Here is a 54294-nt window from a genome sequence, read left to right as displayed (position 1 = left end):
CGCCCCGAACGCTCCGACAGGCCCCCCGCGCGACCCGGCCGGAACCAGGCCCGAAAAAATTCGGACGGACGTGGAACGATCCGGTGCTGCCGGGCGTATTGATACTTGGCCGCACTGCTGTGACAGTCGAGAGCAGCTTAGGCCAAGGCATATACGTGTGTCCGGCGAATGAGAACGTAGGCTGCCCCCATGGCAAAGAAGCGCTCGGGCGGTGGTCTGTCACCTGCGCAGCAGGCCGCCAAGTTCCTCGGTGTCAGTGTGCTCGCGGGAGCCGTCCTGGCGGGCATCGCGCTGCCCGCGGTCGGTGCCCTGGGGCTGGCCGCGAAGGGCTCGGTCGAGAGTTTCGACGAGCTCCCGGCCAACATGAAGACACCCCCGTTGAGTCAGCGCACCACCATCCTCGACGCCGAGGGCGGCACCATCGCGACGGTCTACTCGCGCGACCGCACGGTGGTGAGCCTGAAGAACATCTCGCCCTACATGCAGAAGGCGATCGTCGCGATCGAGGACTCGCGCTTCTACCAGCACGGGGCGGTCGACCTCAAGGGCGTGCTGCGCGCGGTCAACAAGAACGTGCAGAGCAGCGGTGTCGCCGAGGGCGCCTCCACCCTCACCCAGCAGTACGTGAAGAACGTCTTCATCGAGGAGGCCGGCGACGACCCGACCAAGGTCGCCCAGGCCACCCAGCAGACCATCGGCCGCAAGATCCGCGAGCTGAAGTACGCGATCCAGGTCGAGGAGGAGCTGGGCAAGAAGAAGATCCTCGAGAACTACCTGAACATCACCTTCTTCGGCCAGCAGGCGTACGGCGTCGAGGCCGCCTCCCAGCGCTACTTCTCCAAGCACGCCAAGGACCTCAGCCTGCCCGAGTCGGCCCTGCTGGCCGGCATCGTCCAGTCGCCCAGCCGGTACGACCCGGTCAACGACGAGGCGGAGGCCACCAAGCGGCGCAACGTGGTGCTCCAGCGCATGGCCCAGGTCGGCGACATCTCCCAGGCCGAGTCCGCCGAGGCGCAGAAGGCACCGCTCGGCCTGAAGGTCAGCACACCGAAGAACGGCTGCATCACGGCCGTGGACGGCGCGGGCTTCTTCTGCGACTACGTGCGCGAGGTGTTCCTGAGCGACCCGGTCTTCGGCAAGACCCAGGAGGCCCGGGCCAAGATCTGGAACCAGGGCGGCCTGACCATCCGTACCACCCTGGACCCGAAGGCCCAGAAGTCGGCGCAGGCGTCGATCAAGGAGCACGTCTACAAGAGCGACGACGTGGCCACCGCCGCCTCCGTCGTGGAGCCCGGCACCGGCAAGATCCTCGCGATGGGCCAGTCACGTCCGTACGGCTTCGGCAAGGACGAGACCCAGATGAACCTGTCCGTGGACCAGGCCATGGGCGGCGGCGTCGGCTACCAGCCCGGTTCGACGTTCAAGCCGATCGTGGCGGCGGCGGCGCTGGAGCAGGGCACCCCGGCGACGAAGACGTACGCCTCGCCGTACGAGATGGACTACCCGAGCCCGGTCGCCGCCTGTGACGGCAAGACCTGGAACGAGAAGAACGTCCCGGTCGCCAACGAGAACGAGACCGAGGTCGGCCCGTACGGCATGAAGGAGGCGACCGCCAAGTCGGTCAACACCTACTACGTGCAGCTGATCAGCGACATCGGCATCTGCCCGGTGACCGAGATGGCGCAGAAGATGGGCGTCGAGCGGGCCGACGGCGGCACGATGCAGCAGGCCCCGTCGATCGCCCTGGGCACCCAGGAGATGTCGCCGCTGACGATGGCGAACGCGTACGCGACGTTCGCCTCGCGCGGCATGTACTGCACGCCGATCGCCATCGAGTCGATCACCCAGCGCGTCGGCCAGCAGAACAAGTCCCTGGAGGTCCCGAAGTCGACCTGCTCGCGGGCCATGTCGGAGACCACCGCCGACACCATCAACACGCTGCTGCGCGGCGTGGTCGAGGACGGTACGGGTACCGAGGCCGGTCTCGGCAGCCGGCCCAGCGCCGGTAAGACCGGTACGACGGACGAGCGGTACGCGGCCTGGTTCGTCGGCTACACGCCGAACATGGCGGGCGCGGTCTGGGTCGGCGACCCGGCGCACGAGCGGAAGATGGTCGACATCACCATCGGCGGCGTCCCGCACGACAAGGTGTTCGGTGGCGAGGTCCCGGGCCCGATCTGGCGCGACATGATGACCGGCGCGCTGGAGGGCAAGCAGGCCCCCGACTTCTCCTACGTCGACATCCCCGACAGCAAGGACAAGGGCGACACCGACGACGGCGGCAACGGCGACGACGAGGCCGACGACAACTCCGCCGACGGCGGCACCGGGGACGACGGCAGCGACGACGGCAGCGACGACGAGAACTTCATCGGCGAGCTGAGCAATGGCGGCAACTGGGGCGACATCTTCCAGGGCCAGGGCAACGGCGGCGGCCGCGGCTGAACCGCCGCACGGCACGAAGACGGGCCGTCACTCCCGGGGAGTGACGGCCCGTCCGTGCGTCTCGTGCCCGGCCCCGGCTGCCCGCTCAGCCGGCCAGGCGCTTCTTCACCGCGGCGGCGACCCGGCCGCCCTCGGCCAGCCCGGCCACCTTCGGGTTCACGATCTTCATGACGGCGCCCATGGCCCGCGGCCCCTCGGCACCGGCCGCCTTCGCCTCCTGGACGGCCTGCGCGACGATCACGTCCAGCTCGTCGTCGCCGAGCTGCTTGGGCAGGTAGGCGGCGAGCACCTCGCCCTCGGCCTTCTCCCGCTCGGCGCTCTCGGCCCGGCCGCCCTGCGCGAACGCCTCGGCCGCCTCCCGGCGCTTCTTCGCCTCCCGGGCGATCACCTTCTGCACCTCGTCGTCGGACAGCTCGCGCTTGGTCTCCCCCGCGACCTCTTCCTTGGTGATCGCGGTGAGCGTCAGCCGGAGCGTGGCGGAGCGCAGCTCGTCACGCTTCCTGATCGCGGCGTTGAGGTCGTCCTGAAGCTTCGACTTGAGGGTGGTCATGGCGTCGATTGTCGCAGGTGTGCGGGGGCGGGTGCCTGTGTATATCGGCGGGGGGGTGGGGAGTGGGGGTGGCGGTGGGGGGGCGGCGACGTGGGTGGTGGCGGCGACGGGGGTGGTGAGGACGGTGGCGGGCGACGGCGGCGTTGGGCGACGGGCGGCGCACCGGAGTTGTCCACAGGCGGGCGCGACCCCGCTCCGGGATCTGACACGATGTCCGTATGCGCGCGCGATACGGAGTGCCCCTGTCCATCGCGGCGGCTGGCGCCGCCGGTCTGGTCTACGCCGCGGGCTTCGAAGCCCGCTCCTTCCGCCTCCGACGGGTCACCGTCCCCGTCCTGCCCTCCGGCATGCGCCCGCTGCGCGTCCTCCAGGTCTCCGACATCCACATGGTCGGCGGCCAGCGCAAGAAACAGCGCTGGCTGCGCTCACTGGCCGGTCTGCGCCCCGACTTCGTGATCAACACCGGGGACAACCTCTCCGACCCCGAGGGCGTCCCGGAGGTCCTGGACGCGCTCGGCCCCCTGATGGAGTTCCCCGGCGCGTACGTCTTCGGCTCCAACGACTACTACGGCCCCCGGCCCCGCAACCCCGCCCGCTACCTGGTCGAGAAACTCCAGGGCCGGCACGGCCTCAACGGCAACCCGCCGGCCGTCGACGTCGTCCACAACCCCTGGGAAGACCTGCGCGACACCTTCGACGCCGCCGGCTGGCTGGACCTCACCAACACCCGGGGCACGCTCAAGGTCGAGGGCGTGTCGATCGAGCTGACCGGCCTGGACGACCCGCACATCAAGCGGGACCGGTACCCGGAGGTGGCCGGCGGTCCGTCCGGCGCGGCGGACTTCTCGATGGGCGTGGTGCACGCGCCGTACCTGCGCGTCCTCGACTCCTTCACCGCCGACCACTACCCCCTGATCCTGGCCGGCCACACCCACGGCGGCCAGCTCTGCGTCCCGTTCTACGGCGCCCTGGTCACCAACTGCGACCTGGACACCGACCGCGTGAAGGGCCTCTCCACACACACGTCGGGAGGCCACACGTCCTACCTCCACGTCTCGGCGGGCTGCGGCACCAACCGCTACACCCCGGTCCGCTTCGCCTGCCCCCCGGAGGCGACGCTGCTGACGCTGGTGGGACGGGGGTAGGGCACGGGGGCGGGGGCCTGCCGCGGCACGGCGCGAGACAAGATCGAAGGGCTGGGCCGACCGGGGGCCCTGACTGGGGTAACCCGGTCAGCGCACCCACATCGCCCCATATCCCCCCTTTCCCTACCGTGAGGGCATGACCGCACCGATACCCAGGGACATCCCGGACCTGCCCGCGGTCCCGGGCCCGCCCGCGCTGCTGCCCTCACCGGTCCCGGCCACGGCCGTGGTGACCCCGATACGCCGCCCCCTGGCAGCCACCTTCCGCCTGCTGACGGCCCTGCTGGCGATGACGGGCGTCACCATCGAACTCAGCCTCGCCGGCCCCACCACCCGCCCGCTGAGCCACTTCACCGTCCAGACCGGCATCCTGCTGGCCGCGGTCCTCACCCTCTCGGCCCGCCGAGCCTGGACCGCCGCCCGCCCCCTGCCGTCCGCCCTGACCGGAGCGGCCCTGCTCTACACCGTGTCCGCGGCCCTGGTGCACCACCTTCTGCTGACCAACCAGGCGAGCCCCTTCGCCCTCCCGGAGCCCCCCACGGGCTGGCACGCCGCGGCCACCCACATCCTCCACACCGCACTCCCCCTCGCCGCGGCCGCCGACTGGCTCCTCCTCACCGTCCCCGGCCGCCTGCGCCTGCGCCAGACCGCCGGCTGGATGCTGTACCCCCTGGCCTACCTGGCCTTCTCCCTGATCCGCGGCGAACTGCTCCTCCCGCACAGCACGGCCCGCTACCTCTACCCCTTCCTCGACATCGACCAGCACGGCTACAAGGGCGTCCTCGGCAACGCCCTCCTCCTCGGCCTCGCCCTCTACGCCCTGGCCGTCCTCCTCGTAGCCCTGGACCACACCCGCCCGAACCCCCTGCGCCGCCCCTGCTGAATCGGATTTCGTCTCCGGCGCGCGGTGGGCTAAAGTAAACGACGTCGCCGCGAGAGCGACGACACTCGGGGTGTGGCGCAGCTTGGCAGCGCGCTTCGTTCGGGACGAAGAGGTCGTGGGTTCAAATCCCGCCACCCCGACGCTGAAATACCAGGTGAGGCACCTACGGATTCTCGTAGGTGCCTCACCTGTTTCTGCTGCGTGTCTATCTGCGTGACTACCGCTCTGGTGCGTGCTTGAAGATGCCGTCCATGACCACGGCACCGGTTTGGATCACAGGTCGGATCTGCTTCCGGTAGACCTCCTCGGTCACGGCGGTACCGGAGTGTCCGACGAGCCGGGAGATCTCCTCCAGCGGGACGCCACGGTCGGAGAGCAGCGAGACGAAGCTGTGCCGGAGCTCCCTGGGCGTCCACTCGTCCGCGTCGATCCCGTCGATGCCCTTGAGCGCCTGCCGGAAGGCACGCCGGACGTTGGCAGCGTCGAGCGGCTTGCCAACCGCCGAGGAGAAGACGAGGCCGTGTTCCTCCCAGGCGTCACCGGCGGCGAGCCGATCCCAGCCCTGATCTTCGAACTGCTGCCAGAGCGCTTCGACGCAGCGCGCCGGCAGGGCGAGGGTGCGCCGGGACTTCCGGGTCTTCGTGTCCCCGCTCCGCCGGACCGACCGCCACACGGCGATATGCGGAGGCTGCGGCGGATCGAACTCCGGACGCCCCTTGAGGAAGACGTGATCCCAGGTGAGGGCCCGCAGCTCCTCGGTACGGGCACCGGTCAGCAGCGCGACGACGATGTACGCGTACATCGAGGTCCCCTCAGCCCCCTTGAGCACGGCCTCAGCCTGCGCGAACGTGAGCGCCTTGGACGGTCGTCCGGCCTGCCCCTGGGGGACGGAGCACAGCTCGACGACGTTGCGCTTCACCTTGTCCCGCGCCATGGCCCGCTTGACCGCACGGTTCAGGCAGGAGTGGAGCGACTGGAGAGTACGGGTGCTGAGCGTCCTGGCCTTGGTGGCCAGCCAACGGTCTACGTCCTCCGCGCTGAGGTCGCGGAGCTTGCGAGCGCCGAGTGCCGGGATGACGTGCTTCTGACTCAGGAGCGTGGTCGTCTCTACGGTGCTGGGGTCGAGGCCGGCCAGGCCGTAGGTGAGCCAGTCCGTCACCGCGTCCTTGACCGTGTAGTTGGTGGGCGCGATGGCGAGACCGTCCTCATGGTCCCGCAGCACCTCCTTCAGCTTGTTCTTCGCCTCCGTCTTGGTCTTGCCACTCCCCCGCTTCACGATCCGCTTGCCGCTCGGATCGAAGCCCAAGTTCGCCGTGGCGATCCACCGCTGTCTCTTCTCGTCCCAGTGCAGGCCGCCGTCACCGCGGCTACGACGCTTGGCCATCAGGCAGCTTCCTCGATCTCACGGGTGATGAAGTCGCGCAGGGCATCGGCGGGGATGCGGCGAGAGCGGCCGACGGTGATGGAGACGAGCCGTCCGGAGCGGATCAGGTCGTAGACAGTGGAGCGTCCGAGCCTGAGTCGCATCATGACGTCCGGCACGGTCAGCAGTTCCGGGGTGACGGTGGTCATGCCGCGGCTCCTTCCTGGGCGAGCTGCTCGCGCAGGGCTTCACGGGCTGTCTCGCGGTTGAGTTGCAGGTCGCGCGCGATGGTCGCGGCGAAGACGGATTCACCGGGGGTGTGGCCGTGGCCGGCGTACTGCCAGTCCGCCAGGACGAGCACGGTGTCCGGTGCCTGGTCGTCGAGGCCGAGGGCCGCGCGTTCCTGCTCGGCGCGGAAGTCGGCGCGTGCCTGGCGCAGGGCGCCGAGGGTGGTCGAGTAGCGGCGGGATTTGCTGGAGAAGTGGCCGCGGAAACCGAGCATGTGAGCCCAGGCCCAGAGCCGCCGGTCCGGGTACAGCGCGTCCAGGTCGCGGCACGCGGTGATCAGGCGGCGGGTGTGGTCGGGGACGTCGTGGCGGTCGAGTTCGGCGAGTTCGCCGATGCGGCGGTCCAGGGTGCCGGTGTTCTCGGCGGCTTTGGTCGCGTACTTGGCGACGTAGGAGGCAACGGCCTGTTCGGTCAGGTCGGAGCCGTCACCGAACGCCTTCACGGGGCGTACGTCGAGCTGTCGGCCCCAGCGGAAGGTACGGGCGGGCTGGTCGTCGACGGCCGGGACGGAGACCGAGGTGTAGCCGTGGACGGCGGCGGCGCGTACGGCGTCGTCGAGGAGCCGCACGGTGGCCCAGGACGGCGGGGCGGAGTCCGGTCCGTCGGGCCCGTCGACGCGGATGATGGCGTGGAAGTGGATGGCGCCGCGTTTCTGGAACTCGGCGACCTTGCCGTAGGAGAGGCGGGCGGCCTCTGTGAGTTCGCGTTGGGTGAGGCCGGCAAGGGCGGCGATCTCGCGGCGGAGGCGGTTGGTGAAGCGCTGCCAGAGCTGTCCGGCGTGGTTGTTGAAGAGGACGGCGCCCGCGTAGTCGTACGTGGTGGGGTCGAGGGCGGTGCCCAGTTCGGGGGCGTCCGGCGTGTGGGCGGTGCCGCAGCGGCAGGTGCCGGAGTCGGGGCGGTTGTGGACCGGGCCGAAGGAGGGGGCGGTGAGGGTGGCGAAGACGCGGGGGTGATCGCGGACGGTGGCGGGGATGTCGCGGCGGTCGTCTCCGGCGAGGCCGGCGCGGATGAGGTGGTATGTGTCGCCCGCGTAGGTCCGGGCGCAGGCCGGGCAGCGGGAGGCGCGGCGGTTGCCGCAGGCGAGGCGGAGGCGTCCGCCCGGCTCGGAGGCGGTGGAGTAGTGGTGCAGGGTGGCGCCGGTGGTCTTGTCCTTGTGGGTGGTCCAGCCGGTGAGGTGGATGGGGTCGGCACAGCCGCCGGTGCGGCGGATCTGGTCTTCCCACCGGTGGTAGTCGGGGGCCGAAGCCACCCTCAGCAGGTCGCCGAGGGTGACCGGGTCGAGCAGGTCAGACACGAGCACCCTCCGGGTTGCGGCGGGCGGGGGCGGGGCGGGTGCCGGTGCCGTGGCAGGCCCGGCAGTCGGCGGTGATGGTGCGCGGGTGGCCGTGCGGGGTGCGTGCGCCGGTGGTGATGGCGACGGAGGCGAAGCCGTCGCAGTTCGGGCAGATGCGCGGTGCCGGGCGGGTGGGCTGCGGCATGCTGGGGGCTTCCTTCCGGTTCCTTCGGGGATCGGGTGGGGACGGCGCCCGGGCGGCGGATGCTTGGCGGTATCGGAGCCGCCCGGGGGCCGGTCAGCGACGCTTGGCGTCGGCGTTGAGCAGGGAGCGCAGGACGACGGCGCAGACGGCGACCGAGGCGCCGGTGACGGCGACGGCCAGAAGCATGGAGACCAGGACGGCGCCGACGACCAGGACCACGGCGGTGCCGCCACCGACGAGAGCGAGCGCGGTGCCGGGGGCGAGCTGCACGACCGGCCGGGACGAGACCGGCGCGGCGGGGGCCGGCGGCGGGATCGGGGTGCCGGGCGTGATGGTGGTCGGTTCGACGACGGTGGCAGCAACGGGCGGAGTGGCTGGGCCGGTCGGCTGGGGCATGGCCGGGAGCTTGGGCCGGAGCATGAACGGTTCTCCTTCCAGGTGGGCGTGCGGGTTACTTGACGGCGGTGTCGATGACGGGGGCCAGAAGGCTGTCGGCGAGGAGGTAGCCGCCGAGGAGGAGTACGGCGATGAGCCACCAGGGCGGGCGGATGAGCTTGACGCCGAGGACTCCGACGCAGAGCAGGGCGAACCAAAGCGGGACGTCCATGGCAGAACCTCCGGTCAGTGGATGCGGCAGCGGTGGGTGCGGGCGGCGAGCTGGGCGGCCGAGCGGCTGGAGTAGTCGGCGGACCAGCCGCAGCTGTCGTTGGTGCACACGGCGGCGTGCGCGGTACGGCCGCGCCGGTCGCGGTGGGTGCCGATCTGCACAGGGCCGATCCGCATCACGGAGTGGAAGTGGTCGCGGGCGGGCATGTCAGTCGGTCTCCGTTCGGGTGATCGTCGGGTTGGGGAAGGCGGCGCGGATTCCGGCGGCGGTGGCCGGTCGGGGCGTGAGCCGGGCGGCTTCCTCGGCGAGCAGGTGGGCGAGGTAGGGCCTGCCGGCGGCGACCATGTCGCGGGCGCCGTCGAGGTAGTCGGCGACGGTCAGGCCGTAGGGGTCGGTGGTCATGGGTGGTGCCTTCCTTCCGGTCTGGAGAGCCGGGCGGCGATGGCGTCGGCGAGCTGGGCCGGGACGCCGAGGCGGACGCGGAGGGTGTCGGGGTCGATCGGGGTACCGGTCCGCTGCTCGTGGTCGGCGGCGATCTTGCGGGCGTGGTCGACGAGCGCGGCCGGGACCGGCGGGGGGTCCGTCGCGGGTGGTACCGGGGCGGGCCGGGAGTCGGGAGCGGGAAGCGCCGGGGGCTCTTCGGCGTCGACCGCCACGGACACCGGCACGGGCGCAGACACGGGCCCGGGCTCCCGGTCGACATCGACGGCGGGGGGTTCGGGTGCCGGGTCGGGGTGGGCCGGCGCTTCCGGGTCGGGTTCGGGGTGGGCGGTGGTGTGGGCGAGGAGGGTGCCGCCCATGAAGGCGAGCGCGGGCCAGGCGGCGACGAGGATGCGCAGCCAGGCCGGGACGGCGTTCAGGTCGAGGAGACCGGCGGTGGCGACGTTGGCGCCGAGGGAAGCGACCAGGGCGATGACGAACCAGCACCAGGCCAGCCGGGTCGGTCCGTCGGTGCGCAGTCGGCGCCAGGCCGCGACCAGGAGCAGGTCGACGCTGATCGGGTAGGCCCAGGCTTTCCAACCGTCCTGTCCGGCAGCGGCGGCGAGGTCGTGGAGGTGGGCGAAGGACAGCGCCCCGGCAATGACGGCCTGGACCAGGACGGCGTCGACGCGGAGAGCGGGGCGGGCCATCACGGTTCCCTTTCTGTCGTCAGGCATGGGAGGGGTAGGGACCTGGCGCGAGGACGGTCACGCCGACCGAAGGGAGAGGGGAGAGAGTCAGGCGGTGGCGGGGGCTGTCTTGGACAGCCGGACCCGAGCCGAGGGCACCGCGGCGACGGCCGGACGGAAGGCCGCCAGCGCAGGCACGTCGGGGGTGCGGTGGGCGTGCCTGTTGCAGATGTTCACGGCGTCGCGCAGCGAGGTGTGCGGGGCGCGGATGCGGTGCCAGCCGCCGGTCGAGTCCCCGGCGATGGCCAGCCCGCGTGTCTCGGCGGGGATCTGGATCGCGGCCAGGACGGCATCAGGGGCGATGTCGCCGAAGGCCATGTTCGCCGAGGTCTCGTCGTTGACGCGGTGTGCGGTGCGGCCGGTGAGCTGGGCGCGGAGCATGGTGATGCCCTTGCCGAGTTCGGAGCCGAAGCGCTGCCCGCAGATCTCCAGGTAGATGCCGGCCGCGCGGCCGAGCTGGGCGAGGCGGACCAGCGCGGTGATGATCCGGTCCCGTCGCTTCTCCTCGTCCTTGGAGGCGTACAGGGCGAGTTCGGCGACCTCGTCGACCAGGACCACGACCGGCACCGGCCGCAGATGCTCGGGCAGGTCCCAGATGTCGGAGGCGATCTCCGCATCCGGCACGGCGACGCTGATCCGCTGCTCGGCCCGGATGAGCCGATAGACGTCTGCCATGTGCCCGACGAGTGCCTCCAGCAGCTCCAGGGCGGTATCGGGGTTGTCGGCCAGCGCGGAGAACCGCCGCGCCAGGGGGAACAGCTCCACCCCTTGCTTGCAGTCGATGCCGACCAGGGCCACGTCTTGCGTGGCGAGGCCGGCGACCAGGTTGCGCTGGTAGACCGACTTCCCCGACTCGGTTGCGCCGAGGGTCAGCCCGTGAGGCACGGCACGGTAGTCGCGGTAGTGGACGGAACCGTCCTCGCGCAGGGCGACCGGGACGCGCATCGGCCGGGTGTCGAGCTTGGCGGGCATCTGCACCCGCTTCAGCACGTCGTAGCCGGTCATGCGCAGTTCGATGACCCCGGAGCGGATCTCGCGGGAGGTGACGCCGTAGAGGCCGAAGGAGTGGCGGAGCCGGTCGGTGACGGCGGCGACGTCGAAGGCGTCCTGACCCGGCCTGAGCTTGAGCCGCAGCACCAGGCCGGTACGGGTCGGACGCAGCCGCAGGATGCGCGGCGCCCGGAACTCCGGAGCCTCCCGGCCGGTCATCCGGGCCAACGCCAGACGCCAACGGGCCGGCGGAACGGTCAGCCCGCACGCGTCCATCACCGACGTGTACCGGACCAGAACCCGCACGGTGGCGAAGGTGACGCCGAAGGACAGCCAGTACCAGGCGGGGCGCCGCCACCGCAGGAGACCCGCAGCGGCAGCGACCACCAGCACGGCGACCATGAACCAGGTGGTCATGGTCAGGCCGCCTTCGAGCCCGCAGTGGCCAGCGAGGTCACGGCGACCGCGCGGAAGGCGATGCCGTGCCGCTTCTGGCCGTTGAACTCGTTCTCCCACGGCCGGGCGACGAGCCCCGTGAGCGCGACCGGGGTACCCATGACCAGTTCACCGGAGATACCCGTCTCCGGGACGGTGACGGACAGAATCTCAACCTCGTCGTTGGCCGCGAACATCACGTCGACGGTCATCAGCTTCGTGCCGTCCGCGTCCAAGGCGATCTCACCGGTACGGCGGTCACGCACCTTGGACTGAGCGGGCTTGGCAACCATGACGGTGGCGGCGGACGTGTCGACGGGGATCTGACGCATGATGGAGGTCCCTTCCAAGGGCGGGAGCGGCGTACTTGCTTGGCGGTGGGTCGCCGCTCCTGAACAGTGATGGCATGCCGCAGCAAAGCGGCGGATGGTCCCGCGCTTCCTTCTGGTGCGCACCAGAAGGTTGCATCTGGTGCGCACCAGTTGTCAAGCGCGGTCGCCGGTCCGGCGCTTCAACTCGCCTGCCTGCGACACTTCTAGAGAAGCGCGCCGAGCAACGATTCGGTAGCCAACAGGGGTTAACACCAACCCCGTTAACCCCTGTCGACCTGCGACGATGTGAGGCATGCTGCTGTTACGGCTCAACACCCCAACGTGGAGCGGCAGTACGCGATGAGTGGACTCAGGGCAGCACGGACGGCGCGGGAATGGTCGCAGGAGCGTCTGGTGCGGGAGATCGAACGCCATGCGCGTCAGCACATGCTGACCGTCGCCTCAACCGCGAGTTTGCGAGTGTACGTATCGGAGTGGGAGAACGGCCGCCGCACGATCTCCAGTCGCTACGCCAAGATTCTCCGCGTCCTGCTCGGGGTCACCGACGAAGAACTGACCGGTGCACCGCAGTCACCGCCGGCCCTCACCCCGGCCGACGGATACGACGAGCTGATCGGCCGTATCGACGAGGCTCGGAACGTCAGCCTGACCATGGTCAAGACGTTCATGGACCAGACCGAACTACTCCGGACCATCGACCGGCAGATGGGCGCCGCGAGCCTGGTCGACGAGATGACCGCCCACCTGTCACGACTCGAAGACGCCCTCACCTTCGCGGTACTCCCGGAGACCCGACGCCCGGTCGCCCTGGCCCTGGCCGGAGCGGCCACCCTGGCAGCCTGGCAGGCCCTCGACGTCGGCGCGGTTGAGCGAGCCTGGCGGCATTACGAGCTGGGCAAGCGGGCCGCCCAGGAGGCCGAGGAACCCATGTACCTCGCGCACGCCACCGCCGAGCAGGCATACGTCCTCTGCGACGCGGGACGCCCCGAGACTGCGGTCCACCTGGTCCGAGAGGCACAGCGACTCGGCGGACAGGGCATGTCCCCGCGCCTCCGGGCATGGCTGTACGCAGCCGAAGCGGAGATCTGCGCCCGAGCCGGACTCCCCGACGACTGCCAGCGAGCCCTTGAACTTGCGATGCGGCACCTGCCCGCAGGAGAAGACGCCCGAGACCCCGACATGCTGAGCATCTTCCTCAACGAAGGCCACCTCACCAGATGGCGCGGAAGCTCACTCGCCCTGGTCGGCGACTCCGAAGCGGTAGGCAGCCTGTACGCCGCACTGGAGACCACGGACCCCACGTTCATCAGGGCATCAGCGGGACTCCGGTGCGACCTGGCCCAAGCCCACCTGGCCCGCGGCGAGTACAGCGAGGCACAGAACCACCTGCGCCAGGCCCGACTGGTGGCCAGCCGAACCGGATCAGTACGTCACCGCCGCCGCATCGAGCAGCTCACGCAGCGGATGTAGGCGAGGTGCCGGCGCCCCGCGAAGCGAGCACGTGAAGGAGGGCGACCAAGGTCCCGGACCCCATCAGCTCACCACGGGCCATCAGCCCGGGGATGTCGGACAGCGGCACCCAGGCGATGTGCCCGGCCTCTTCCAGATCGGTCGGCTCCCCGACGAGCTTCGCTCCACGCCCGACGAAGATCTCATGCGGCGAGTCGACCATGCCGACCATGGGCTGGTACGTGACCACATGCGCCAGGTCGTTCGGCCGCCAGCCGGTCTCTTCCTCGACTTCACGCAGGGCCGTCTGAAGGGGTTCCTCACCGGGGTCGACGATGCCGCCGGGGAGCTCCCAGCCGAAGGAGTCGGGGACGAACCGGTACCGCCACATCATGAGCACGCGGTCCTGATCGTCGATGATCGCGGCGATGGCCACGTGGTGGAGCTTCACCACGTGGTGCTCGAAGCGGTCGACTCCGGGAGGCTCCACGTCGACGAGGCTCAGCCTCACCCAGCGGTTGTCATACAGCGTCCGCTCACCATGGATTTGCCAGGGCTCCACATCGGCCGGCGCCTCCGTGGACACGGACCGATCCGGCACCCGATAGGAACTCCGGCCGTGGACCTCGACGACACCCTCAGCAACGAGCTTGGCCAGCACCTGGCGAAGAGCCGTACGGCCGATCTCCAGCTCTTCCGACAGAGTCCGCTCGGACGGGAGCTTGGAACCTGGCGAGTACTTGCCCGCAGCGATCCACTCACGAATCGTGCGGTAGACCCGCTCCGACTTGGGTCCCATCCGGTGAGCACGCTCCCTGTCGTCCTGTTATGTCGACCACCACAACTGTAGCCGTGGAGTACTCACGGGAGTAGACAGACGAAGCGCCGACGATCAGCCCGAGCTCAAACGCGGTAGAACTTTCCCTACTTGATCAAGCCCGGCTGCGCTCCGCTTCGCCGGGCGCGCTCCCGGCTCCGCCGCGGGCGCCGCTCCTGCCTTCGGCCCGCTCCGCCCGCGCTGCGCCGACGCGCGCCCACGAGCAAGAAGCGCCGGTCTGTGTGAGTCGATCACCGCGCAGAGCGGCGTGCGGTCAGGGCGATGCCTCCGGCGGGGGATCGGCCGGCACCGGGATGGAGGGGGCACCGTCGCCGACTGCGGACCCGTGGAGGGCGTGCGTGGGGAGTTCCCATCCCGTCCACCGCCGACCCAGGCAGAGCCGAGCGGACGCGGCCCAGGGCGTCAAGGTCGTTCGTACAGTGGCGCGCTCCACCTTGACGCCCTGAACCACGCCCGCTCCACGGTGTGTGGGTCGACGGCGGACGGGATGGGAGCTGGGGTGAGTGGAGGCTCCGAACAGCCGGCGACCGGGTACCTGCTGCTGCACGAGGACCGGACGTACGACTCAAAGGCCATCGCTGGTGTGGCCCACAAGTTCGATCAAGGTCGGGCGCTGAGGCCAGACGAGTTGAGCGGGGGAAGGTCCCACGCTGCCAGGTGGCTCGCTCGACTCGGCTTTCCCATCCGGTCCTCCCGAAGCCCTGACTGGACCCGAGATGAGATCATCCTCGCCTGTGACCTGGCAATGGCCAACGGGTGGAAGCGCCTGGAGTACAACGACCCGCGCGTGATCGAGTTGTCTGCGCTACTTCAGGAGATGCCGATCCACCCTGAAGAACTGCGCAACGAATTGTTCCGGAATCCCAACGGTGTGGCACGTAAGACCGTCGACATCACGTCGCGCCACCCTGACTACCGAGGAAAACCCACCAACGGCAATGCCCTGGACATCGAGGTCATGAACGACTTCCTCGCCCGGCCAGCATAGATGACGGAAGTGGCCCGTCTCATCCGTCGCGGTCTCATCGCGGGAGATTTCCCGGATTTCTCCCCGGACACCGAGGACGACTACAGTGCGCCCGAGGGAAGATTGCTTATCCGTCGCCACAAGAGCCGAGAGCGGGACAAGGGACTACGTAAGAGGAAAATCGATGCCGTCCTACGTCAGGGCCGTCACCTTGACTGTGAGACATGCGGTTTCGACTTCGAGGCGATCTATGGCCCGCGGGGAGCCGGCTACATCGAATGTCACCACGTCGTGCCCCTGCACGAGGCTGGCGAGGGAAGAACCAAACTCAGCGATCTCGCGTTGATCTGTGCGAACTGTCACCGGATGATTCACCGCCGTGCCCCGTGGCCCACCCCGGGGGAGCTGCGAGACCTTATCCAGCACACTGCCAGCCGGGGCGGGGCGCGCGTTCCTGCGCAGCAGGTGCCCGAACCGATTCAATCCTGATTGGGAGGACGGGAAAGCCTGACATCCGTGGGTGCCACCAACGTCGGCAGACAGGGACAGAAAGTGACGGTTCCGTACGACCGTCGTCACAGGCTGGCTAGCGCCCTGCCCGCCTACGCATCTACGCGTCGCATGAGAATGATTCGTTCAAGATGGCGGCAGCGATCAGCCCGAGACCCTTCGCCATACGCACGGGAACGGCGTTGCCGATCTGCCGCTCGATGGAGCCATAACTCCCAAAGAATTTATAGTTCACCGGGAACGTCTGAAATGTAGCAGCCTCACGCAACGTCAACCCGCGGTTTTTCGTAGGATGGATAAAGGTCCCACACGCTGGCGTAGTACATCGAGTGGTCATTGTGGGAGCTGGCTCCTCAAGCTTAATTCTACCGTAGGAGGAGGCTGCATTACGTGCGGTTAGCCGCTTATGACAATCTAGTTGATGTTCCTCTGGCAGATCGAATCGATTCCCCCCAACCGGGATAGCAGCAATCCGCGCTTCAACGGTTGCCGAACTTTTTCGATGAACGTTTAGCGAGTCCTCTGGACGGGAGTGACGAGCAAGGTGCGCTAGCGCATGTCCAGCGGTACGCGGAGACGTCCGAAAGTTACGCGGGAGCAATTCGACGAGTTCTCCCTTGAAACTGAAAGGCACATCCTCCCGAATCGCGAAGCAGATAAATCGCTTGCGCCGCTGAGGCACACCGAACGTGACAGCATCCAGCGTGCTGACCTTCAACCGATATCCAGCGGATGTCAACAAGCGACTTAGGTCAGGAAACCTGCGATCTCTCGCGAGACCCGGCACGTTTTCGAGCAAAACGATCCGCGGCTGCAACGCCTCAACGAAACGGAAGGTGTCGAGTACCAAGTCGTTTCGTCGCTCATCGACCAACCCCTTCGCCAGCGTTGAGAAGCCTTGGCATGGCGGACACGCCTTGAGGAGGTCAACCTGGCCAGAAGGTGGCGTGGCCTCCCCGAGGAGCTTCCAGGGATCAACTGTTCGAACATCCTCAGCGAAGAGGCGCACCCTAGGGTGGTTTCGGCGGTAGGTTTCGGCCGCTTCTGAGTCGTTCTCCACGGCGGCGAGCACCTGGAAGCCCGCATCTCTCAGGCCTCGTGTCGCGCCCCCCGCCCCGGCGAACAGGTCCGCAGCACTGTACGTGGGCATGGCGCGATCTTAGTATGTCACTCCGCCAGTTGGTCAGGTTCGTCTTTTGACAGCTCCTCAGCTGTGCTTTGCTGGCCCCGAGGATGCTGACATGCGGGGGTAGGTGGGCACTTGAACGACATGAGTCCGGAACAGCCGACATCTGATGGTTTGTTCTCGGCGTTGCCAAGACAGAAGTCCAGCAGTCACGGGCCCTCCTACGGGGCCCCAAACGTTGGAGACAGTGCTGCTGCGCCCTACCGCATGCGCATCAGTAGGCTCACGGTCGACAAACTCGGCATCCGGCTGTACGACCGAGTCTCCGCTGTCCTCGCGGAGATCATTGCCAACGCATACGACGCGGACGCTACAGAGGTGCAGGTCCGCTTGCCCTTCGGCACCTGGCTCGCACCTCTACCCGGCAAGCCGGCCGGGGATCAATACGTGATCACTGTGGAGGACAACGGGCACGGCATGACGGCCGACGAGGTCAACACCCATTATCTACTTGTTGGATCTGACAGGCGTGGACGTTTCGGCAAAGACACCTCCCGCCGCAGAGACCGGCGAGTCATGGGACGTAAGGGAATCGGAAAGCTAGCGCCTTTTGGAATTTGCCGAACAGTCGAGGTGATCACGGCAGGGGGAGAACCAACACCCGAAGGGTACCGAGTATCTCATATCAAATTGCATCTCGATGACATGATGTTCGACTCCGAGGACGACTACCTTCCTGATGTCGGCCCGCTTGACGGCACCTGGAGAAAAAACCACGGCACGAGCATCAGGCTGACGGACTTCAACCGTAAACTGGTCCCTAAAGGGGACGAACTTCACCGGCAGTTGTGTGCCCGTTTTGGTATCCGGCGCGATGACTGGGATGTTGAGGTAGTCAACACCCGTGGGAGCGATGCACTTCCCGGGCTTGCCCCGGAATCATTCCGTCTCGGTCAATTGCAGATCGATCTTCAAGAAGACACCAAAGTCACTTTCGACCGGACTCCCATCAGCCCAGAAAGCGCCGATCTACCTGTTACAGGCTGGCTCGCCTACGCAAAGGACCCGTACAAAGACGAGGTGATGGCTGGCGTACGGATCTATGCCCGCGGAAAGATCGTCGCGACAACCCGGGACTTCGGCGCGACTGCCGGTTTCACAGGAGAGTGGGGTGTCCGTTCGTACCTAACGGGCGAGATCCACGCCGAGTGGTTGGACGAGGACGAGGACTTGGTCCGCTCTGACCGACAAGACATCATCTGGACCTCCGACCTGGGCCAGGCGTTGCAGTCGTGGGGTATGAGAGAAGTCAAAAATCTTGCCAAGCGAGGCAGGTCTTCAGTTCAGCGACGAACGCGTCAGGTGTTCGAGGAAGCAGCCGACCTTGACACTCGCCTCTTGGCGGACTCTCCTGGCGACCCGCAGTACCGACATTCAGTTAAAGAGGCATTCCGCGTCCTAGTCGCCGACAGTGACCGCGAAGCAGCGACTGACCCACAACGGGTGGAGCGGTACGTACAGTTGGCCAAGAATATTGCACCTCACAGAGAGCTGCTGGAGAGCCTGCACGAAGTATCGAAGGACGTTGATAGTCCACTGGATATAGTCCTCGCACTGTTCCAAAAGGCCAGGATTGCGGAGTTCTACGCCCTAGGACAGGTAGCGCAGGAACGAGTGGATGTTGTAAACAGGCTTCGACAACTGATCACTGACGGGAACACCCTGGAACGTCCACTTCAGGATCTCATCGAAAAGGCTCCGTGGCTGCTAGCCCCTGAGTGGACGCCACTGGGAATGAACGATGCGCTGGACCGCGTGCGCAGCAGTTTCGAGTCTTGGTACTTTACAAAGTCCAGACAGTTGATTTCGACCAGCAGTATCCGCGATCCCGACCGGCGACCAGACTTCGTACTTCTCAACGGCCCCCGGGGCACCATATGGGTTGTCGAAATCAAGCGCGTCAACTACTACTTGACAGATGACGAATTCACTAGAGCGGTCGATTACTTGGAAAGTCTTGAAGACTTCCTCGACGATAATCCGGAGTTCGGCATTCAGTTCTCCATCCGTCGACTCACTTTCATCGTCGATAACATTGACCGGCTAAGTCGAACTAACCGTCGACTCCTCAAAGAGAGTGAAAACGTTGAGCGGCGCAGTTGGTACGACTTGCTGGAACAGACCGACCAAGCTCATCAAGATTTCCTCCGCAAAGTGGAGAAACTGCGCCGTGATCCGGGGGAGCTCGACAGCCGAAACATCACCAACGACGATCAATAAGCGTTTGCGAATCAGTCGCATGAGCGGGACGTTCACCCGTCAGGCAGTGCCCTTGTAGCGCCACGTCGCGACTGGTGCCCCATCAACAGCTGCTTCCCTAGGACTCAGGACAGGAAGGGCACCGCAGCGGGAAAAACAGCTGAATACGTCGCAACCGTCTCCCACGTTGGCGCCCCCTTCCGCGCACCCGGTACTGCCCGTTCGTCCCCTCTCAGAGGGGCTCAGATGCCTCCAGACGGTGACCACGGCTGGTTCCTACTCGAAGCACGTCTTTTAGGGCACCAGCCAACTGGGCAACGAGAAGGCTCAGCTCATCCGAACCTGCTTTCCCGTCGGTGAGGACCTGAAGGGCTTCCTCCAGCAGCTTGGACGCCATCCTAAGTTGCATCTCCTCGACGTGGTCCGCCAGGCGGGACACGAAGCCGTCTCCGGTATTCGTGCTCAAGTAGCACGGCTTGCCGTCCGGCCCCGCCCACGGAAGGAGCCTCAGTTCGTCGTGAGTCACTATCCCCGCGCCCGCCTCTCCGTGGACCTGATGTCGGACGCCGACGCGCCATCGGACGCGCAGCCGTTCACTGCTCCACCTCCGCAGGCCCGCACTCGCTGGGCAACAAGTGGCACGGGCAGTCGCATGCCTCGTAAATCACCGGGATGTCGACCGGTGCCAGAGCCGGAGAGGACACCGCGCACTCGTGGTGCGTGCCGATCCGGCAGGCGGTCGAGCGGTAGGGCGTGAGCGGGGCGTCCGGGGTACGGGTCTGTCGTCGAAGGGACATCAGCGGACCCCCAGGAGCGTCGACCGCGCATCGGTCGGCAGGTAGGGAGCAACGACCACCGTCGGGTGCCGGCGCGTACGCCTTTCCCAAGCCAGCACGTACGGGCGGACGAGCGCGTTGTCCTCGCCGGTGAGCCAGTAGCGGTGACTCGTGCCGTCGAGGACTTGCCGCAGAACAACCGTCGACGTGTCAACACTCGTAGAGGAGACGGGAGCGGCCGGCAATCGGGGAGGCGTTAAGGGGCGGCGGTGCCTGCCTTTGGAAGAGTGCTGGCCTCTGGTGAGGGAGAAGGCGCGGCGGATACGGTTGAGCACGCTGCTCAGCTCCTATCGCTGATGGCTCGGTCCCCCGACATCGCCCGTCGCGGGGACCGCTTTGCGTACGACCGCCCGCAGGGTGCGGGCGTTCAGACTGGTAGCCAGGAGGCCGAAGCGGTCGGCCAGGGCCACCGCTTCCAGCGCTTCCTGCCATGACTCGGCGGAGATCTGTTCCGGCACCTCCGCCTCGATCGCCGTGTGCCGGGCGTGCTCTTCCACGCGCGTGGTGAGCCCGGCGGCCGATAACCGCGCCGCGATGACCTCCGCGCTCACTTCTGAAGCGGGCACAGGGCAGCCTCCGTCACCGGCGATCACTTTCAGTGAAGCTAGTTAACCAGATTAGAGCTAGTGGACTAGATTTTCTACATGCCTGAGCAGCCGCCCTATCTCCGCATCGCTGACGAACTTCGCCGGCGGATCGCGGAGCACGTGTGGGAGCCGGGAGACCGCCTGCCCTCACGCGCCCAAATCGGCCAGGAGTTCGGCGTGGGCGAGAACGTGGTGCGGCGGGCGCAGGAGCTGCTGATCTCCCAGGGCGCGCTGGAGGGAAGGGCCGGATCGGGGACCTACGTCGCCGAGCCCCGGCACCGCGTGCGCGTCGTCCGCTCGTCGGCGCGAGAGCAGCCCAACGGGTCGCCGTTCCGCGCGGACATGAAGGCCGCCGGCAAGCTGGGCGACTGGGAGAGCCGGACCGAGGCCAAAGTGCCGGCCCCGGCGGACATCGCGACCCGGCTCGGCGTCGATGAAGGCGCCCTCTGCGTCCGGACCACATACGAGTTCCTGGCCGACGGCCGTCCCGTGCAGCTGTCGACCAGTTGGGAGCCGTACGACCTCACCGCTGGCACTCTCGTCGTGCTCCCCGAGGGAGGGCCACACGCCGGGGCAGGCGTCGTGAACCGCATGGCTGCCATCGGCGTCACCGTCAGCCACGCCGTGGAGCAACCGGAGCCACGAATGGCGACCGCCGAGGAGGCGTCTCTACTCGGCATCCAGAAGGCCGCACTCGTCACGCACATCAGGCGCACCTACTACAGCGACGACGGCCGCCCGGTAGAGACGGCGGACATCGTCGTACCCACTGCTCACTGCGAGATCGTCTACGAAGTCCCGATCAACCGGTAGTCGGCGGGAGCAGGACGAGGGCACGCTCCCTCCATCCGGCTGCCGATCAGTCTTCGCCCACCCGCAACAGCACCACAGCGAAGTGACCGCCCGTTCCCGCAACGACACCATCGAAGGTGTACCGGCTGACGGGGTCCCATGCGCGTACCCGGTCCGACAGGTCGGTCAGATTCGTGTGCCAGGTCGCGTTGTAGCCCAGCAGAAGCGCGACACGCTCCGCCGCTCTGCGGGCATGGGTCTCATCACGGTGCATGGCTCCTGGGGACACGAGGTCGTGGACCGCCAGGTAGGTCAGGAGATCTACAGCACGCTCAGAGCCGATCTGCGAGAGAGCGTCACCGATCTCCGCCGGTGTGTCCGGGCCGACCGCACCTTGCACTGCGTAGTGCTCCCAAGCCTGTTCCGCCTCGGCAGCCACGTGCCGGACCACCTCCGAGACCGAGCCGCCGGCCGAGTCGGTCACGCACCCGAAGACGCCCTCTTGCCGTGACAGCGAGCCCACGAGGGCGCGTAGTTCCCAAGCAGTGTTCACCGTGCCATTCTCATCCCCTCAGCACCGACGCCAACACGGCTGCGGCACGTCGTGCGCACTCAGGCGGTGAGTGTCTAACTGCGTGACAACGCCGGCGGACAACGGCGGACGAGCGCGAACAGCTACGGACCATCAGTGCAGGTGAGAAGCGCACCGACTCAAGGCCACACCATCTCCGAAGTTGCTTCGGGACGAAGAGGTCGTGGGTTCAAATCCCGCCACCCCGACAGCCGTAGCAGCAGGTGAGGCACCTAGGGAGGTTTCTAGGTGCCTCACCTGTTTTGCTTGCGTGGGTGGCTGGGTGGCTGTCGGCGGTGTGTGGGACGGCTTCGGTGGTGGGTCGGGGCCGTGGTCAGTGGGGTGTGAAGGGCGTTTTCGTCAGTTCTTCCGAGAGCTGCCAGACTCGCTGGGCCTGCTCCGCGTCGCGCAGCGGGGTGTACAGCTTCTGTTCGGCGGGTGGGCCGCCCAGGTTGCCGGGGCCCTTGGGGCCGTAGAGGGCGCCGGGCCTGGCTTCGGGGGAGGTGGCCGCGTAGAGGGCGGGGAGTTTGGCGGTCTCCACCGTTCCGACGAGGATGCCGCGCTTGGAGGCGGCGCGGATCGCGCGGACGCCCAGGGTGTCCTTGTCGCGGCCGACCTCGGGGCGGGCGGCGAGGAGGCTGGTGGGGGCCACGCCGGGGTGGGAGAGGTTACTGGTGAGGCCCCAGTTCTCGGCTGCGGCACGGCGGTTGAGTTCCAGGGCGAAGAGACCGAACGCGATCTTCGACTGGCGGTAGGCCCTCATGCCGTCGTAGGAGCGTTCCCAGTTCAGGTCGGTCCAGTTGATCGCGCCCCGGCTCGCCGCGACGCTCACCTGCGAGGTGACGCGGGCCCGGCCGGCCCGGAGCAGGGGCAGCAGGTGGGCCACCAGGGCGAAGTGGCCGAGGTGGTTGGTGCCGAACTGGAGCTCGAAACCGTCTTCGGTCGTCTGCCGGTCGGGCGGGGTCATGACGCCCGCGTTGTTGATGAGGAGGTGAAGGGGCCGGTCCTCGTCGAGCAGGGTTCTGCCGAGTGCGGCGACGGTGGTGAGTGAGGACAGGTCGAGCGGGCGGGTCGACACATGGGCGCCGGGGGCCTGCTCGCGGATCTTGGCGAGGGCCGCTTCGCCCTTGCGGGGGTTGCGGACCGGCAGGATGACCTCGGCGCCGGCGGCGGCCAGCCGGGCCGCGATGCCGAGGCCCATTCCGTCGCTGGCGCCGGTGACCACGGCGCGCTTCCCGTGCAGGTCGGGAAGGGTGACGTCGATGGTGGTGGTTCGGGTTCGGCGTGGCATGCGGGTCTTTTCCTGTCTTCGTGGGGCGGTCAGGGTCGCTCTGGGTCGCTCTGGGTTTTCCGGGGGGCTTCCTGGTGATCGGCTGCTGCTGGGCGCCGCCGCTGATCAGCAGGTGCCGACCGCTGACCCAGTGCGCCAGGGGGCCGGCGAAGTACTCCCGGTCGCGGTTTTCCTGGTACGCGCCGGTACGCGCCAGGCGTGAGTCCTGAGCCACGTAGCCGGAAAGTAGGTACCGGGTGGTATCAGAAACTTACTTCTGACACCAGGGTGTGTCAACATGGGGGCATGACGACGTCGCATCTGATCCGTCCCTACCGGGGCACCCCGGCCGAGGACCGTGTCGCCCGGCGGCGGGCGGACCTGCTCGATGCCGCGCTCACCGTGTTCGAGGCCGAGGGCTGGAGCGGTGTGAGCGCGCGGCGGGTCTGTGAGCAGGCCGGTCTCACCCGCCGCTACTTCTACGAGAGCTTCGAAGACGTCGACGCCCTGATGAGCGCGTTGTTCGACGAGATCACCGGCGAGGTGCGGGCGGCGGTGCGGGCCGTGGTGACCGCTGCCGACGCGCCGCTCGATGAGCTTGCCCGGGGGGCCGTATCGAGCGGGCTCGACGTGCTGCTGTCGGTTCCCGCCAAGGGTCGCTTCGTCGCCAGTGCGCAGAGCGCCGGCGGTCCGGTCGCCGTACGGCGCGCCCGGTCCCTGGACGACCTCGCCTCGATCGTGGAGAAGGGGTTCGACGCGCAGGGGGCCGAGGCGATATCCGTCGGCTCCCGGCAGGCTCGGGTCGCCGCGATCGCGGCGGTCGGCGCGGCGCTGCGGATCATCGACAGCTGGCTCAGCGGCGAGATCGACGTGACCCGCGAGGAGGCCGTCGCCTGGAGCACGGCCGCGGCGCTCGGGGCGGTGGCGGCGGTGGGGGCCGCTTAGCCGCCGCTCGTCATGAATTCCAACGTCTCGCGGGACGGGATCGGGGCGGGCGAGCACCAGAGTCTCGGGAGCCGTTCGGACTCCCCGGGCCCGAGCGGCTGTTCGGCTGGGCCGGGGCCACGGCCAGTTGGCCGATGCGTGCCGAGCCCGGCGGGAGCCGCGGTCTCGACGACTACTTCACCCGGGACTTCGCGCGCGACATCGGTGCGGAGATCATGGGCCGCAACAAGTTCGGGCCGCAGCGCGGGCCCTGGGGAGATCATGAGTGGCGCGGCTGTTGGGGGGACGAACCGCCGTTCCACACCCCGGTCTTCGTGCTGACGCACCACGAGCGGCCCTCGTTCACGCTGTCGGACACCACGTTCCACTTCGTCGGCGGGGCGCCGGCGGCCGTCCTGGAGCGGGCCCGGGAGGCCGCGCGGGGCAGGGATGTCCGGCTGGGTGGCGGGGTCGGCACGATCCGGCAGTTCCTCGACGCCGATCTCGTCGACACCCTGCATGTGGCCGTCGCGCCGCTGACGCTCGGGTCCGGGTTGCGGCTGTGGTCGTCGCCCGAGGAGTTGCTCGACCGGTTCCATCTGGAGGTCGTGCCCAGTCCGAGCGGGGTGACGCACCATCTGTTCTGGCGCAGGTGACGTAACGGACGAGGAACGGGTGCGGTGGCCGGGACCCCGGTGCGGGGTCCCGGCCCGACGGCCGTTCAGCCGATGTTGAAGTCCATGTTGGTCACGTACCAGGCGTCGTCGAGCTTGCCGGCCTCGATCTTCACGTCCAGCGCGCCCGCGTCCACCCCGGTGGAGTTCGCCACGATGACCTCTTCGAGGGTCTTGCCGTCGATGGTGACCTGGTCGGCGGGGAACACCGCCTTGTCAGCGGCGGCACCGGCGGCCTCGGCGACCTCCACCTTCGGGTCGGTCGTGGGCGGGTCGGGCGTGAACGACTCCTTGAACTGCGCCACGCTCTGCTGGATCTGCTTGCCCTGCGTCGAGTTGTCGGCGCACGTCTCCTCGCTGCCGCTCTGCGCGGGGGTCGACCCGGAGGCCGCCTCCCCCATCAGCAGGCACGCGTCCTTCGTCTCGCCCTTGACGACCGCGGCGACCCACGCGGCGACCGTGCTCTCGGGCGTGGACTGGTCGGCGGCGGCCGCGGAGCCGGCGTCCGGGGCGGACGCCGACGCGGACGCCGACGCGGACGCCGCGGACGAGTCGCTCGCCGACGGCTTGTCGCCGTCGGCGGAGTCGGATTCGCTGGAGCAGCCCGTGAGACCCGCCGCCGTCGCCGTCAGCGCGACCGCCGCCAGCCAGCCCGCGCGCCTTCCTCTGTGTGTCATCGACACCGTCTGAAGATCCTTCCTAAGAACATCCATTGCCTGGGCACCTCTGGTTGACATGCCGATGTGACGGTAGAGACGAGAACGGAAGGCGCGCGGTTCGCTTCTGGAGGTTCTACTTCACATACACCAGGCCGTCGGTGGTGATGGTCGGGCGGCCGCTGGTGCCGACGACCACGATCTTCACCGTGTGCTTGGCACTGCTCGACCAGGACTTCGTCCAGATCGCCTGCCGGTACTTGGTGGTGGCCGACTTCAGGTCGACCGTCGTGGTCTTGACGCCGTCGACGTAGACGTACGCCTTTCCGGAGGACGAGGCACGGGAGACCACCCACGCCGCCGAGCGGCCGGTGAACGTCCAGGTGAGGCTCGCGCCCTTGGACGCGCTGGAGTACGACTTCCCGCCGAGGTAGCTGGAGGAGGAACGGGTGCTCCAGGTACCGGTCTTCTTCGCCGCGCTCTCCTGCTGGATCACCGGCGTGTAGGCGGGCGAGGAGGTGCGGTAGTTGCCGGCCCAGTCGTAGGCCCGCATCGACCAGGTGGCGGCGGAGCCCGACTTGGCGGTCCGGGCCGAGGAGGTCGTGGTCGGGCCGAAGGTGGCCGTGGTCGGGGACAGCAGCTTCACCTGGCGCAGCGCGGCGCTGTCGGTGGCCCTCCAGCCGAGGGTGACCGGGACGGCGGTGGTGTTCACGGTGCCGGTGCGCAGGGAGACCTTCGGTGTGGTGGTGAAGGTCGGCGCGGTGGTGTCGGTGACCACCTTCGCGGCGGCGGTCGTCGTGGTCCGTCCGGACTGGTGCACCGCCTGGACGGCGACGCTGTGGCTGCCGGCGGCCAGGGCGACGGTCTTGGCGGTCGTCGTGCCGGACACCGTCGCGGCCGTCTTGCCGTCGACCATGACCTGGAAGTTCTTGATGAGCGTGCCGGGCGTGGTGGTCGACCAGCGGACCTTGACCGAGCCCTTGGTGTAGTACGTCGAGCCGTTCAGGCCCGTGCCTTCCAGGGCCGTGACCTTCAGGCCCTGCACCGGGCCGGCCGCCAGGGTGCGGATCGTCGGCAGCTGGGCGTACAGCGAGCTGCCGGGGCACTCGGAGTTGAAGCCGTCGCGGTGCGCGGAGATCCGGTTGAAGGTGTACTGGGTGCCCGCGGTGAAGCTGGTACCGAAGTAGTTCTTCTGGGTCGCGCCCGCGGTGAGCTTGACCGTCGAGGACGGGTCGGCGCCGTACTGGCCGAGCTTCCAGGCCGCCACCCGGGCGACCGCGGCGAGGGTGGCCGCGGGGGCGCCGGTCGAGGTGTAGTCACCGAGTACGGCGATACCGGCGGACTCGCGGTTCCAGCCGTAGGTGTGCGCGCCGAGGACCGGCTGGGCGATGCCGCCCTTGCGGCCCTCGAAGACGGTGCCGCACTTGTCGACCAGGAAGTTGTAGCCGAGGTCCTTCCAGCCGTTGGTCTGCACGTGGTACGCGTAGATGCCGCGGACCAGGGCGGCCGAGTCGGCGCAGGAGTAGTCGTTGGTGCCGGCCGTGTGGTGCACGAAGACCGACTTCACGTCCGCGTTGTACTCCGGCGCCTCGGGGCTCATCGACTCGTCGGCGCCCCAGCCCGCGCGGGACACGACGGGCGGCTGCGGGACGGAGGAGGCCGGAGGGGCGGGAGTGACGGGATCGGTGGGGGTGACTGAGTCGGCGGGAGTGACGGGATCGGTGGGGGTGACTGAGTCGGCGGGAGTCGCCGAGTCGGCCGGAGTCACCGAGTCGGTGGGAGTGACCGAGTCCGTGGGCTCGGTGGCAGTCGTCGGGTCGGCGGACACGTCCGCCGCGAAGGCCGCCGGTTCCGCCTTGGTCTCCGCCGCGGTCACCACCCCGGGGTCGACCAGGTTGACCTGAACCCCCTTGGGCAGGCCGGAGTCGGTGGAGCCGTCCTCGTGGACGACCTGGACCTCGACGCCGTCGGACGGGCCGGTCCACAGCGGCTCGGACGCGCCGCGCTCCTCCGAGTCGGCCTCCGGGTCCTCCAGCGGGTCGACGCCGGTCTCCAGGTCCCGCCAGCCGGTCCAGGTGCCGGTGCCGGCGTCGCGGGTGCGCACCTGGATGCTGCCGTTCAGCTCCCGGTCGGCGTCCGTCCAGGAGACGCCCAGCAGCGAGAACTGCTTGGTCTCCGTGCGCGGCAGGCTCCGCCGGTCGCTCCCGGCGGACTTCAGCGCGAGGTCGTAGACCTTCACCGGCCGTTTGGCCCGGGCCTGCGGCCCGTCGTCGGTGGACGGGCTGGCGGCGGCGTACGTCACCACTCCCCCGCCGCCCAGGACCACCGCGCCGAGCGTCAGCCACGCTCTTCGCTTCATGTTCAGCGGTCTGTACGCGTGCGTCGTACGACGGCTCACGAAATCTTCCCCCCACGGGACGTCACAGTGAAGACACGGAAAAGGCACAGCAGTCAGAGAGGGCCGAGCGGTCACTCAGGACACATCAGCCCCGCGCATCGTACGACCGGCCGGTCACTTGTTCCCCCCTACTTGTCCCCCCGGTGCAGCCGAATGTCCTTGTTCGCGAACAACTGGACGTACCCGCACTGCCAGCAGATCAGGCCGGTCGCCGACTCGTTGGCCCAGGCCATCTTCATGAACTCCGCGCCGGAACTGTTGAGCAGTACGGAGCGGTCCCGGAAGTGTTCTCCGCCACAGATCTGGCAGGTGATCCATATGTCTCCGACCGCCGCGCGGACCGGTTTCTTCGCCATGCCGTTCGTTCTCCTAGCCGTGCTGTTCAGGAAGGGGTCGTCAGAGCGGGTTGGCCGGCCAGCCCAGCAGCCGGGCGCCGATCACCGCGGTCTGGAGGGTATAGCGGTGCACCGGGTCGGAGGGGTCGGCGCCGGTGATCCGGTGGATGCGCTCCAGCCGGTAGGTGAGGGCGCGCACGCTCAGCGAGAGGCGCCGGGCCGCCTCCGCCGCCACGCAGCCGGAGTCGAAGTACGCGGTGAGGGTGTCCAGGAGCGGCCGGGCGCCGCCGCGGGCCTCGCGCAGCGGGCTGAGGGTGGTGGCCACCAGGTCGGCCATGGCCTGCCGGTCGCGGGTGAGCACGGGGTAGACGAGGAGGTCGGCGGCGCGCAGCACCGGGTCGTCGAGTTCGAGGCGCTCGGCCAGGTCGAGGGTGTTCAGTGCCTCCTCGTAGGACTGGACGACCCCGGCGGCGCCGGGCTGCGAGCGGCCGACGGCGACCTGGCCGCCGTCGGTGGCGGTGTGCGCCAGCTTGGCGAAGAAGGTGAGGATCTCCTGCTGGTCGCCGGGGGCGACGCAGACCAGGCGGCCGTCCTTGGTGGTGAGCAGGATGCGGCGGTCGCCGAACCGGCCGATCAGCGCCCGTTCCACCTCCCGGGCAACGGGGTCGCCCTCGTCGTACGCCGCGGGACCGCGGGCCACCGCCACGGCGTGCTCGTAGGCCAGCCGCAGGCCGTAGCGCTCGGCGCGCTCGGCGACCCGGCCCAGGTCGCTGCGGCCGTAGAGCAGGTCGTCGATGAACTCCCGGCGGGCCGCCTCCTCCTGCCGTACGGCCAGCCGCTGGGCCCGCTCGTAGCCCTCGGCGAGCGCGTCCACCGCCTGGGTGGCCGCGGCCAGCACGCTGTCGGGGGTGACGCCGGGCCCGGCCGGCCAGTGGGTGCGGGTGGTGTCGAGGTGGGCGACGACCAGGGCGCGCAGTTTCACCCCGGCCTCCGCGGCCCGCTCCCCCAGGACGCGGCGGGAGTCGAGTTCCTCCCGGGTCAGGCGGCGGCCGGTGGTGGCGGCGGCCGCGAGGATGCCCGCGTACCCGTCGAGGTACGCCCGCGCCGCCTCCGCCCCGGCCCGCTCCGCCGCCATACCGGCCCACCCCCATCGCACTGCGTCCATGTCGTTTCAGCCGTCGGTGTGTTCAGGGTAGGTCAGCCGGTGATCTCGACCTTGCCGTTGGAGACGGGCGCGGGGCCGGTGGCCGGCTCGCCGGTCTTCCCGCCGGTGATGTTCTTCAGGAGCGCGGCGAGGTCCATGCCGGTGGTGGAGTTGAGGAGTTCCACGCCCTGGGCGACGTTGTCGGCGACCGTGCGGGACAGCCGGCTCGCGCCGTCGGTGGAGATCACCGTCATCTTGTCGACGGCGGACAGCGGCTCCGACGCCTTCGCCACCACCTGCGGCAACACCTCGACCAGCATCTGGAGCACCGCCGCGTCGCCGTACCGGCCGAACGCGTCGGCCTTCTTCTCCATCGCCTCCGCCTCGGCGGCGCCCTTCGCGCCGATCGCCGCGGCCTCCGCCTCGCCCTCCAGCCGGACCGCCTCCGCGATGGCGGCCCGCCGGGCCCGCTCGGCCTCACCCTGCTTGAGTCCCTCGATGGCCTGCGCCTCGGCCAGCGCGCTGCGGCGCTGCTTCTCGCCCTCGCCGGTCAGCCGGGCCCGCTCGGCCTCGGCCTGGGCGGCGGCGATCTCGGCGGCCCGTTCGGCCTCCGCCTGCTTGACCCGGGACACCCGGCGGGCCTCGGCCTCCTGCTCGGCCTCGTAGCGCGCCGCGTCGGCCGGCTTGCGCACCTCGGTGTCCAACTGGCGGTCCTTCAGCGCCGCCTGGCGCTCGGCGACCTTCTCCTGCTCGGCGAGGATCTCCTGCTGCCGGGCGGCCTCCGCGAGCGGGCCGGCCGCGTTGGCGCGGGCCGCGGCCTGGTCGGTCTCGGCCTTGATCTCGGCCTGCTTCAAGTAGAGGGTCCGCTCGGCGACCGCGATCTCCTCCTCGGCCTTCAGCCGGGCCTGTTCGGCGGCCCGCCGGGCCACCGCCTCGGCGATGTCGGCCTCCTGCTTGGCCCGCGCGGCCTCGGGCCGGCCGAGGTCCTCCAGGTAGGAGCCCTCGGTGGTGATGTCCTGGATCTGGAAGGCGTCGAGCACCAGGCCCTGCCCGGAGAGGCTGGCCTCCGCCTCCTCCGCCACCTGCCCGGCGAACGCCGCCCGGTCCCGGATGACGTCCTCCACCGACATCCGGCCGACGATGGCCCGCAGCGCGCCGGACAGCACCTCCTGGGTGAAGCCGACGATGCCGTCCTGCTGCATCAGGAACCGCTGGGCGGCGGCGCGTATCGCGTCCTCGGTGCCGCCGACCTTGACGATCGCGACGCCCTCCAGGTGCGCCTTGACGCCGCGCAGGGTCACCGCGCCGCGCACGGCGACCGGGATGTGCCGCGAGGACAGGTCGAGGGTGAACTTCTGCTGCACGAACGGCACCACGAAGACACCGCCGCCGACCACGACCTTCTGGCCGCTGTTGTCCGTGAAGATCCGGCCGGTCTCCGGATCGGTGGCCTTCTTGCCGCGCCGGCCGGTGACGATGAACGCCTCACTCGGCCCGGCCACCTTGTACCGGCTGACGACGACCAGTGCGAGCAGCACCAGGAGTACGACGACTCCGAGTGCCGCGATCAGGACAGGACTCATGGCTGTGCCCCCGTATCGCGGGAAGTTGTGGGAAGAGAAAAGGGTGTTCAGCCGTCCGCCGGGCGGACGACCACCGACGTCGAGGTCGGGACCGCCGCCACCCACACCCGGGTGCCGCGCGCCACCGGCTCCGCGCTGCGCGCCGCACACTTCAGCGGCTGGCCGCCGAGGTGCAGCAGGACCTCGCCGAAACCGTCGGCGGGGATCGCGGTGACCACCTTGCCGGGGGTGCCCAGCAGATCGTCGGCGGTCGGGGTGACGGCGGTCTGGTCCCGCATCAGCGCCCGGCTGAGGCGGTACGTCAGCCAGCCCGCGCCCGCTCCGGCCAGCACCCCGGCGCCGGCGGCGCCCCCGGGTCCGGACCAGCCGCTGCCCAGGACGATGGCACCGGTGAAACCGGTCATCGACATGAATCCGGCAACCACCGGCAGCGACAGCCAGCCGTCGAGAACGCCGCCCAGCGCACCGTCGAGGGCGCCGTCCAGAACGCCTTCCAGTACGCCGTCGAAGATCAGCGACAGGGCGAGCAGCACGACCCCCGTGATGCCAAGGCCGAGAAACCAGGCCATACGTGCCGCCCCCTCTCGCCCCGCCGCCGACCTCCGGTGCGGTGGATTCTGGCATGGGGCGGCGCGGGCCGTCATTGCCGGGTTCCGGCAAGATTCCGGTGTCTTCCATGCCGCGTCTCGACGTCTTCGCAACGCCTTGGTGGCACCGTACGTCCGCAGCGGGCAGGCTGTTCCCTCGTGGCGAGTCTTCCGAACCTTCCGCAGCAGAATCAGCAGAGTCCGCAGAGTCCGCAGCGCCAGCAGGGCCAGCAAAGGAGGCCGGCCGCGCAGATGGTGGTCTGCGGTGACGACGGGCTGGCCCACCGGCTCGCCGCCGAACTGCGCGGGGTCTACGGCGAACAGGTCACGCTCGTCGTGCCGCCCTCCGGGCGCCGGGTGCGCCAGCCGGTGGTGGGCCGGGCCCGCGCCGCCTCCGCCGCGTTTCTCGACCTGGTGAACGCGGCAGTCAGCCGGACCGGTGCCGGCCCGGACGGAGGGGACGGCCCGGACGGCGGGGACGGTCTGGAGGTCGAGGCCGGGGAGCCGACCGAGGACGTCCTCGCCGAGGCGGGCGTGGGCCGGGCCGCCGCGCTGGCCCTGGTCTATGACGACGACGAGACCAACATCCGCGCCGCCCTCACCGCCCGCCGGCTCAACCCCCGGCTGCGCCTGGTACTGCGGCTGTACAACCGCCGCCTGGGCCAGCACATAGAGGAACTCCTCGACCAGGCGGCCGCGTTGGCGACGGGCGAGGCCCGGACCCCTGCTCTGGACGCCTCCACCACCGTGCTCTCGGACGCCGACACCGCCGCGCCCGCACTGGCCGCGACCGCGCTGGTCGGCACCAGCAAGGTCGTGGAGACGGACGGACTGCTGCTGCGCGCGGTGGAACGGCAGCCGCCGCGGCCCGGGGAGGTGGCCGACCCGGGGCTGTGCACGCTGGCGCTGCTCTCGGCGACCAGCAACGACCCGGCCGGCGCCGACGGTTCGGAGGAGAGCGGCGATCAGGGGCCGCGGCTGCTGCCGGACGCGGCGGCGGTGGCCCGGGCGACGGGACGGGGCACCGTCGTACTGGAGCAGGTGTCGTACTCCGGGCCCGCGTTGTCCGCGCGCGGCGGGGTGGTGCCGCCGTTCGCCTCGCTGTTCTCGCGGCGGCTGCGGTGGTCGATCGCGGGGCTGGCGGCCTGTGTGGTCGCGCTCGCGGTGGCGCTGACGCTGGTGACCGGGGAACACCCGCTGCACGCGACCTATGTGACGCTGCTGGATCTGTTCGCCATCAACGAGCCCGCGCTGGAGGGGTCGACCGGGGAGCAGGTGTTGCAACTGCTCACCGGGCTGATGGGGTTGCTGCTGCTGCCGGTGCTGCTGGCGGCGGTCCTTGAGGCGCTGGGGACCTTCCGGACGGCCACGACGCTGCGCAAACCGCCACGCGGGCTCGGCGGGCATGTGGTGCTGCTGGGCCTCGGCAAGATCGGTACCCGGGTGCTGACCCGGCTGCGGGAACTGCACATCCCCGTGGTGTGCGTCGAGTCCGACCCCGAGGCGCGCGGCATGGCGACGGCGCGCCGGCTGCGGGTGCCGGTGGTGCTGGGGGATGTCACACAGGAGGGGGTGCTGGAGGCGGCGAAGATCCACCGGGCGCACTCGTTGCTCGCGCTGACCAGTGTGGACACGACGAATCTGGAGGCGGTGCTGTACGCGCGGTCGGTGCGGGCGGATCTGCGGGTGGTGCTGCGGCTGTACGACGACGACTTCGCGACGGCGGTGTACCGGACGCTGCGGGCGGCCCATCCCGGGGCGCTGACGCGGAGCCGGAGCGTGACGCATCTGGCGGCGCCGGCGTTCGCCGGGGCGATGATGGGGCGGCAGATCCTGGGGGCGATCCCGGTCGAGCGGCGGGTGCTGTTGTTCGCGGCGGTACGGGTGGCGGGGCATCCGCAGTTGGAGGGGCGGACGGTGGGGGAGGCGTTCCGGGCGGGGGCGTGGCGGGTGCTGGCGCTGGACACGGAGGCCTCCGGCGGTCGGGGAGCGGGGGGCGGGACGCAGGCTCCGGGGCTGGTGTGGGATCTGCCCGATACCTATGTCCTGCGGGGGACGGATCGGGTGGTGCTGGCGGCTACTCGGCGGGGGCTGGCGGAGTTGCTGGGGCGGCGGGGGGCGCGGCGCGGGGCCGGTGTGCCGGGTTCCGGGTCCTGACCCGCACCCCCGTCCAGGGGGCTCCGCCCCTGGACCCCCGCCCCGGCCTGTGCCCACCCACCATCCGACTCGGTCGGCCGAGAAGTCCCGTCGACAAGCGTCGACAAGCCTCGACAGGCCAGAAAGCTACGTGCGTGGCTCGTACTCAGGGCCGGGGCACGTGCCGCGCCGCGAAGTCGAGTTCCAGTTTGAGTTGCTTGATGCGTTCGTCGACCACCAGGGAGCCGTGGCCCGCCTCGTAGCGGTAGACCTCGTGGGCGGCTCCCCGGGCCTCCAGGCGCTTGACGTAGTTCTCGATCTGGCGGATCGGGCAGCGCGGGTCGTTGACGCCCGCCGAGATGTAGACCGGGGCCTTCACGTCGTCGACGTATGTCAGCGGGGAGGACGCCTCGAAGCGGTCGGGGACCTCCTCGGGGGTGCCGCCCAGCAGGGTGCGGTCCAGCGCCTTCAGCGCCTCCATCTCGTCGTGGTACGCGGTGACGTAGTCGGCGACCGGGACCGCCGCGATGCCCACCGCCCAGGCGTCCGGCTCGGTGCCGACGCCGAGCAGGGTGAGGTAGCCGCCCCAGGAGCCGCCGGTGAGGATCAGACGGGCGGGGTCGGCGAGACCGGAGGAGACCGCCCACTCGCGGACCGCGGCGATGTCCTCCAGTTCGATGAGGCCGACCCGGTGCTTCAGGGCGTCGGTCCAGGCGCGGCCGTAGCCGGTGGAGCCCCGGTAGTTGACCCGGACCACCGCGTAGCCGTGGTCGACCCAGGCGGCCGGGCCGGCGGCGAACGAGTCGCTGTCGTGGTACGTCGGGCCGCCGTGGATGTCGAAGACCGTCGGCAGCGGGCCGGTGGTGCCCGCCGGCTTCTGGACCAGGGCGTGGATGCGGCCGCCGGGGCCCTCCACCCACACGTCCTCGACCGGGACCGAGCCGGGCGACTTCATGCCGGGCGGGTCGAGGACCACCCGGCCGGCCGTCGAGCGCACCGCCGGCGGTTCGGCGGCCGAGGACCACAGGTACTCCACGCTGCTGTCGGGGCGGGCCGTCGCCCCCGAGACCATGCCGGCCGGGGTGGGGATCTCGATCAGCTCGCGCTCCGCGAGGTCGTAGCGGAACATCTCGCTGCGGGCCTCGAAGCTGTGCACGATCAGCAGCCCTGAACCGTCCGGGAACCACTCGGCGCTGACGTCGCCCGGCAGCTCCAGCGCCAGATCGGTCTCCGCGCCCGTCGCCACGTCCCACACCAGGGGCTCCCACCGGCCCCGGCGCTGGTGGCCGATGAGGAGGCGGGTGTCGCCGTCGACAGGAGCGAAGCCCAGCACCTCGAGGCCCAGCTCCCGGGTGCCGCCCTCGGTGTCGTCCAGCTCGGCGACCTTCGAGCCGTCGGGGCGCAGCACGCGCAGCGCCGAGTGCATCGCGTCGCCGTGCTCGGTGTGTTCGACGGCGATCAGCGAGCCGTCGTGGGAGAGGTCGCCGACGCCCGCCGACTCGCGGTGCCGGTAGATCTCCACCGGCGGCTCCTCGCCACGCGCCAGGTGGATGGTCGTACCCTCCTCGTCCGTGGAGCGGCCGATCACCGCCGTGCGCCCGTCGCGGCCGAGGGCGAGGCCCGCCGGGTAGGACGGGTCCAGGCCCGGCACCGCCAGTTCGTCCGGGCCGCCCGCGAAGGGCTGGCGGCGCCAGACGCCGAACTCGTCGCCGTCCTTGTCGTCGAACCACCAGATCCACGCGCCGTCCGGCGAGAGCACCCCGTCCGTCGTGCCGTTGGGCCGGTCCGTGGCCTGCCGCTGCGCACCGGTGGACCGGTCCCAGGCGTACAGCTCGTACGTACCCGTCACATTGGACACGAACAGGGAGTGGTCCGGCGCGTCCTCCGCCCAGTCCGGCAGGGACACCCTCGGCGCCCGGAACCGCTTCTCCCAGTCGGGCATGGACCCGTTGCTCTCAGTCATGGCCCCATACTGCCCCGCCACACCGCTCCCGCGCAGATCCGGCCCCCACCCTGTGGACAACTCCGCCCCGCGCCCCGCCCCGCCCCCCCCACCCCGCGACCGGGCCCGCGCACCCGAAGCCGTACGGTTGAGGGCGTGTACCGGTTTCTGCTGACGTCCCGCTGGTGGGGGATCAACGTCTTCGTCGTGCTCGCGATCCCCTTCTGCGTCTTCATGGGCTCCTGGCAGCTGAGCCGGTTCGAGGACCGGGTGGACGACCACCACACCGCCGACCAGCTGGCCGAGTCGGCCAAGACCCAGGCCGCCCGGCCGCTGGCGGACCTGCTGCCGGTGGACAAGGCGACCGTCAACCACCAGACGACCGTCACCGGCCGGTACGGCGATCAGCTCCTCGTTCCCGACCGGTCGCTGGACGACCGCGCCGGCTACTACGTCCTGACGCTGCTGCGCACCGACTCCGGCGAGGCGCTGCCGGTGGTGCGCGGCTGGCTGCCCGGCGACGCGGACCCGGCGAAGGCCCCGGCCCCGCCCACCGGCGAGGTCACCGTCACCGGCGCGCTCCAGGCGTCCGAGACACCGGGCGACAACGGGGTGAGCGCCCAGGGCGGCCTCCCGGCCGGCCAGACCGCCGTGATCAGCGCGGCCTCGCTGGTGAACCTCGTGCCGTACGACGTGTACGACGCGTACGTCACCCTCAACAAGGGTGACTCGGGGATGCGGGCCGTGCCGCTCAGCGAGACGCAGGACTCCGGCCTGGACCTGAAGGCGTTCCAGAACCTCGGCTACACCGCCGAGTGGTTCGCGTTCGTCGGCTTCGTGGTCTTCATGTGGTTCCGGCTGCTGCGCCGCGAAGTGGAACTGGCCCGCGACGCCGAACTGGGGCTGGTTCCGCAGGACGGTCCGGAAGCCGACGACCACAAGCTGCCCGTGGGCACCTCCTAGAACCGGACTGAACCCGGGCTGCACCGGGCTGAACCCGGGCTGCACCGGACTGAAGCCGGGCTGAAGCCGGCCGAGACAAGGCCGGCACCGGCTCTAGGACCCCGCCAGCACGCCCGTCCAGTACACGGTCCCGGCGCAGGCGTTGGACACCGTGGCGGTCGCCGATCCCGAACCCGTCTGCGCCGTGTAGGTCACGGCCACGCTTCCGTCGGCCGGGGCGTCGTCGACGACCAGCTGTGTCGTGGTGCCGGTGGTGGTGCTCGTGGTGCCGGTGGTGCCGGTGCCGGTCTCGGTGGGCGACGGGTCCGGCGAGGGATCACCGGTGCCGCCGGTGTCACCGCCGCCGGTGGTGGGACAGGTCGCCGAGGGCACCCAGGCGAACCGCACCTCGTAGGCCCCGCCCGGCTCCAGCAGCAGCTGTCCGGCCTCCAGCGAGGGGTCCGGCAGTCCGGTCGCCGGGTCCCCGGCGACGTGCCGCGCGGTGCCGATCCTGGTGGCGTCCGCCGCGCCCAGCGCGCTCACGCCGACCGAGCCCGGGCCGCCGACGGTACAGCCGGCCGAGGAGACGTTGCTGACCCGGAAGGAGCCGTAGACCACGCCGGTCGAGTCGGGTGCGGCGCTGGAGCCGACCGCACTGCCGAGCTGGTCCGCCGCGCAGACCGCCGTACCAGTGCCGCTGCTGGTGGACGGGTCGGCGCCGGTGGCCGATCCGCCGCCGGCCGCGGTCTCCTGGTCCTTCTCCTTCTCCTTGCGGCCGGCCTCCCCCTGGTCCTGGCCCTGCTCGGCGGAGCCGACCGTGGCGCTCTGTCCGCCGGCCGGGTTCTTGCCCTGGCCGGCGCCGCCCTGTGCCTGGGAGGCGTTGCCGGCCACGGACGGGTCGGCGCCCGGGCCGGTGGAGTTGGAGACGTGCACCAGCGCGGGGATGGCGGTGCCGATGAAGAGCGCGGCGGCGGCCATGCCGACCGCGGCCTGGCGCTTGCGGGCGCGCCGGGCGGGAACCGCGCGGCGCAGCTGCTCCAGGGCGCCGTCGCGGGGTTCCACCTCCTGGACGGTCTGGTGCAGCAGCCGGCGCAGCGCCGCCTCGTCCGGTGCGAGCCCGTCCCCGGCGTCGGCGCCGGTGTCGTCGTCGGGCACGTGTTCCGCGTTCTGGCGGCCCTCGTCGAGTCCGTCGGGGCCGTCCGGCCCCGGAACATCGGGGCCCTGGTCGTCGGGGCCGTGGTTCACAGTTCCGTTCCCAGCGTGCGATTGCTTTCGCTCTTGTCCGTCCGGTCCGTGCGACGCACCGGTGCCGTCACTCATGCCGGCGCCTCCATGGCCAGCCTGAGCGCGGCGATGCCGCGTGAACCGTACGCCTTGACCGAGCCCAGCGATATGCCGAGGGTCTCGGCCACCTGCGCCTCGGTCATGTCGGCGAAGTACCTGAGCACCAGGACCTCGCGCTGGCGGCGCTGAAGATTCTTCATCGCCTTGATCAGGGAGTCGCGCTCCAGCTGGTCGTAGGCGCCCTCTTCCGCGCTCGCCATGTCGGGCATCGGTTTCGACAGCAGCTTCAGACCGATGATCCGGCGGCGCAGCGCCGACCGGGACAGGTTCACCACCGTCTGCCGCAGATACGCCAGCGTCTTCTGGGGGTCACGGACCCGCTTGCGCGCCGAGTGCACCCGGATGAACGCCTCCTGCACGACGTCCTCGCAGGAGGCGGTGTCGTCGAGCAGCAGCGCGGCCAGGCCGAGCAGCGACCGGTAGTGCGTGCGGTACGTCTCGGTGAGGTGGTCGACGGTGGTCCCCGCCGCCGTCACGTCCTCGGCACCGTCACGCTGCGTCGGCAGGGGTGCGGGCTGGGCTGCGGGCATGGGCGCGATCACCGGCATGCCACCGGCCGCGCGAGCACGCGCGAGCCGACGGGGCGGCCGCAGGGCGGTGCCGTGTATCGCCGCCGGGGGCCCCTGCTCGAAGAGCTTGGGGGACAAGTCGAGTACCTCTGCCACGCCAGTTGGACAGGCGTCGCCCCCCGAGGGTTGTACGCGCCGAGCGCTTTGTTCGTCCCGTTCGCCTCGCGCGCCTCGCTCGCCTCGTTCGCTCTCGCGTCCGGCAGCGCCCCCGATGGTGCCTCAATCGCCGTCATGCGTCCCGCACTTCCCCTATGTCCCCTAGGGCGCGAACGTCCCCACGTCCACGCCTCGGCGCCCCCCGGGCCCCGAAATGAGGTGACCGCAAAGACGCTCCCCGCCGTCCGCGTGGTTGCGGAGGGCGGGGAGGAAAATCTTCTGACGGCACCCGGTCATTGATCAAGAGATCCGGACCAACGACCGGATCACACCGCTTACCCGGATCCTACAAATGTTTCACGTGAAACGACCGGTGATTTTTCGTCCCTCTGCCGAACACCTCAGAGGAGTTCGGCCGCGACCAACTCCGCGATCTGCGCGGTGTTCAGCGCCGCGCCCTTGCGCAGGTTGTCGCCGCACACGAAGAGTTCGAGCGCCGTGGGGTCGTCCAGTGCCCGGCGCACCCGGCCCACCCAGGTGGGATCGGTGCCGACCGCGTCCGCGGGGGTGGGGAACTCACCGGCGGCGGGGTTGTCGAAGAGGACCACGCCGGGTGCGGTGGCCAGGATCTCGCGGGCCCGGCCGACGGTGACCTCGCCCTCGAAGCGGGCGTGCACGGTCAGCGAGTGGGTGGTGACCACCGGAACCCGTACGCAGGTCACCGCGACCGGGAGCTGCGGCAGCCCGAGGATCTTGCGGGACTCGTCCCGCACCTTCATCTCCTCCGAGGACCAGCCGTCCTCCCGCACCGACCCGGCCCACGGTACGACGTTCAGCGCGACCGGCTCGGGGAACGGACCGGTGTCGTCGCCGACCGCCCGCCGCAGGTCACCGGGGTGGGTCCCGAGTTCCGTACCGGCCACCAGGGCGAGCTGGCGGCGCAGCGTCCGCACGCCGTCCCGCCCGGCCCCGCTCACCGCCTGGTACGAGGAGACCACCAGCTCGCGCAGGCCGAACTCGGCGTGCAGCGCGCCCAGCGCCACGATCATGGACAGCGTGGTGCAGTTGGGGTTCGCGACGATTCCGCGCGGGCGCATCCGCACCGCGTGCGGGTTGACCTCGGGCACGACGAGCGGCACGTCGGGGTCCATCCGGAAGGCGCCGGAGTTGTCGACCACGACCACGCCCTTGGCGGCGGCGACCGGCGCCCACCGCGCGGAGATCTCGTCGGGTACGTCGAACATGGCGACGTCGACGCCGTCGAAGGCGTCCTCGGTGAGCGCGACGACCTCGACCTCCTCGCCGCGCACGGCCAGCTTGCGGCCGGCCGAGCGCGGGGAGGCGATCAGGCGGATCTCGCCCCAGATGTCCGCGTGCTCGGACAGGATCCGGAGCATGACGGCCCCCACGGCACCGGTCGCGCCGACGACGGCGAGCGTCGGCCGACCGGCCCGGGACCGATCAGTTCCGGCCATCAGCGGCCGGTGCCTCCGTAGACCACGGCCTCGTCGCTCTCGGAGTCCAGGCCGAAGGCGGTGTGCACGGCGCGCACGGCCTCGTTGACGTCGTCCTTGCGGGTGACGACCGAGATGCGGATCTCGGAGGTCGAGATCAGCTCGATGTTCACGCCCGCGTCGCTAAGGGCCTGGAAGAAGTCGGCGGTGACTCCGGGGTTGGTCTTCATGCCGGCGCCGACCAGGGAGATCTTGCCGATCTGGTCGTCGTAGCGCAGCGACTCGAAGCCGATGCCGGAGCGGTTCTTCTCCAGGGCGTCGATGGCCTTGCGGCCCTCGCTCTTGGGGAGGGTGAAGGAGATGTCCGTCAGGCCCGTGGAGGCGGCGGACACGTTCTGCACGATCATGTCGATGTTGATCTCGGCATCGGCGATCGTGCGGAAGATCGTGGCCGCCTCGCCCGGCTTGTCGGGCACGCCGACGACCGTGATCTTGGCCTCGGAGGTGTCGTGCGCGACACCGGAGATGATGGCCTGCTCCACCTGCTGTTCCCCTTGCTGCTGTGTCTTTCGAACGAGTGGCTGGCTGCTGACCCAGGTGCCCTGGAGTCCGCTGAAGCTGGACCGGACGTGGATCGGGATGTCGTACCGCCTGGCGTACTCCACGCAGCGGTGGAGCAGCACCTTCGAACCGTTGGCGGCCAGTTCCAGCATGTCCTCGAAGGAGATCCAGTCGATCTTCTTCGCCTTGGTCACCACGCGCGGGTCGGCGGTGAACACGCCGTCGACGTCGGTGTAGATCTCGCACACGTCGGCGTCCAGCGCGGCGGCCAGCGCCACGGCCGTGGTGTCGGAGCCGCCCCGGCCCAGCGTGGTGATGTCCTTGCTGTCCTGGCTGACGCCCTGGAAGCCGGCCACGATGGCGATGTTGCCCTTGTCCACCGAGGTCTTGATGCGGCCCGGCGTGACGTCGATGATCCGGGCTTTGTTGTGGACCGAGTCGGTGATGACTCCGGCCTGGCTGCCGGTGAACGACTGGGCCTCGTGGCCCAGGTTTTTGATCGCCATCGCCAGCAGCGCCATGGAGATCCGCTCTCCGGCGGTCAGCAGCATGTCGAGCTCACGCCCGGCAGGCATCGGGGAAACCTGCTCGGCGAGATCGATCAGCTCGTCCGTCGTGTCGCCCATCGCGGAAACGACGGCGACCACCTGGTTGCCGTTCTTCTTCGCTTCCACGATCCGCTTGGCGACGCGCTTGATGCCCTCGGCATCGGCTACGGAGGAGCCTCCGTACTTCTGCACGACAAGGCCCACGTGCGCTCCTCGCTCAATCCGTCTCTTTCCGCACGTACGTGTATGTACTGCGGTCGGCTCAGTCTAACGAGCGTCCGAATTTCCCCCCTGCGATATCGCATGGTGAGACCTACGGCCCGCCCGCTCGTCCAGGCAGGCTCATGCCCAGGGTTTTCCCCGAGCACTCGGAACGTGCCGCGTGTCACAGGTTCACAAGCGGAGTAGATCGACCGGGCTCAAGCCTCCAGTCGGACTGCGGCGATGAACGCCGACCAGGCCGGCGTCGCGACGCGGAGTTCGGGGCCGGGGCGGTTCTTCGAGTCACGGACGTGGACGGCGGTCGAACGGGCGACCTCCACGCAGGCGCCGCCCTCGTCGTCGCTGTAGCTGGACTTGGACCACTTCAACTGATCGCTCATGGCAGCATCCCCTCGATGAAGCGGGTCGACTCATCAGCGCTGAGAGCCTCGGTGCGGATCATGCTAAGCCGCTCCGACACGCGGTTGACAACCCCCGGGTCAGCCGACAGTTCGCTGGCGATAGGGCCCTCGGAGAAGGCGAAGCGCTCGTACGTGTTCGTCTCCAGGAGCACGGTGGAACCCAGCAATGCCGACGGGATGGCCCGCTCGAAGGTCAGCACTTGCAGCGTGACGTTACGAAGCCGTGAGACGTCCAGCAGCCGGATCAACTGCTCGGCGTCAACGAGCGGGCTGCGCAGCACGGCCTCGTACAGGACGAAGGACAGACCGACCGGCGGCCTGCGCTCCGTCATGATCGCCTGGCGCTCCATGCGTGCCGCGATCCGCTCCGCAATGGTCTCGTCGTCCAGCGGAGGATCGCGCCGCTCGATAAGCGTGCGGGCGTACCGCTCGGTCTGCAACAGCCCGGGGATCAGCGCAATCTCGTACCACCAAATAGTGATCGCCTCCCTCTCCCGCTCCATGAACTCCTGGGCCCGCGCCGGGAACTTCTCCGTTCCCTTGGCCAGGTACTCCTTCGCCGCGCTCAACAGCTCTCTGGCGTCGCACATCTCGTCGGCCACGTCCAGGACGCGGGCCGTTGGCATCCGGACTCCCTGTTCCATCGACTTGATGGTGTCCGGGGAGTAGTTGGTGGCGGCGGCCAGTTGGATTCGGCTGATGTTCGCTCTCGTGCGCCAGCGCTTCAGCTGGTTGCCGGTGAAGCGCCACATGACGGGCGGCTGGGACACAGCGCGCACCTCCGATCGGTACACCAGGGCGTGTAGCTCCCATGTCACTACCGAGCGTAGTCAGTCGGTCGGCACTGTGTGAGCATGATGAACGCACTTCACCCCCGGCCCTCCTGGGTCCCCCTCACCGGGCTCCGACTCCACGTCGCCGGCGTGCACTTCGACGCCGTGCGGATCGACGGCATCCGGGGGGAGCTGGTCGCCGACTGGCTGATCGAGACGACCGGCGAGGACGCGGGGCCGATCGTGTGTGAGGCGAGTGGGGGGCGGTGGGTGTACTTCCTGTTGGCGCCGGGGGCGGTCGCCGGGTGGGAGTGGCCGCTCGGGGTGCAGTTGCTCGGCGGGACGGGGACGGGGACCGTGACGTACGTCGGGATTCCCGCGCTCGCGGGCAACACCTGGCCGCTGCGGTGGTACAGCGGGCCCACGGCGAGCGCTCCGTACGTGTGTCCGGTCCGGCTGCGGGCGACGCTGGGATGATCGGCCGATGCTGATGGATGACGTACTGCTGGCGGGGATCGTGCTGCTCGGGGCGTCGGTGCAGTGGCTCACCGGGATGGGGTTCGCGCTGGTCGCCGTACCCGCGCTGGTGTTGCTGCTGGGGCCGGAGCAAGGGGTCGTGCTCGCCAACTGCGCGTCCGGGGTGATCTGCCTGATCGGGCTGGCGGAGGGATGGCGGCGGGTGCGGGCAGGGGCGATGGTGCCGCTGTGTCTCGCGTCCGCGTGCACCGTGCCGGTGGGGGCCTGGCTGACCCGGCGGCTGGCCGAACCCGTCCTGCTGACGGTGATGGGCGGGCTGGTGACGGTCGCCGTGCTGCTGGTGATGGGCGGCGCGCGGGTGCGTGCCCTGCGCGGCACGAGGGGGGCTGTCGTGGCGGGGGCGGTGGGGGGTGTCATGAACTCCGCCGCCGGGGTCGGGGGGCCGCCCATATCCCTGTACGCGGTCAACGCCGGCTGGACCGCGGCGGAGTTCGTGCCCAACGCGCTCTTCTACGGCGTCGTCGTCAACGTCTTCTCGGTCGCCGCGAACGGCACCCCGCGACTCGGCGGCGCGCAGTGGGCGTGGGTCGCGGGCGCGCTGGCCGTGGGGATGGTGGTGGGGCGGGCGCTGGCCGGGCGGCTGTCGGAGCGGCGGGCGCGGTGGCTGGTGCTCGGGCTGGCACTGGCGGGCGGGGTGACGACGGTGGTGAAGGGGGTGTGGGGGGTTGTCTGAGCTGCTTACTTGACCGGGCGCAGGCCCAGTGGGGCGGCGATCTCCTCCACCATGACGCGGCCGGCCTCCGCCTCCAGGGTCTCGTCGCCGAGGTCCTCGTCGGTGTCCAGGCCGTCGAGGGCGGCCAGCGGCTGGTTGAGGCGGACGTGGGCGACGACCGACTGGAGGGCGCGCAGGGTCGCCGACGCGGTGGAGCCCCAGTTGGAGAAGTACGAGAACTGCCACCACCACAGGGCCTCCGTGGTGCGGCCGGCCCGGTAGTGGACCATGCCGTGGCGCAGGTCGGTGATGACGTCGGTCAGGTCGTCCGAGATCCGGGCCGGGACGGGCGCCTTGCGGGGCTCGTACGGGTCGAAGACCTCGGAGTAGACGTCGATGGGCTCCAGCAGGCGGGCGAGGTTCTCGCGGAGGTCGTCCACGTCCAGCTCGGGGCCCGGGTCGGGCTCGTAGCGCTCGTCCGGGACGATGTCCTCGTGGGCGCCGAGGCGGCCGCCGGCCAGCAGCAGCTGGGAGACCTCCAGGAGGAGGAAGGGGACCGCCGAGGCCGGTTCGTCGCCCTTGGCCACTTCCGTGACGGCGACCAGGAAACTCTCCACCTGGTCGGCGATCTGGACCGCGAAGTCGTCCGGGTTCTGGTTCGTCGCGTGCAGCGTGGCGTCAGACATCTAGGAGTCGTCTCCCCTCGAAGGCGCGGCCGAGGGTCACCTCGTCCGCGTATTCCAGGTCGCCGCCCACCGGGAGGCCGCTGGCCAGGCGGGTGACCTTGAGGCCCATGGGCTTGATCATGCGGGCGAGGTACGTCGCGGTCGCCTCGCCCTCCAGATTCGGGTCCGTGGCCAGGATCAGCTCCGTGACCGTGCCGTCCGCGAGGCGGCCGAGCAGCTCGCGGATGCGCAGGTCGTCGGGGCCGACGCCGTCGATCGGGCTGATCGCGCCGCCGAGGACGTGGTAGCGGCCGCGGAACTCACGGGTGCGCTCGATGGCCACGACGTCCTTCGGCTCCTCCACCACACAGATGACGGCCGGGTCGCGGCGGGTGTCGCGGCAGATGTTGCACTGCTCCTCCTGCGCGATGTTCCCGCAGGTCACGCAGAAGCGGACCTTCGCCTTGACCTCCATCAGGGCGTGCGCGAGACGCCGTACGTCGGTCGGCTCCGTCTGGAGGATGTGGAAGGCGATCCGCTGCGCGCCCTTGGGACCGACGCCGGGCAGCCGCCCCAGTTCGTCGATGAGGTCCTGGACCACGCCTTCGTACAACGGACTGCCGTCCTTCCTGGGGTTCCTTCAGTACGTACGGTAAGGGGCCGGGGGCCGTCTTAGAAAGGCAGGCCCGGGATGCCGCTGCCGCCGCCGAGGCCCTGGGCCAGCGGGCCGAGCTTCTGCTGCTGGAGGGTCTGGGCGTTCTCGTTGGCCGCCTGGACGGCGGCGACGATCAGGTCGGCGAGGGTCTCGGTGTCCTCGGGGTCCACCGCCTTGGGGTCGATCACGAGGCCGCGCAGCTCGCCCGAGCCGGTGACGGTGGCCTTCACCAGGCCGCCGCCGGCCTGGCCGTCGACCTCCGTGCGCGCCAGTTCCTCCTGGGCCGCCGCCAGGTCCTGCTGCATCTTCTGGGCCTGCTGGAGCAGCTGCTGCATGTTGGGCTGGCCACCACCGGGGATCACGATCAGCTCCTGTTCGCTTGTCGCCGCGGTTCGCTGCGGTTCGCTTCGGTTTTCCCGTTCGGCACGAGCCTACGTGGTCCGGGCGGCCCTCGCCCCAGCACTCTTTCGAGTGAGAGGCGGCTATTTCGGTGCCTGATCAGCGACCTCTTCCGGGCGGAAAAGTGGTGATACCGGGGCTTTCGCCACCCTCCCGGGGGGTAGGAAGGGGTCCGGTCGTCACGTGTCGTGATCGCTTGATCAGTGGGGAGTGCCGGGTGGGTCAGAGGGATGAGCCGGGTGACCTGACGGGGCGGGCCTTTCCGCTCGGCGACTGGGGACTGCCGGCCGAGCGGCTGGACGAGCTGTACCGGTGGGTGGAGCGGGGGGCCCTGGAGACGGCGGCGTGGTACCTCGCGGACCGGGCCTGGAAGCGGCGGGGCGCGCGGGTGCTGCGGGGCGGGGCGGCGGCGGGGGCGGTCGTGGGGGCGGCGCTGCCGCTGCTGGACCTGACGGGGGTGGTGGGCGGGGTGGCGGCGGCCTGGGGGTATCTGGCGCTGCTGCTCGGCGTGGCGTGTGTGGCCGGGGACCGGTACTTCGGGATGACGTCCGGCTGGATGCGGGACGTGGCCACGGCGCAGGCGGTGCAGCGGCGGCTCCAGGTGCTCCAGTTCGACTGGGCGGCGGAGAGTGCGCGGGAGGTGCTGGGGCCCGCGGAGGGGACGGCGGGGGAGGCGGCGGAGCGGTGCCTGCTGGTGCTGCGGAGGTTCTCCGAGGACGTGACGGAGCTGGTGCGGGCGGAGACGGCGGACTGGATGGTGGAGTTCCGGACGGGCTGCGCGCCGCTGGGCAGCCAGGTGGGCGAGGGCGCCGGGGGGCGGGGGCTGGAGGGGGCGGTGGCGCAGGCGCGGTTCGGCGTGCCGTCGGGGCCGGGGAGTACGCGGCCGAACATGCCCCGGCAGCGGCCGCCCGAGACTCGGTGACCCCAGCCCCCGTCCCCCGCCCCCCGTCCCCCGTCACTCGGCGCAGAGGGTGAGGCCCTCCGGGGTGTAGCAGGGGACGTGGCCGTGGGTGCGGGTGATGTCCTGGCCGTTGCCTCTGGTCAGGTAGGTCAGGAAGCTGGAGGCCAGGGAGTCGGCCGGGGGGCGGCCGTAGGTGTAGGCGTACTCGATCTCGCGGTACGGGTAGTCGTTCGTACCGTGCTCGATGGCGTCGACGGACGGCGGGTCGCCGTCCAGCCGCAGCAGCCGTACGCCGTCGACGTGGGCGGCCAGGTTCAGCTCGCTGTAGCCGATCGCGCCGCTCAGTTCGGCGACGGTCGACAGCACCTGGTCGGTGGAGTCGAGTTCGCAGCGGACGAAGCCGATCGACGGGTCGTCCTTGTGGACGCAGTCCAGTGAGCTGTTGGCGACCTCGCCGCGGCCCAGCACCCGGCGCTGGAGGACCTGTCTGGTGCCGGAGTCGGCGTCCCGGCTGACCAGCCGTACCGCCAGGTCGGGGCCGCCGACCTCGGCCCAGTTGGTGATCTCGCCGCTGTACAGGCGGCGTACGTCGGCGATGGAGAGGTTGTCCGCGGGCAGCCGTACGTCGTCGTTGACGACCAGGGCGAAGACCGACACCGCCACCCGGCTCTCCCGCAGGTCCGGCAGGCCGCTCGGCTTGGGGCCGTCGGAGAGGGCCACCAGCGGCGGGGAGCCGTGCTTCGTCTGCTCGCCGGCCGCCGCCAGCTCCCGTATGCCCGAGGTGGAGCCGTGCGGGTCCACCGTGATCTCGGGCTCGTCCGCCGCGCAGTCCCGTTCGTACTTCTCGGCCGCCTCCCGCAGCACGGGCGCGAAGGCCGTGGAGCCGATGAGGGTCAGCCTGCCGCCCGCGCAGCCGATCGGGGGCCGGGTGTCGTCCTGGGCGACGACGATCGCGGCCAGCGTGACCACGCACACCGTGAGCACGATGGTGATCAGCCGGGCGGCCCGGCCGAACAGCGGCGGGGTGTCGTCCGGGGTCGCGCTGCGGTTGGGGTGCACCTCGCCGTCCCGCAGGCCGCCGGTCAGCCGGATCTCCCGGCCCACGTCGCCGCCGGAGAGCAGGACCAGCAGCTTGAAGTGGTCGCCGCGGTTGAGCGGGACCCGGGGGACGCGCAGGGTGTTGTCCTCGTAGCCGAAGCCGCGGGCGGCGGTGAAGTGGTCCGTCAGATGGCCGGTGGCCGACGGCTGGGTCACCGAGACGCCGCGGATCGTGCGGTCGGTGAAGACCGCGGTCAGGCCGTGCGGCTCCGGGCCCGTGTAGTCGTCGCGGTCGATGCTCTGGGAGCCGTCGTTCTCGACGCGGAGCAGGACGAGGGTGGCGTCCGTCATGCCCGGGGCCTCGTCGAACAGGCCGAGGCGGCGGCCCAGCCGGCCGGAAGGGGCGTCGTCGCCGATCGGGTTGTCCATCTGGACGCGGTAACCGATCCGCTTACGGCGCGGCACCCGCCGTTCGAACCAGAGCATGACGCCCGAGGCGACGATGCCGAGGACCGCCGTGGCCACGGCGATCAGATTCTCCGCGCTCAGCCACTGCACCCTGGGCCCCCGCCGATGAGTGTCATCCGGTGCGATCGACCGGTTCTGTCGTCCGGTCACCGTATGGCTGTGCGAGTGTCTTCGGCGCCGCCGGGCGCAACAGTTCGCCCGCTGTTCGCCCGTCGCTCATTCGCGCGTGAAAGTGAGCTTCTTCCCGTCGCTGGTCAGTACGCGCTCCAGGCTGCCGTCGGGCAGCAGGGTGGCCTCGGAGGACGAACCCGGAGTGCAGGACTGGCTCGGCTCGCCGACCGTCACCTCGGACGGCCCGAACCGCACCGGCCCGTCGCCGCCGGGGTCGGCCGCCAGCTCGGCCCGGAACACGCAGTGGTACCCGTCGCCGTCGGCGACCAGGGACAGCACCGTGTCGCCCACCTCGCCCTGCTCGATGGTCAGCCGCCGCTGGTGGGTGCCGGTGGCGTTGTCGATGGTCGTGGTCCAGGTGCCCAGATAGCCGGCCGGGACCGCGCCGTCGTCCGGCGCGGGGGTGGTCGGCCGGTCGTCGGCGGTGGCCGGGCCGGTGGCCTCGGGCGTGCCGGACCCGGCCGCGGTCGGGGTCGGGGCGGGGGCACCGTCGTCGGCCCGGGTGCTGGCGCCGTCACCGTTCATCAGCGCGTACACCGAGCCTCCGGCGGCCAGCGCGACGACCAGGGCGATCACCACCAGCAGCACGGTGGAAGGTCCTCGGCGGGGCGGCGGCACGGGCCCGACTGGGGGGACTGCCGGATACGGATACGGATACGGCTGAGGGTGCGGATGCGGGTGCGGATGCGGGTGGGGCTGAGGTTCGGGCTCGGGCTGTGACTGCGGCTGCGGCTGCGGCTGCGGCTGCTGGTACGCGGCCTCACGCGAGGGTGCGGACGAGCGCACGGGCGGCGGTGCGAGCACTGGCGACGGCACGGGCGACGGCCCGGGCGACGGCCCGGACCCGGCCGGCGGCACAGGCGAGGACGACGACGCGGGCGCACCCGCACCCGCCGTCTCCCCCGCCGTCTCCCCCGCCGGCTCCCCCACCGGCTCCTCCGCCTCCAGCAGCCGCACCGCGTGCCGTCCCAACTGCGCCACCAGCGCCCCCGGCAGCCACGGATCGCGGGAGCGGCCGTCCGCGACGGTGTCCTGCGCGCCCGTGCGGGCCAGCACCGTGCCCAGCGCGGGCCGGGCCGCCGGGTCCTTGCGCAGACACGCGCCGACCAGGTCGGCGATCCCCTCCGGCACCCCGGTCAGGTCCGGTTCCTCCTGGGCGATGCGGAACATCAGGGCGTGCACCCCGCTGTCGGCGGTGCCGAACGGCAGCGTGCCGGTGGCGGCGTAGGCCAGGACCGAGCCGAGGCAGAAGACGTCGCAGGCCGGCGTGAGCGGCTCCCCGCGGATCTGCTCGGGTGCCATGAAGCCGGGCGAGCCGACCAGCGCGCCGGTGTGGGTGAGACCCGCCGCGGTCCCGGCCTCCAGCGCGCGGGCGATCCCGAAGTCGATGACCCGGGGGCCGTCGATGGTGATCAGCACGTTGGACGGTTTGAGGTCGCGGTGCACGATCCCGGCGGCGTGGATGTCCTGGAGCGCGTGGGCGAGCCCGGCACCGAGAATGCGGACCGACCGCTCGGGCAGCGCCCCGTGGTCGTGCCCGATCACCCGCTGGAGGCTGGGCCCGGCGACGTACCCGGTGGCGACCCAGGGCACGGCGGCCTCCGTGTCGGCGTCCAGGACCGGTGCCGTCCAGTACCCGCCGACCCGCCGGGCCGCCGCGACCTCCTGCCGGAACCGCGCCCGGAACTCGTCCTGCCGGGCCAGTTCCGCGTGCACCAGCTTCACCGCGACCGTCCGGCCCCGGTCCGACCGGGCGAGGTACACCCGGCCCATGCCGCCCGCGCCCAGCCGGGCCAGCAGCCGGTAGTCGCCGACCCGGTGCGGATCACCCGCCGCGAGCTTCTCCATCGTCGCGCCCCCGAGTTTCCCTGAGTGTGAGCAACAGGCCGAGGATAGTGCGGGGTTGGGAGGGGGACGGCCGCCCGGCGTCGACGGTTCCGTAACAGCTGGTGTGCCGGTGGGGACGTACGGTGGTCGACAGCCTGTCGTGGAACGGCCCGGCGCGCAGACACCCCGCCGATACCGTCCCCGTCCGCCCGCCGCCTACCCTCGGCCGCATGACCCCTCAGAACGACCGGCCCGACCCCCGGACCGGCGCCGCCGTCAAGGCCGCCGACCGCGCGCACGTCTTCCACTCCTGGTCCGCGCAGGACCTCATCGACCCGCTCGCCGTCGCCGGCGCGCAGGGTTCGTACTTCTGGGACTACGACGGCAAGCGCTACCTCGACTTCACCAGCGGCCTCGTCTTCACCAACATCGGCTACCAGCACCCGAAGGTGGTCGCCGCGATCCAGGAGCAGGCGGCGCGGCTGACGACGTTCGCGCCCGCCTTCGCCGTCGAGGCGCGCTCGGAGGCGGCGCGGCTGATCGCCGAGCGGACCCCCGGCGACCTCGACAAGATCTTCTTCACCAACGCCGGCGCGGACGCCGTGGAGCACGCGGTGCGGATGGCGCGGCTGCACACCGGACGGCCGAAGGTGCTCGCCGCGTACCGCTCGTACCACGGTGGCACCCAGCAGGCGATCAACGTCACCGGGGACCCGCGGCGCTGGGCGTCCGACAGCGCCGCGGCGGGGGTGGTGCACTTCTGGGCGCCGTTCCCGTACCGCTCGCGCTTCTACGCCGAGACGGCCGAGCAGGAGTGCGCGCGGGCGCTGGAGCACCTGGAGACGACCATCGTCTTCGAGGGGCCGGCCACCGTCGCCGCGATCGTCCTGGAGACCATTCCGGGCACGGCCGGGATCATGGTGCCGCCCGCCGGTTACCTGGCCGGGGTGCGGGAGATCTGCGACAAGTACGGGATCGTCTTCGTGCTGGACGAGGTGATGGCCGGGTTCGGGCGCACCGGCACCTGGTTCGCGGCCGACCTGTTCGGCGTCGTACCGGACCTGCTGACCTTCGCCAAGGGCGTGAACAGCGGATACGTGCCGCTCGGCGGGGTGGCGATCTCCGCGAGGATCGCCGCGACCTTCGCCGAGCGGCCCTACCCGGGCGGCCTGACCTACTCCGGGCACCCGCTGGCCTGCGCCGCCGCCGTCGCCACCATCAACACGATGGAGGAGGAGGGCATCGTCGAGCACGCCGCCCGGCTCGGCGCCGACGTGGTGGGGCCCGCGCTGCGGGAGCTGGCCGCGCGGCACCCGAGCGTGGGCGAGGTGCGCGGCACCGGCATGTTCTGGGCGCTGGAACTGGTGCGGAACCGGGAGACGCGCGAGCCGCTGGTGCCGTACAACGCGACCGGGCAGGCCAACGCCCCGATGGCCGCGTTCGCCGCCACCGCGAAGGCACACGGGCTGTGGCCGTTCGTGAACATGAACCGCACCCATGTGGTGCCGCCGTGCAACGTGACCGAGGCCGAACTGAAGGAGGGGCTGGCGGCACTGGACACGGCACTGTCCGTGGCGGACACGTACACCGACACGTACACGACGTGATGCACCTGTGAACGCGTAAGGTGGCGTGCTCGTACATATTCTCGTACATATTTACGTGCTGAACGTGCACGCCGCCCGAACGTGACGAGGAGACGCCCGACCATGCCCGGCCCCAGCGGCAACGGTGCCGTGACGCGCAGCACCCTGCGGCAGCAGATCGCCGACGCGCTCCGCGACGAGGTACTGGCCGGACGGCTCCAGCCGGGGCAGGAGTTCACCGTCAAGGAGATCGCCGAGCAGTACGGGGTCTCCGCGACGCCGGTGCGCGAGGCGCTGGTCAACCTGTCCGCGCAGGGGCTGCTGGACGCCGACCAGCACCGCGGCTTCCGGGTCCACGAGTACTCCGCCGCCGACTTCCGCGGCATGGTCGAGGCCCGCTGCCTGGTCACCGACGGGATGTTTCACGCCCTGGCCACCGGCCACCGGGAGACCGCCGCGCCGGGCGACGAGCAGCGGCTGATCGCGGCGCTGGCCGGGGTGCGGCGGCGCGGCGAGGAGGCGCAGCGGGCCGCCCGGGCCGGCGACCTGACCGTGCTGATCGGCTACGACCTGCGGTTCTGGCGGGAACTGGCGGCGCTGTTCGGCAACCCGTACCTCTCCGACTTCCTGCACCGGCTGCGGGTGCAGAGCTGGGTGTGCACGGTGCAGCACCTGCGCCGGGTCGGCGATCTGCGCGGCACCCTGTGGTCCGGGCACACCGAACTGGTCGACGCGCTGGTCCAGCGGGACGCCGAGGCGGCCCGCTCGCTGGTCCTGGCGTACAACACGCACTCGCTCACGGTCGTGGCGCGGCTCTTCGCCGGATGACCCACGGCCCGGGGTGGGGGGCGCCCACCTGGGTATGGGTTGGGCACGAGGGCCCCCGGCCGGGGAGCCGCCCATCCGCCGCACCTATTACTCTGCCTGCACCACCGTGCTGTGTGAGGAGTTCTCTTTTGGCCTGTGACCTGTGGCTGGTACCGCTCGTCGACATCTTGTGCCACACCCCGGACAACCCCTTCGCCGAGGAACTCGCGCAGTACGACAAGGTGCTGGCCGAGGCCGGGCTGCCGCCGGTACCGGTATTTGCGTACATGCCGGGCCTGTCCGGCGAGGTCGCCCCGGTGGCCGGGTTCGACTACGACGCGCTGCACTTCCTGCGCCGCGCCCATCTGCTCCAGCTGTGCGGCCTGCCGGTGACCCCGGTCGACGAACTCGGCGGCGACTACGAGCAGTTGCTGGAGATGTTCGAGGCGACGGCCCAGCAGTCGCATCTGGTCTGGCACTACGACCACGCCGGCGCCTACGTCCCCGTCGACTTCCCGCACCCGCTGGCCAACGACGAACTGCTGGCGGGCGGCGGTCCACTCGGCTCCGCGCACGCCCTGCTGCGCGAACTGGAGTCCGTCGCACCGGCCCTCGGCATCGACCCGGCCAACCCCCCGGCGGCTCCCCAACCGCCCGCCGGACCTACCGAGTTGGAGGAACCGGCCGCACCGGCTCCGTACGATCCGAGCCCGTTCGCCCGGGAGCGGCACGTGTGGCTGGGGCTGCACGCGGCGGCCACCCGGAGCCTGGCGCAGGGGTCGATGATCGTATTCAGCTGAAGCCGGCGCTCCGGCCGATCTGTGCCAGACCCTTCGCCAGATCCTCGCCGTTCATGATCGGGAAGACCTCGACCTCGGCGTTGAACTCGGTGAAGAACGGTTCCCCGCTGGCGGGCAGGTCCGAGCTGTCCGCCATGTCGAAGACCAGCAGGGCGGTCCGCCGCCCGCCGAGCGGCCCGAAGTAGGCCGCCTCCGGCTTGAGCTGGTCCATGGCGCCCTTCATCACCTCGGGCATCTTCCCGCTGCGAATCAGCTCGTTCGCCTTCTCGGTGTCCAGCGTCGCCCTGAGCATCACGCGCATGGCCATCACCTTCTTCCTCCCCTTCAGGCTATGCCCCATCGGCGCCGGTCACCCGATGAGCGAGACCCCCGGCGGCCACCGCACCCCGGCCGCCAGCAGCAGCGCCGGGCCCAGGTGCACGGGGCACACCCGCAGCGGCGCCGACCCGTGCCGGGCGACCTCGAACCGGGCCGGGTCACCGCAGTCCGCACGGTCCGCGCGGTCCCCGGGGGCACCGTCGGCGCCGTAGGGACCCTGACAGGAAACGGTCATGCTCCGATACGACACCGTGGGACGACTCACTACCCGGTGAAGTAGGCCATAAGGGGGGTGTCACGCCGAGAGGTCCCCCATCCACACACGTCGGCCCAAGTCATCCAGTTCTGCTTTCAGCCGCCGGCACTCCGGCAGCGCGCGTCCCAGGAGACGCCAGTAATCGGAGCCGTGCCCCGAAATCCGCGCATGAGCGAGTTCGTGGGCGATGACGTAGTCGACGAGATGGATGGGCAGCTGGAAAGCAGCCCAGTGCAAGGCGATGACCCCGTCGTTCGGACCAGTCCGGTAGCTGCCCCATCGATGGCCGAGGTCCCGTACCCGTACGGCCGGTTCAGGTACGTCCATGCGCGCCGCCCACGGTTGGAGTCGTCCCCCCGCCCAGCGCGCCCCCACCCGGCTGTACCAGTCGGCGAGTGCCTTCTTCGCAAGGGTTGGATCTGCGGCGGCGGAGCGTTCCATACGTAGTCGTCCCGCCACCAGTCTCACAGCGGGCGTGGCCAGGCCACCGGCCCTCTCGCCTCCGTCTTCACCGTCCCCCACGACCAGGAGCCGATAGTCCCGTCCCAGGTAGCGATGAATCTCCCCGTCCCGCAGCGTTCGAACGGGATGCAACTGCCGGCGCTCATCGCTGAGGCGGGTCTTTTCGCCGATCCATTCCGCGCTGCTCCGCAGGAATCGCTCAGCTCGCCGGACGTCGCACCCATGAGGGACATGCAGAGTCAGAGACCTGTCTCGCTCAACGGTCAGACCAAGGCGACGGCGCCGTGAGCTGATCCGGACACGCACCTGCCGACCGTCGATCAGCAAAAACCTGTCCTCCGTGAGCACCGGCTCGGCGGACGGAGCCTGAAGGCCGCTGGGCAGGGCGTCGGTCATGAACCTATTGTTGCCGTGCCTCCGCCCGGAACTCCGTCAGGTGTTCCGTCGCGTATCCCGCGAGTGCCGAAGCAAGCCGCTTGACTGCCTCACGGCTCTCTCCCGAGCCCCGCAGTCCGGCTGCGCGCAGCCGCCCGTATAGACGCGACTCCAGGAGTGTCACGTGACGCTCCTGGC

The 54294-nt window shown here is 70.2% G+C and carries 57 protein-coding genes, 1 tRNA gene and 1 pseudogene (1 of these 59 cut by a window edge); 19 read left to right on the top strand and 40 right to left on the bottom strand.

The window, feature by feature from the left end; all coding sequences use genetic code 11:
- Window positions 1–189: 189 nt before the first annotated feature.
- Window positions 190–2445 (top strand): transglycosylase domain-containing protein, encoded by a 2256-nt coding sequence (locus tag AB0G32_RS17905; protein WP_361163637.1) that lies wholly within the window; start codon window positions 190–192, stop codon window positions 2443–2445.
- Between the two features lie 85 nt (window positions 2446–2530).
- Here AB0G32_RS17905 and AB0G32_RS17900 read toward each other — a convergent pair whose 3' ends face one another.
- Window positions 2531–2995 carry a GatB/YqeY domain-containing protein gene (locus AB0G32_RS17900; protein ID WP_361163635.1) on the bottom strand — a complete coding sequence of 155 codons (465 nt, stop codon included), beginning with the start codon at window positions 2993–2995 and terminating at the stop codon, window positions 2531–2533.
- A 218-nt stretch (window positions 2996–3213) separates the two neighbouring features.
- Here AB0G32_RS17900 and AB0G32_RS17895 point away from each other — a divergent pair, with 218 nt between their 5' ends.
- The 3 genes from AB0G32_RS17895 (at window position 3214) to AB0G32_RS17885 (ending at window position 5163) form a co-directional block, all read left to right on the top strand.
- On the top strand, window positions 3214–4140 hold the full coding sequence (locus AB0G32_RS17895) for a metallophosphoesterase (RefSeq protein WP_361163633.1): 927 nt from the start codon (window positions 3214–3216) through the stop codon (window positions 4138–4140).
- A gap of 136 nt (window positions 4141–4276) precedes the next feature.
- Window positions 4277–5023: a Pr6Pr family membrane protein gene (locus AB0G32_RS17890; RefSeq protein WP_361163631.1), complete on the top strand. Its 747-nt coding sequence runs from the start codon at window positions 4277–4279 to the stop codon at window positions 5021–5023.
- A gap of 66 nt (window positions 5024–5089) precedes the next feature.
- A tRNA-Pro gene (locus AB0G32_RS17885) sits at window positions 5090–5163 on the top strand.
- Between the two features lie 77 nt (window positions 5164–5240).
- Here the strand turns inward: AB0G32_RS17885 and AB0G32_RS17880 are convergent.
- The 11 genes from AB0G32_RS17880 to AB0G32_RS17830 all read right to left on the bottom strand — a co-directional run bounded on the left by AB0G32_RS17880 (window position 5241) and on the right by AB0G32_RS17830 (window position 11685).
- Window positions 5241–6407, bottom strand: a complete 1167-nt coding sequence (locus AB0G32_RS17880; protein WP_361163629.1) for a site-specific integrase — start codon at window positions 6405–6407, stop codon at window positions 5241–5243.
- Complete coding sequence (locus AB0G32_RS17875) at window positions 6407–6595, bottom strand: helix-turn-helix domain-containing protein (protein WP_361163627.1); 189 nt, start codon at window positions 6593–6595, stop codon at window positions 6407–6409. The genes AB0G32_RS17880 and AB0G32_RS17875 overlap by 1 nt, the downstream gene beginning before the upstream one ends.
- Window positions 6592–7974, bottom strand: a complete 1383-nt coding sequence (repSA, locus tag AB0G32_RS17870; protein ID WP_361163625.1) for a replication initiator protein RepSA — start codon at window positions 7972–7974, stop codon at window positions 6592–6594. The genes AB0G32_RS17875 and repSA overlap by 4 nt, the downstream gene beginning before the upstream one ends.
- Window positions 7961–8152 carry a hypothetical protein gene (locus AB0G32_RS17865; protein WP_361163623.1) on the bottom strand — a complete coding sequence of 64 codons (192 nt, stop codon included), beginning with the start codon at window positions 8150–8152 and terminating at the stop codon, window positions 7961–7963. The genes repSA and AB0G32_RS17865 overlap by 14 nt, the downstream gene beginning before the upstream one ends.
- 93 nt (window positions 8153–8245) lie before the next feature.
- Window positions 8246–8572, bottom strand: a complete 327-nt coding sequence (locus AB0G32_RS17860; protein WP_361163621.1) for a SpdD-like protein — start codon at window positions 8570–8572, stop codon at window positions 8246–8248.
- Window positions 8573–8603: 31 nt separating this feature from the next.
- Complete coding sequence (locus AB0G32_RS17855) at window positions 8604–8759, bottom strand: hypothetical protein (RefSeq protein ID WP_011030192.1); 156 nt, start codon at window positions 8757–8759, stop codon at window positions 8604–8606.
- Window positions 8760–8773: 14 nt separating this feature from the next.
- Window positions 8774–8965, bottom strand: a complete 192-nt coding sequence (locus AB0G32_RS17850; protein WP_361163619.1) for a mobile element transfer protein — start codon at window positions 8963–8965, stop codon at window positions 8774–8776.
- A 1-nt stretch (window position 8966) separates the two neighbouring features.
- The gene (locus AB0G32_RS17845) at window positions 8967–9161 is read right to left on the bottom strand and encodes a hypothetical protein (RefSeq protein WP_361163617.1); all 195 of its coding nucleotides are present in this window, start codon (window positions 9159–9161) and stop codon (window positions 8967–8969) included.
- Complete coding sequence (locus AB0G32_RS17840) at window positions 9158–9889, bottom strand: DUF2637 domain-containing protein (protein ID WP_361163738.1); 732 nt, start codon at window positions 9887–9889, stop codon at window positions 9158–9160. The genes AB0G32_RS17845 and AB0G32_RS17840 overlap by 4 nt, the downstream gene beginning before the upstream one ends.
- 87 nt (window positions 9890–9976) lie before the next feature.
- The gene (locus AB0G32_RS17835; protein WP_361163615.1) at window positions 9977–11335 is read right to left on the bottom strand and encodes an FtsK/SpoIIIE domain-containing protein; all 1359 of its coding nucleotides are present in this window, start codon (window positions 11333–11335) and stop codon (window positions 9977–9979) included.
- 2 nt (window positions 11336–11337) lie between these two features.
- Entirely contained in the window at window positions 11338–11685 is a 348-nt protein-coding gene (locus AB0G32_RS17830) for a hypothetical protein (RefSeq protein ID WP_361163613.1), read from the bottom strand.
- Window positions 11686–12144: 459 nt separating this feature from the next.
- On the opposite strand from AB0G32_RS17830, the gene AB0G32_RS17825 reads away from it, so the two are divergent.
- On the top strand, window positions 12145–13155 hold the full coding sequence (locus AB0G32_RS17825) for an XRE family transcriptional regulator (RefSeq protein ID WP_361163611.1): 1011 nt from the start codon (window positions 12145–12147) through the stop codon (window positions 13153–13155).
- Here the strand turns inward: AB0G32_RS17825 and AB0G32_RS17820 are convergent.
- Window positions 13139–13933, bottom strand: coding sequence for an NUDIX domain-containing protein (locus AB0G32_RS17820; RefSeq protein WP_361163609.1), 795 nt, complete (start codon window positions 13931–13933; stop codon window positions 13139–13141). The two genes, AB0G32_RS17825 and AB0G32_RS17820, sit on opposite strands and share 17 nt — an antisense overlap.
- 538 nt (window positions 13934–14471) lie before the next feature.
- On the opposite strand from AB0G32_RS17820, the gene AB0G32_RS17815 reads away from it, so the two are divergent.
- Both AB0G32_RS17815 and AB0G32_RS17810 read left to right on the top strand, forming a co-directional pair.
- Window positions 14472–14960, top strand: coding sequence for a hypothetical protein (locus tag AB0G32_RS17815; RefSeq protein ID WP_361163607.1), 489 nt, complete (start codon window positions 14472–14474; stop codon window positions 14958–14960).
- The gene (locus tag AB0G32_RS17810; RefSeq protein ID WP_361163605.1) at window positions 14961–15428 is read left to right on the top strand and encodes an HNH endonuclease; all 468 of its coding nucleotides are present in this window, start codon (window positions 14961–14963) and stop codon (window positions 15426–15428) included.
- A 121-nt stretch (window positions 15429–15549) separates the two neighbouring features.
- Here AB0G32_RS17810 and AB0G32_RS17805 read toward each other — a convergent pair whose 3' ends face one another.
- Window positions 15550–16599 (bottom strand): DNA cytosine methyltransferase, encoded by a 1050-nt coding sequence (locus tag AB0G32_RS17805; RefSeq protein WP_361163603.1) that lies wholly within the window; start codon window positions 16597–16599, stop codon window positions 15550–15552.
- Between the two features lie 120 nt (window positions 16600–16719).
- Between AB0G32_RS17805 and AB0G32_RS17800 the strand changes: the two genes are divergently transcribed.
- Window positions 16720–18855, top strand: coding sequence for an ATP-binding protein (locus AB0G32_RS17800; RefSeq protein WP_361163736.1), 2136 nt, complete (start codon window positions 16720–16722; stop codon window positions 18853–18855).
- A gap of 211 nt (window positions 18856–19066) precedes the next feature.
- On the opposite strand, the gene AB0G32_RS17795 is transcribed toward AB0G32_RS17800, so the two are convergent.
- Window positions 19067–19363 (bottom strand): hypothetical protein, encoded by a 297-nt coding sequence (locus AB0G32_RS17795; RefSeq protein ID WP_361163734.1) that lies wholly within the window; start codon window positions 19361–19363, stop codon window positions 19067–19069.
- 594 nt (window positions 19364–19957) lie between these two features.
- Complete coding sequence (locus AB0G32_RS17790; RefSeq protein WP_361163732.1) at window positions 19958–20236, bottom strand: hypothetical protein; 279 nt, start codon at window positions 20234–20236, stop codon at window positions 19958–19960.
- Between the two features lie 78 nt (window positions 20237–20314).
- Between AB0G32_RS17790 and AB0G32_RS17785 the strand changes: the two genes are divergently transcribed.
- Window positions 20315–21070 (top strand): GntR family transcriptional regulator, encoded by a 756-nt coding sequence (locus AB0G32_RS17785; RefSeq protein ID WP_361163601.1) that lies wholly within the window; start codon window positions 20315–20317, stop codon window positions 21068–21070.
- Between the two features lie 46 nt (window positions 21071–21116).
- Here the strand turns inward: AB0G32_RS17785 and AB0G32_RS17780 are convergent, their stop codons facing one another.
- Window positions 21117–21533, bottom strand: a complete 417-nt coding sequence (locus AB0G32_RS17780; protein ID WP_361163599.1) for a hypothetical protein — start codon at window positions 21531–21533, stop codon at window positions 21117–21119.
- A 421-nt stretch (window positions 21534–21954) separates the two neighbouring features.
- Entirely contained in the window at window positions 21955–22911 is a 957-nt protein-coding gene (locus AB0G32_RS17775) for an SDR family oxidoreductase (RefSeq protein ID WP_361163597.1), read from the bottom strand.
- A gap of 285 nt (window positions 22912–23196) precedes the next feature.
- Between AB0G32_RS17775 and AB0G32_RS17770 the strand changes: the two genes are divergently transcribed.
- Window positions 23197–23835 (top strand): TetR/AcrR family transcriptional regulator, encoded by a 639-nt coding sequence (locus AB0G32_RS17770; RefSeq protein ID WP_361163595.1) that lies wholly within the window; start codon window positions 23197–23199, stop codon window positions 23833–23835.
- 12 nt (window positions 23836–23847) lie between these two features.
- A pseudogene (locus AB0G32_RS17765) lies at window positions 23848–24470 on the top strand (dihydrofolate reductase family protein).
- A gap of 65 nt (window positions 24471–24535) precedes the next feature.
- On the opposite strand, the gene AB0G32_RS17760 reads toward AB0G32_RS17765, so the two are convergent.
- The 6 genes from AB0G32_RS17760 to AB0G32_RS17735 form a co-directional block, all read right to left on the bottom strand.
- Complete coding sequence (locus AB0G32_RS17760; protein ID WP_361163593.1) at window positions 24536–25171, bottom strand: hypothetical protein; 636 nt, start codon at window positions 25169–25171, stop codon at window positions 24536–24538.
- A gap of 109 nt (window positions 25172–25280) precedes the next feature.
- On the bottom strand, window positions 25281–27503 hold the full coding sequence (locus AB0G32_RS17755; protein WP_361163591.1) for an N-acetylmuramoyl-L-alanine amidase: 2223 nt from the start codon (window positions 27501–27503) through the stop codon (window positions 25281–25283).
- Between the two features lie 167 nt (window positions 27504–27670).
- Entirely contained in the window at window positions 27671–27898 is a 228-nt protein-coding gene (locus AB0G32_RS17750; protein ID WP_361163589.1) for a hypothetical protein, read from the bottom strand.
- 40 nt (window positions 27899–27938) lie between these two features.
- Window positions 27939–29012: a helix-turn-helix domain-containing protein gene (locus AB0G32_RS17745; RefSeq protein ID WP_361163730.1), complete on the bottom strand. Its 1074-nt coding sequence runs from the start codon at window positions 29010–29012 to the stop codon at window positions 27939–27941.
- Window positions 29013–29074: 62 nt separating this feature from the next.
- Window positions 29075–30604, bottom strand: coding sequence for an SPFH domain-containing protein (locus tag AB0G32_RS17740; protein ID WP_361163587.1), 1530 nt, complete (start codon window positions 30602–30604; stop codon window positions 29075–29077).
- A gap of 47 nt (window positions 30605–30651) precedes the next feature.
- Entirely contained in the window at window positions 30652–31173 is a 522-nt protein-coding gene (locus AB0G32_RS17735; RefSeq protein WP_361163585.1) for a hypothetical protein, read from the bottom strand.
- A 270-nt stretch (window positions 31174–31443) separates the two neighbouring features.
- Between AB0G32_RS17735 and AB0G32_RS17730 the strand changes: the two genes are divergently transcribed.
- Window positions 31444–33348 carry an NAD-binding protein gene (locus AB0G32_RS17730; protein WP_361163583.1) on the top strand — a complete coding sequence of 635 codons (1905 nt, stop codon included), beginning with the start codon at window positions 31444–31446 and terminating at the stop codon, window positions 33346–33348.
- 145 nt (window positions 33349–33493) lie between these two features.
- Here AB0G32_RS17730 and AB0G32_RS17725 read toward each other — a convergent pair whose 3' ends face one another.
- Entirely contained in the window at window positions 33494–35290 is a 1797-nt protein-coding gene (locus AB0G32_RS17725) for a prolyl oligopeptidase family serine peptidase (RefSeq protein ID WP_361163581.1), read from the bottom strand.
- 135 nt (window positions 35291–35425) lie between these two features.
- On the opposite strand from AB0G32_RS17725, the gene AB0G32_RS17720 reads away from it, so the two are divergent.
- The gene (locus AB0G32_RS17720; protein WP_361163579.1) at window positions 35426–36232 is read left to right on the top strand and encodes an SURF1 family protein; all 807 of its coding nucleotides are present in this window, start codon (window positions 35426–35428) and stop codon (window positions 36230–36232) included.
- Between the two features lie 93 nt (window positions 36233–36325).
- On the opposite strand, the gene AB0G32_RS17715 is transcribed toward AB0G32_RS17720, so the two are convergent.
- From AB0G32_RS17715 to AB0G32_RS17690, 6 genes are all read right to left on the bottom strand, one after another.
- Window positions 36326–37456, bottom strand: a complete 1131-nt coding sequence (locus tag AB0G32_RS17715; protein ID WP_361163577.1) for a hypothetical protein — start codon at window positions 37454–37456, stop codon at window positions 36326–36328.
- Between the two features lie 71 nt (window positions 37457–37527).
- On the bottom strand, window positions 37528–38103 hold the full coding sequence (locus AB0G32_RS17710) for a SigE family RNA polymerase sigma factor (protein ID WP_361163728.1): 576 nt from the start codon (window positions 38101–38103) through the stop codon (window positions 37528–37530).
- A gap of 518 nt (window positions 38104–38621) precedes the next feature.
- Window positions 38622–39695, bottom strand: a complete 1074-nt coding sequence (locus tag AB0G32_RS17705) for an aspartate-semialdehyde dehydrogenase (RefSeq protein ID WP_361163575.1) — start codon at window positions 39693–39695, stop codon at window positions 38622–38624.
- The gene (locus AB0G32_RS17700; protein WP_361163573.1) at window positions 39695–40987 is read right to left on the bottom strand and encodes an aspartate kinase; all 1293 of its coding nucleotides are present in this window, start codon (window positions 40985–40987) and stop codon (window positions 39695–39697) included. The genes AB0G32_RS17705 and AB0G32_RS17700 overlap by 1 nt, the downstream gene beginning before the upstream one ends.
- A 215-nt stretch (window positions 40988–41202) precedes the next feature.
- On the bottom strand, window positions 41203–41385 hold the full coding sequence (locus AB0G32_RS17695; protein ID WP_361163571.1) for a DUF397 domain-containing protein: 183 nt from the start codon (window positions 41383–41385) through the stop codon (window positions 41203–41205).
- Window positions 41382–42176: a helix-turn-helix transcriptional regulator gene (locus AB0G32_RS17690; protein WP_361163569.1), complete on the bottom strand. Its 795-nt coding sequence runs from the start codon at window positions 42174–42176 to the stop codon at window positions 41382–41384. The genes AB0G32_RS17695 and AB0G32_RS17690 overlap by 4 nt, the downstream gene beginning before the upstream one ends.
- Window positions 42177–42260: 84 nt before the next feature.
- Here AB0G32_RS17690 and AB0G32_RS17685 point away from each other — a divergent pair, with 84 nt between their 5' ends.
- Together AB0G32_RS17685 and AB0G32_RS17680 are read left to right on the top strand one after the other, a co-directional pair.
- Entirely contained in the window at window positions 42261–42656 is a 396-nt protein-coding gene (locus AB0G32_RS17685) for a hypothetical protein (RefSeq protein ID WP_361163567.1), read from the top strand.
- A 13-nt stretch (window positions 42657–42669) separates the two neighbouring features.
- Window positions 42670–43389, top strand: coding sequence for a sulfite exporter TauE/SafE family protein (locus AB0G32_RS17680; RefSeq protein ID WP_361163726.1), 720 nt, complete (start codon window positions 42670–42672; stop codon window positions 43387–43389).
- Window positions 43390–43394: 5 nt separating this feature from the next.
- Here the strand turns inward: AB0G32_RS17680 and AB0G32_RS17675 are convergent, their stop codons facing one another.
- Genes AB0G32_RS17675 through AB0G32_RS17665 form a run of 3 tightly spaced genes read right to left on the bottom strand, consistent with a single transcriptional unit; the run spans window position 43395 to window position 45050 of the window.
- Window positions 43395–44054: a DUF5063 domain-containing protein gene (locus tag AB0G32_RS17675; protein WP_361163565.1), complete on the bottom strand. Its 660-nt coding sequence runs from the start codon at window positions 44052–44054 to the stop codon at window positions 43395–43397.
- Window positions 44047–44646, bottom strand: a complete 600-nt coding sequence (recR, locus tag AB0G32_RS17670) for a recombination mediator RecR (RefSeq protein ID WP_361163563.1) — start codon at window positions 44644–44646, stop codon at window positions 44047–44049. The genes AB0G32_RS17675 and recR overlap by 8 nt, the downstream gene beginning before the upstream one ends.
- 59 nt (window positions 44647–44705) lie before the next feature.
- Entirely contained in the window at window positions 44706–45050 is a 345-nt protein-coding gene (locus AB0G32_RS17665; RefSeq protein WP_361163561.1) for a YbaB/EbfC family nucleoid-associated protein, read from the bottom strand.
- Between the two features lie 254 nt (window positions 45051–45304).
- Between AB0G32_RS17665 and AB0G32_RS17660 the strand changes: the two genes are divergently transcribed.
- Window positions 45305–46009, top strand: coding sequence for an SLATT domain-containing protein (locus tag AB0G32_RS17660; protein ID WP_361163559.1), 705 nt, complete (start codon window positions 45305–45307; stop codon window positions 46007–46009).
- Between the two features lie 33 nt (window positions 46010–46042).
- Here AB0G32_RS17660 and AB0G32_RS17655 read toward each other — a convergent pair whose 3' ends face one another.
- Both AB0G32_RS17655 and AB0G32_RS17650 read right to left on the bottom strand, forming a co-directional pair.
- Window positions 46043–47584 carry a substrate-binding domain-containing protein gene (locus AB0G32_RS17655; protein ID WP_361163557.1) on the bottom strand — a complete coding sequence of 514 codons (1542 nt, stop codon included), beginning with the start codon at window positions 47582–47584 and terminating at the stop codon, window positions 46043–46045.
- Window positions 47585–47710: 126 nt separating this feature from the next.
- Window positions 47711–49513, bottom strand: coding sequence for a serine/threonine-protein kinase (locus AB0G32_RS17650; RefSeq protein ID WP_361163555.1), 1803 nt, complete (start codon window positions 49511–49513; stop codon window positions 47711–47713).
- A 209-nt stretch (window positions 49514–49722) separates the two neighbouring features.
- Between AB0G32_RS17650 and AB0G32_RS17645 the strand changes: the two genes are divergently transcribed.
- From AB0G32_RS17645 to AB0G32_RS17635, 3 genes are all read left to right on the top strand, one after another.
- On the top strand, window positions 49723–51099 hold the full coding sequence (locus tag AB0G32_RS17645; protein ID WP_361163553.1) for an aspartate aminotransferase family protein: 1377 nt from the start codon (window positions 49723–49725) through the stop codon (window positions 51097–51099).
- A 102-nt stretch (window positions 51100–51201) separates the two neighbouring features.
- Entirely contained in the window at window positions 51202–51906 is a 705-nt protein-coding gene (locus tag AB0G32_RS17640) for a GntR family transcriptional regulator (RefSeq protein WP_361163551.1), read from the top strand.
- A gap of 128 nt (window positions 51907–52034) precedes the next feature.
- Complete coding sequence (locus AB0G32_RS17635) at window positions 52035–52685, top strand: hypothetical protein (protein ID WP_361163549.1); 651 nt, start codon at window positions 52035–52037, stop codon at window positions 52683–52685.
- Here the strand turns inward: AB0G32_RS17635 and AB0G32_RS17630 are convergent.
- The 4 genes in view from AB0G32_RS17630 to AB0G32_RS17615 are tightly spaced (at most 60 nt apart) and all read right to left on the bottom strand, a layout consistent with a single transcriptional unit that may run on beyond the window.
- Window positions 52678–52986 (bottom strand): hypothetical protein, encoded by a 309-nt coding sequence (locus tag AB0G32_RS17630; RefSeq protein ID WP_361163724.1) that lies wholly within the window; start codon window positions 52984–52986, stop codon window positions 52678–52680. The genes AB0G32_RS17635 and AB0G32_RS17630 overlap by 8 nt on opposite strands.
- Before the next feature lie 48 nt (window positions 52987–53034).
- Entirely contained in the window at window positions 53035–53238 is a 204-nt protein-coding gene (locus tag AB0G32_RS17625; protein WP_361163547.1) for a hypothetical protein, read from the bottom strand.
- Between the two features lie 60 nt (window positions 53239–53298).
- A complete protein-coding gene (locus tag AB0G32_RS17620) occupies window positions 53299–54117 on the bottom strand; it encodes a SprT family zinc-dependent metalloprotease (protein WP_361163545.1) in 819 nt (272 codons plus the stop codon).
- Between the two features lie 4 nt (window positions 54118–54121).
- Window positions 54122–54294 carry the 3' portion of a type I restriction endonuclease gene (locus tag AB0G32_RS17615; RefSeq protein WP_361163543.1) on the bottom strand. It continues 3589 nt past the right edge of the window, so only the last 173 of its 3762 coding nucleotides appear in the window; the start codon falls outside the window, past its right edge; the stop codon is at window positions 54122–54124.

This window comes from Streptomyces sp. NPDC023723 (assembly GCF_040639815.1).
GTDB lineage: Bacteria > Actinomycetota > Actinomycetes > Streptomycetales > Streptomycetaceae > Streptomyces.
This window is presented reverse-complemented; position numbering and strand designations above follow the sequence as displayed.

What these genes read in the sequence shown, in the direction of transcription:
- AB0G32_RS17745 (WP_361163730.1), bottom strand. Translation starts at nt 29,012, where the DNA reads ATGGCGGCGGAGCGGGCCGGGGCGGAGGCGGCGCGGGCGTACCTCGAC.
- AB0G32_RS17800 (WP_361163736.1), top strand. Translation starts at nt 16,720, where the DNA reads ATGAGTCCGGAACAGCCGACATCTGATGGTTTGTTCTCGGCGTTGCCA.
- AB0G32_RS17860 (WP_361163621.1), bottom strand. Translation starts at nt 8,572, where the DNA reads ATGCTCCGGCCCAAGCTCCCGGCCATGCCCCAGCCGACCGGCCCAGCC.
- AB0G32_RS17725 (WP_361163581.1), bottom strand. Translation starts at nt 35,290, where the DNA reads ATGACTGAGAGCAACGGGTCCATGCCCGACTGGGAGAAGCGGTTCCGG.
- AB0G32_RS17750 (WP_361163589.1), bottom strand. Translation starts at nt 27,898, where the DNA reads ATGGCGAAGAAACCGGTCCGCGCGGCGGTCGGAGACATATGGATCACC.
- AB0G32_RS17810 (WP_361163605.1), top strand. Translation starts at nt 14,961, where the DNA reads ATGACGGAAGTGGCCCGTCTCATCCGTCGCGGTCTCATCGCGGGAGAT.
- AB0G32_RS17805 (WP_361163603.1), bottom strand. Translation starts at nt 16,599, where the DNA reads ATGCCCACGTACAGTGCTGCGGACCTGTTCGCCGGGGCGGGGGGCGCG.
- AB0G32_RS17835 (WP_361163615.1), bottom strand. Translation starts at nt 11,335, where the DNA reads ATGACCACCTGGTTCATGGTCGCCGTGCTGGTGGTCGCTGCCGCTGCG.
- AB0G32_RS17880 (WP_361163629.1), bottom strand. Translation starts at nt 6,407, where the DNA reads ATGGCCAAGCGTCGTAGCCGCGGTGACGGCGGCCTGCACTGGGACGAG.
- AB0G32_RS17865 (WP_361163623.1), bottom strand. Translation starts at nt 8,152, where the DNA reads ATGCCGCAGCCCACCCGCCCGGCACCGCGCATCTGCCCGAACTGCGAC.
- AB0G32_RS17770 (WP_361163595.1), top strand. Translation starts at nt 23,197, where the DNA reads ATGACGACGTCGCATCTGATCCGTCCCTACCGGGGCACCCCGGCCGAG.
- AB0G32_RS17735 (WP_361163585.1), bottom strand. Translation starts at nt 31,173, where the DNA reads ATGGCCTGGTTTCTCGGCCTTGGCATCACGGGGGTCGTGCTGCTCGCC.
- AB0G32_RS17775 (WP_361163597.1), bottom strand. Translation starts at nt 22,911, where the DNA reads ATGCCACGCCGAACCCGAACCACCACCATCGACGTCACCCTTCCCGAC.
- AB0G32_RS17845 (WP_361163617.1), bottom strand. Translation starts at nt 9,161, where the DNA reads ATGACCACCGACCCCTACGGCCTGACCGTCGCCGACTACCTCGACGGC.
- AB0G32_RS17785 (WP_361163601.1), top strand. Translation starts at nt 20,315, where the DNA reads ATGCCTGAGCAGCCGCCCTATCTCCGCATCGCTGACGAACTTCGCCGG.
- AB0G32_RS17740 (WP_361163587.1), bottom strand. Translation starts at nt 30,604, where the DNA reads ATGAGTCCTGTCCTGATCGCGGCACTCGGAGTCGTCGTACTCCTGGTG.
- AB0G32_RS17680 (WP_361163726.1), top strand. Translation starts at nt 42,670, where the DNA reads ATGGATGACGTACTGCTGGCGGGGATCGTGCTGCTCGGGGCGTCGGTG.
- AB0G32_RS17695 (WP_361163571.1), bottom strand. Translation starts at nt 41,385, where the DNA reads ATGAGCGATCAGTTGAAGTGGTCCAAGTCCAGCTACAGCGACGACGAG.
- AB0G32_RS17755 (WP_361163591.1), bottom strand. Translation starts at nt 27,503, where the DNA reads ATGAAGCGAAGAGCGTGGCTGACGCTCGGCGCGGTGGTCCTGGGCGGC.
- AB0G32_RS17875 (WP_361163627.1), bottom strand. Translation starts at nt 6,595, where the DNA reads ATGACCACCGTCACCCCGGAACTGCTGACCGTGCCGGACGTCATGATG.
- AB0G32_RS17900 (WP_361163635.1), bottom strand. Translation starts at nt 2,995, where the DNA reads ATGACCACCCTCAAGTCGAAGCTTCAGGACGACCTCAACGCCGCGATC.
- AB0G32_RS17840 (WP_361163738.1), bottom strand. Translation starts at nt 9,889, where the DNA reads ATGGCCCGCCCCGCTCTCCGCGTCGACGCCGTCCTGGTCCAGGCCGTC.
- AB0G32_RS17890 (WP_361163631.1), top strand. Translation starts at nt 4,277, where the DNA reads ATGACCGCACCGATACCCAGGGACATCCCGGACCTGCCCGCGGTCCCG.
- AB0G32_RS17905 (WP_361163637.1), top strand. Translation starts at nt 190, where the DNA reads ATGGCAAAGAAGCGCTCGGGCGGTGGTCTGTCACCTGCGCAGCAGGCC.
- AB0G32_RS17830 (WP_361163613.1), bottom strand. Translation starts at nt 11,685, where the DNA reads ATGCGTCAGATCCCCGTCGACACGTCCGCCGCCACCGTCATGGTTGCC.
- AB0G32_RS17620 (WP_361163545.1), bottom strand. Translation starts at nt 54,117, where the DNA reads ATGACCGACGCCCTGCCCAGCGGCCTTCAGGCTCCGTCCGCCGAGCCG.
- AB0G32_RS17625 (WP_361163547.1), bottom strand. Translation starts at nt 53,238, where the DNA reads ATGACCGTTTCCTGTCAGGGTCCCTACGGCGCCGACGGTGCCCCCGGG.
- AB0G32_RS17855 (WP_011030192.1), bottom strand. Translation starts at nt 8,759, where the DNA reads ATGGACGTCCCGCTTTGGTTCGCCCTGCTCTGCGTCGGAGTCCTCGGC.
- AB0G32_RS17730 (WP_361163583.1), top strand. Translation starts at nt 31,444, where the DNA reads ATGGTGGTCTGCGGTGACGACGGGCTGGCCCACCGGCTCGCCGCCGAA.
- AB0G32_RS17675 (WP_361163565.1), bottom strand. Translation starts at nt 44,054, where the DNA reads ATGTCTGACGCCACGCTGCACGCGACGAACCAGAACCCGGACGACTTC.
- AB0G32_RS17645 (WP_361163553.1), top strand. Translation starts at nt 49,723, where the DNA reads ATGACCCCTCAGAACGACCGGCCCGACCCCCGGACCGGCGCCGCCGTC.
- AB0G32_RS17650 (WP_361163555.1), bottom strand. Translation starts at nt 49,513, where the DNA reads ATGGAGAAGCTCGCGGCGGGTGATCCGCACCGGGTCGGCGACTACCGG.
- AB0G32_RS17685 (WP_361163567.1), top strand. Translation starts at nt 42,261, where the DNA reads ATGATGAACGCACTTCACCCCCGGCCCTCCTGGGTCCCCCTCACCGGG.
- AB0G32_RS17850 (WP_361163619.1), bottom strand. Translation starts at nt 8,965, where the DNA reads ATGCCCGCCCGCGACCACTTCCACTCCGTGATGCGGATCGGCCCTGTG.
- AB0G32_RS17820 (WP_361163609.1), bottom strand. Translation starts at nt 13,933, where the DNA reads ATGGGACCCAAGTCGGAGCGGGTCTACCGCACGATTCGTGAGTGGATC.
- AB0G32_RS17630 (WP_361163724.1), bottom strand. Translation starts at nt 52,986, where the DNA reads ATGCGCGTGATGCTCAGGGCGACGCTGGACACCGAGAAGGCGAACGAG.
- AB0G32_RS17705 (WP_361163575.1), bottom strand. Translation starts at nt 39,695, where the DNA reads ATGGCCGGAACTGATCGGTCCCGGGCCGGTCGGCCGACGCTCGCCGTC.
- AB0G32_RS17640 (WP_361163551.1), top strand. Translation starts at nt 51,202, where the DNA reads ATGCCCGGCCCCAGCGGCAACGGTGCCGTGACGCGCAGCACCCTGCGG.
- AB0G32_RS17895 (WP_361163633.1), top strand. Translation starts at nt 3,214, where the DNA reads ATGCGCGCGCGATACGGAGTGCCCCTGTCCATCGCGGCGGCTGGCGCC.
- AB0G32_RS17710 (WP_361163728.1), bottom strand. Translation starts at nt 38,103, where the DNA reads ATGCCGGTGATCGCGCCCATGCCCGCAGCCCAGCCCGCACCCCTGCCG.